Here is a 57,671-nt window from a genome sequence, read left to right on the forward strand (position 1 = left end):
AAACTTCAGTTCTGGGCGGGGTATTTCTAGAACGAAATCTTTCTTTGTTTAATTTGATCATAAAAGGAGAAAATTAATATGGCATTGCCATTACTTCAATACAATCCAAGTAGTCAAAATCACCGGGTGGCCAGCTTTGGCGTTGCTGACCAAAATGAAGATACACCTTATATCTATCGGATTGAAGATGTTAGTTCTTACACTGACATGACAAACATCATTTGGGCTGCTTATCGTCAAGTTTTCAGCGAACATGAAATTCTCAAGTTTAACCGTCAAGTTACTTTAGAGTCTCAACTTAAAAACGGTTCTTTGTCAGTTCGTGACTTTATCCGGGGTTTAGCTAAATCTGAAGCTTTCTATCGTTTAGTTGTCTCTGTTAACAACAACTACCGTTTAGTAGACATCACCCTCAAGCGTTTATTGGGTCGTTGTGCTTACAATAAAAAAGAAGAAATTGCTTGGTCAATTGTTATTTGTAACAAGGGCTTTGGCGGCTTTGTTGATGTTTTATTAGACAGCGCAGAATACACCCAAAACTTTGGTGATAATACCGTACCTTACCAACGCAAGCGGTTTGTAGATCGTCCTTTTAACTTGGTAACTCCTCGTTACGGTGCCGACTTCCAAGAAACAGCCGGTACAGTCAAAACCGACTGGCGCTTTACCTTGGAAAACTTCTACACTGCTAAGGCAAAAGCAAAGCGTTTAAAAGAAGGCGATCCTGCTAAATTTGCAGATATGGCTGCTTCTGTATCTGGTAAAGGTAACTATGCTCAAAAGTTATCTTCTTTTGACATTGATTACCTCAATGCTGTTCCTTACCGTGGTAAACGCTAGTAGCGCAAGGCGGAATTAAAAATTAATTATTAAAAATTAAAAAAGCTGGTAATATCTGCTTTTAGTTATTTTTAATAGTTAGTTAATTTCCGCTGTTGTGTACTAAGTCTACCAAAAAAATTTCAATTTATAGGGTGCGTTAGGAAGATAATTCTTGACGCACTCTCAATTTTTTGCCCTGCTTCCCATAGTTTTTGCAAACAGGAATTTTTTTGCCTTTAAAGGTGTATCTTGAGGTAGAATCTCCTATAACTCAATTAACTTGAAGTCCCAAATTTTTAAAACTGCGATCGCTATTTCTGGATCTATACCATCATAAGCCTCCCATTCAGACTGGGGATCTTTAGGATGCCCTTCACCTACGTAACCTGCAATTTTAATGATGGGAATATTCACTAAGTAATCACGTTCCATACCTTTAGGGAGAGCTAATTTAATTCTGCGACCCACAAACTTAGATGCACTAGATTCAGCTACAGATTCCCGAACTAAACAAATATCACCAGCAGTCCCCCAAGTAGTTTGGTAAATGTGGAGAAACGATATATAACTTTCTGGTTTGATGGATCTTTTGAGAACTTGCATTATCTAATCCTTATCCTTGTTTTCGACAATTTTATGTAAACTCTACCTGCTATATTCCAATTTCCTGCTTTTGACAGAATAAAACAAGGGGTTTGCACCCCTTGAGAGAGTTTAAAAAGTGAACCGTATTAGTGATCTACGCAGGTGTAAACTGCAAAGATACACCGTTCATACAGTAACGGAGACCAGTTGGTTTTGGTCCATCATTAAAAACATGGCCTAAGTGTCCACCACAATTACTACAATGGACTTCAGTTCGGGTCATGAAAAATGTTCTATCTGTAGTAGTAGCGATCGCCCCCTCTATGGGTTTAAAAAAGCTTGGCCAGCCAGTACCACTATTAAACTTAGTATCAGCAGTAAACAAAGCTTGTCCACACCCAGCGCAGACATAAGTACCAGGTTCATATTGCTTATCGAGAGAACTGGTATGGGAGGGTTCTGTACCATGTTTCCGCAATACCCGAAACTGTTCTGGTGTGAGGATACTCTTCCATTCTTCCTCTGTTTTTGTCACTGTAAACTCTGGATTAGAAAGTGCCATAGATTCTGAACTCCAATTGATATAACGGGAAAAAAAGGCTGTACCGATTAAAACTGTACTGATTTGCAAAAAATGGCGTTTGTTCATTATTCTATTATTTGCTATTTTTTGCTTCCATGACCAAGAAACTCCCATAAATTTCTAAATCCTCCAGGAGAAATTGATGAAAATCACCTAAAAACGTCTTGCTTAGTGAAAAAGAATATGTAATACTAATTACCACGATGAGTTTCTCCAAACAGGTTTTTATTAATATTTGATAATTAAATGTCCAAATTGTACCTGTTCCATCAAAAATAATCAGTTATTCTTTAGTTGATCTTTACAACTACAAAACTAATGTGCCAACTGCTAGGAATGAATTGCAACGTACCGACAGACATTTGCTTTTCCTTTGAAGGTTTTTCTGCCAGGGGAGGAAAAACAGATGAACATAGCGACGGTTGGGGAATTGCTTTTTTTGAAGGCAAAGGATGTCGAATTTTTCTAGACGCTGAAGCCTCTATCGCGTCACCAATTGCCGATTTTATCCGTCAGTATCCCATTCATTCTACTCATGTAATTGCCCATATCCGCAAAGCTACTCAAGGCAAAATAGCCTTGGAAAACTGTCATCCTTTCCGTCGGGAACTGTGGGGAAGATATTGGGTATTTGCTCATAATGGTAATTTACCAGACTTTAACCCGGAAAATAATGGTATTTTTCAACCTGTGGGGACTACGGACAGCGAAAAAGCATTTTGCCTAATTCTTAATACTTTGCGATCGCATTTTCCTCAAGAACAACCACCGCTAAAGGAACTTTATCAGACATTACATGAAATTACCAAAGAAATAGCAGCCTTTGGATCTTTTAACTACATATTATCAGATGGTGAGCATTTTTTCACCTATTGCTCAACTAAACTTTGCTACATTATTAGACAAGCGCCTTTTGCTGCGGCTCATTTAATTGATGAAGAGATGACTGTAGATTTTAGTGAATTGACTACATCTAAAGATCGCGTGGCTGTGATTGTGACTACACCCCTAACTGATAACGAAGTTTGGACACAAATACAACCGGGAGAATTACTCATATTTCAGGATGGTTTACCCCTAAAATTTGCCTAATTTTTGACAACTATTTTATTAATAAGACAAAGCAAAATTCTGGAGATATTCATTTCTAGAACTTGTTAGTAAATGCTTATTTAATATTGTAAATATCTGCTCCTTTTTGATAGGTTTATTAATAAAATCAGTTGCCCCAAATACCTTAGAGGTTGTTTGAAAAGTATTATATGAAACCCATAATCTCCAAAAACCTAACCCCCCTTCCCCCCTTCCCTACAAGGGAAGGGGGTTTTTAAAGCCTCTCCCCTACCAGGGGAGAGGTTTGGAGAGGGGTCTGTTTACACATTAAAAACTTTTAAAACATCCTCTTAGCCCGAACTCGATCAAAAGCTCCATCACTACTAGTTAATATAATAATTGGCACTTGGGAAAAAACAGAAGTCCGTCGTAATTGTTCTTACAGCAGATTTCGCTCTCATGAGGTACAAACTTGAATTATGAAACTCTTGTAGTGCGGGCATCTTGCCCGCTGGATATGTACCTCATAACACCGGAAAGTGCTGTAAATCACGGTTGCAAAAATCCTGCATCGCTACAAAAACTTTGTCTACACCGTGACCCAAGAATATATTACAATCAATCAAGAATTGCTATACTTAGCGTCTTCCCCGTTGAATTTTATCAAAAATCGCACCATCTGCAAAGAATTTCTTCTGGACACCACTCCAACCGCCAAGATCAGCTACAGTGTAGAGTCGGGCAATATAAGGGAATTTACTTTTTACTTCTTTGGACACAGTTGGGTCAACTGGACGAAAACCAACTTTAGCAAATTCACGTTGTGCTTCTGGAGTGAAAAGGAACTTGACAAAAGCTTCAGAAACCTCACGATTTCCATGCTTATCAACATTTTTATCCACAACTGCAACGGGTGCATCTATAGAGATATTTACTGGAGGAACTATGTAAGAAGTATCTGTTTTGCCTTGCTGTGCAGCTAAAATGACTTCGTTTTCATAGTTTATTAATACATCACCCTGACCTTTTTTGTAAAAAGCATCACTTGATTCTCTGGCATCTTTGGGTAATACAACTACATTTTTAAACACATCTGTTACAAACTTTAACGCCTGGGCATCATTTCCGCCATTCTTAACTACTGAACCCCATAAAGCGAGAAAATTCCATTTAGCTCCACCTGATGTCTTAGGGTTTGCAGTAACAAGTTTTACATCAGGTCTTACTAAATCAGTCCAAGTCTTGATCTTTTTCGGATTACCAGCGCGAGTTTCTAGGGCAACTACTGAACGGGTAACAATTGCATTATTCGGAGCTTCTTTTTCCCAACCTGGTTTAATTAAACCGGCTTGTTCAATTTTTGTAATATCTCCAGCCAATGCTAATGCTACCACATCTGCACCTAAACCGTCAATGACAGCGCGAGTTTGCGAGCCAGAACCACCGTAGCTTTCTTTAATTTCAACATCTTGACCTTTTTCTCTTTTCCATTTCGCCACAAAATTGGGAATAATTTTTGAGTAAGCCGCTTTGGTGACTGCGTAAGTAACTAAGGTAAGTTCAACTTTTTTACCGCTTTGACTAATTAGTTGCGTTTTCTGGGCTGTACCTGCAAATACAGGCAAAATAGTGCTTATACTTAAACCTGTTGCTAAGAATAAAGCAGGAAAAAACGGCTTTGTCATGGGAACAAATTTTGCGGTGTTGGAAGAATTATCTGTCATGGGATGTCCTAAAATTGGCTTAAATCTAATCTACGGTAACTCTGTAAAGATAACGTATTTAACCTCTAGAGAAAGAGCTTACCAGATGTCATAAATAAAATCAATAGTTTTTGCACTTAAAAACAACTATTTTCCTATCGGGTATTGTATGTATTAAATATTGCGAATATGTTTTTTCAGCTTTTAATGCCTATAAAGTTTATATGGCAAATCTTTTAACAAATTAAATTCTATATTTATTTTTAAATCCTTGTTTAGATAAAGTATTAAAAATTGAGAATTAGTTAAGTAATTTCCTGAAAACCTCCATAAAGATAATTAAAAATTGATACTTATCATTGAAAGGCATTGTAATTTTTCTTGAAACTGGTAAAATCACCATATTCCCTATCGTCAATATGCAGTTTTTACTAGTTTTGATAACCAGATACCTGCAATAATGGTATTTTCATTAATTAACCGTAGTCTCACAGAAGGACAAAAGATGAATTTGTGGCAACAATCACTTAAAAGAGTACAACTTGGGTTCAGTCCCAATTCTCTCAAAGGCTTTATATCACTTTTCTTAGTAGGGACAGTATTAAGTGTATCTCTTGCTGCTTGCTCTGGGACAAACACTGGTAATTTACCTAGTGCAACTACTGATACGGGTAAAAAACAGAATGTAGAATTAACCCTTGTATCCTTTGCTGTCACCAAAGCTGCTCACGCCGCTATTATTCCCAAATTTGTGGAAAAATGGCAAAAGGAACATAACCAAACTGTAGTATTTAAACAAAGCTATGGTGGTTCTGGTTCGCAAACTCGTGCGGTGGTTGATGGTTTAGAAGCAGATATTGTTCATCTAGCCCTGGCTTTAGATACGCAAAAAATTGAAAAAGCGGGATTAATTCAACCTGGGTGGGAGAAAGAATTTCCTAATAATGGTATTGTTTCTAAGTCTGTTGCAGCTTTAGTAACTCGTGAAGGCAACCCCAAAGGGATTAAGAATTGGGCTGATTTAGCCAAAGATAATGTTAAACTAATTACCGCAGATCCGAAAACTTCTGGGGTAGCGCGGTGGAATTTTCTCGCCCTTTGGAATTCAGTCATTAAAACTGGTGGAGATGAAATTAAAGCTATTGATTTTGTGACCAAAGTTTATAAAAATGTCCCTGTATTAACCAAAGATGCCCGTGAAGCTACAGACGCATTTTTTAAACAAGGTCAAGGTGATGCTTTGATTAACTATGAAAACGAAATTGTTTTGGCAAAAGACAAGGGTGAAAAAACAAATTACATTCTTCCTGATATAAATATCTCCATTGATAATCCTATTGCTGTTGTGGATAAAAATGTTGATAAACATGGTAATCGTGAAGTAGCAGAAGCTTTTGTTAAATATTTGTTTACCCCCGAAGCACAACGGGAATTTGCTAAAGTAGGATTTCGTCCTGTAGATGAAACAGTAGCTAAGATTAAAGAATTTGCTGACAAATATCCCCAAATAAAAACTTTAGGTACAGTTCAAGAATTAGGTGGTTGGGATGCTGTTCAGAAAAAGTTCTTTAATGATGGGGCAATTTTTGACCAAATTCAAGCTAAAAATAAACGGTAATTGGTAATTGGTGATTGGTAATTGGTAATTGGTGATTGGTGATTGGTAATTGGTGATTGGTGATTGGTGATTGGTGATTGGTAATTGGTAATTGGTAATTGACAACTAACAACTAACAACTGTACGGGCGAAGCATTTGGAGAACTATTTTTGGCAATGACCGATAATTTATCTTCCAAATGCTTCGCCCCTACTAACAACTAACAACTGTACGGGCGAAGCATTTGGAGAACTATTTTTGGCAATGACCGATAATTTATCTTCCAAATGCTTCGCCCCTACTAACAACTAACAACTGTACGGGCGAAGCATTTGGAGAACTATTTTTGGCAATGACCGATAATTTATCTTCCAAATGCTTCGCCCCTACTAACAACTGAAAACTGACAACTAACAAAATTATGACTGAATCTGCGGCTGTAAAAACTAATATTAAACCTCCCATTTGGAAGGTATTTGTAGATAATTTGATTCATCTTCCTTGGACTTGGCGGATTACTTTGGGATATCTAACTGTGATGTTATTTATTCCCATTGTGGCCATGTTTCTCAAAGCTGGTACGGTAGCTCCTGCGAAGTTTTGGGAAATTGCCACCAGCGAGTTAGCATTAGCAACTTATAATGTTACCTTTGTTACTTCATTATTTGCAGCTTTGCTGAATGGTGTGTTTGGAACTTTGATTGCTTGGGTATTAGTGCGTTACGATTTTCCTTTGAAACGGATTATTGATGCCACAGTAGATTTACCCTTTGCTTTGCCAACTTCCGTAGCAGGTTTAACACTGGCAACAGTTTACAGTGAGAATGGTTGGTTGGGTTCATTGTTAGCACCAATGGGGATTAAGGTATCTTTTACTCGCTTGGGGGTAGGAGTGGCAATGATATTTATATCGTTACCCTTTATAGTAAGAACTGTGCAACCTGTTCTGCAAGAAATGGAATCGGAAATTGAAGAAGCTGCTTGGAGTTTAGGTGCTTCTGAATGGCAAACTTTTTGGAAAGTGATTTTACCGCCTTTATTTCCGACAATTTTAACTGGTGTAGCTTTGGGTTTTTCCCGCGCAGTTGGGGAGTATGGTTCAACAGTAATTATTTCTTCTAATACACCCTATAAAGATTTGATTGCACCTGTGTTAATTTTCCAGCGGTTGGAACAATATGACTATGCTGGTGCAACTGTAATTGGTGTGGTTTTATTAGGAATTTCTTTGGTAATGTTATTAGCAATTAATTTCTTACAAGCTTGGGCAAGAAGATATGACAATAGATAAAGTTAAAAGGCCAAAAAAACAGAGTTGGGTACCGGCAGTTTTAATTGGCGTGGCAATTTCCTACCTATTTCTGGTTCAATATATTCCAGCTATTAATGTTTTTTTTGAAGCTTTCAAAAAGGGAACTGGACCATTTTTATCTAACCTGGCAAAACCGGAATTTCTCCACGCAGCTTGGTTAACCCTGTTACTGGCTGCTATTTCTATCCCTGTGAATGCCGTATTTGGATTATGTGCGGCTTGGGCGATCGCTCGACATAAATTCCCTGGACGCGCTATAGTTCTCAGTATCATTGATTTGCCCTTTTCCATCTCCCCAGTCGTCGCTGGGCTAATGATAGTCTTATTGTACGGGAGACAGGGCTGGTTTGGTCCTTGGTTACAAGCCCATGATATTAAAATTGTCTTTGCTTTTCCAGGGATGCTTATGGCTACCGCTTTTGTGAGTATGCCTTTTGTGGCCAGAGAAGTAATTCCTGTCTTAGAAGAATTTGGCAAAGATCAGGAAGAAGCTGCCAGAACATTAGGTGCAAACGATTGGCAAACTTTTTGGCGGGTAACTTTACCGAGTATTCGTTGGGGGTTACTCTACGGTTTAATCTTGACAAATGCCAGAGCCATGGGTGAATTTGGTGCAGTTTCTGTGGTATCTGGTAACATTGCCAATACAACCCAGACTTTACCATTATTTGTGGAAGATGCTTACAAACAATATGAAACAGAAGCTGCTTTTTCTGCTGCTGTATTGTTAGCATTTCTGGCAGTTATCACCTTGATTCTGAAGGAAATCATAGAACGAAAAACTGAAATTAAAGAAGTTGAATAATGGGTAATAGGTAATTTCCAGACAACTATTAAATTACATCTTAGAGGTGGTTATGAGTAGTGAAAATACCCTGATAAACAAGCGAATTCGCGTCAGAATTCCCCAAGATCATCATCAAGAACCTGTAATTTCTCGCCTAGTTTCCGAATATGGCTTGACTGTGAATATCAAAGCCGCAATTCTCGGACAGGATGCTGTAGGTGATGGTTGGTTTGATTTAGATTTACAAGGAACAAATGGACAAATTCAAAATGGGTTAACCTATTTACAAGAATTGAAATTGCAAGTTTGGGTTGACACTCTCAGGGAGCCAAGCCGCTGAGATTCTTAGGAGATTTTCACTCGTAAAGGCTGTGCCAAACAGCCACTAGACACTCCGCTTAAAGCATTGTGCTTACTTTTTTTGAGAATATTGGCTGCACCATTGCAGTCTGCGTTCACTAAAATACCAAATTGAGTACGATACAGACCCCGCTGAATTCGCTTGCCAGAGAATTCGTGCTTTTTGGGATTGTCGGCATTAAAAACAGGAATATTATCATTGTCTAAAAAACTAGCCTTACTAGTATAGGACTCTTCCTGTTCTACATACTTGATTCCGTATCTCTCACAGAGAGCTTTCAGTTTAAATCTAAAACTACTGTGGGGAATCTGTACGAAGTTCTGATGATTACGGGAACCAATATTGATGGATTGCTTCATCTCAATATTGAATCCAACTACCAGCTTATCAATGCGATGCTCAATGCAATGGTTGATAACGTACCTAGCAGCTTTATTTAAATAATCTCGAATTTTGGCATTGCGATTAACAGCTAGTCTAGCTTGACGCTCTGTAGTTCCCTTGATTTTCTGCAAATCTTTAATAGATTGCAGTCTAGCATTTTCCTTATTGAACCATTGGTTGAAGGATTTAAGTGGTTTGCCATCCAAAATAAAGGATGCCCCATTGGTGTCAATGCAAGTCGCTAGATTATCAAGTCCCAAGTCAATGCCAATAGCACTTTCGGCTTTAGTCTCAATCGGTGTTTCTTCAGCTTCAGAGATGAATTCAACCTCAAAAAAACGCCCATTATATTTTGGGAGGATGCGAACTTCTTTAAGAGTCTCTTGGTTTAATCTATTAGGAAATGGTATCCAGATTTCACCAGATTGAGCCTTGAAAGCGGTAGACATAGGAATCCGAAATTTCCCATCTTTAACTTTGACTCTGGGCATGATCAAAGGGAAATATCCCTCCTTGGGCAGATAATGAGGTAGTCTTACTTTACTACTGTAAGATCCAGATTTAACTGAGGTAATCAATCCGTAGAAACTGCGAAAAGTTCTATCAACTACCTTCAGTGTTTGTTGAGCAATATCGGTGTTAAGCATCCGATAGTTCTCATTTCCTTTACAATAGTGATAGTTAGACTCATATTTTAAATGTTTCCGCTCTTGAAAGTAATACTGCCTAACTGTGTAAAGTCCTACATTGTAGAGATTCTTACTCAGTCTACAGAGTTCTTTCAGGGCTGTAAATTCATTAGCTTTGAGTCCCCGTATTTGATTCTTTTGAGTCAGATACATTTTAGTTTCGCTGTAACTGAAGTTATCCTAGCGAAAGATATAGGGGTTGTCAAGATGTCCGAAAGACCACAGCGGTTAAAACCGCTCCTGCCGCGGCTGGTGAGCCACAGGAGATGGAGGAGAATTATCGCTCAGTTGTATCAATATCCCCCCTAACTCCCGTTTTTAAGGGGGATTTAGGGGGATATCAAGATTTTGGATACATGACCAAAGACTTTTCAAGCATCCTCTTAGACAAAACAATCTTAGTTATGTCCGCAATTTCTCAGATTCCTCACCTTTTTAAGCAATGGGAGATATCCATCTGTAAAAATAATCATCAATAAACTCCTTTTTTTTCAGACATAAATATCGGAATTATGTCCTAATTCTTAAATCAAACCACTTGATTTTCTCAAATCAATTAGTAAAAATATAAATAAGTCTAACATCTTGTAGGCTCTCTTGGTGACAACTTAACCTTATCCAATGTCCAGAGTCCGCGTTAGCGGACTTTTTTATTTATCTTGATATTCTCTACATTTTTATCTCAGGTTTTAACTTTTCAATTTTTTGAGTAAAGTATAATTCTTGATATTTAAGTTGTTGAGCTATTTCTAATCCTTTCTGAAATGCTGTTAATGCTTGTGTAGATTCTCGGCGTTCTAAATATAAGTCACCAATTTGGTCATAAGCTGACATTAAACCATAAGAATTGTTAGCTAATGTTTGTGTTTCTATGAGAATTTGGCTAGTTTGTAAAGCCGCATCTATCTGTTTTTGTGAACGATAAAAAGTAATTAATTTCTCTAATGCTTCTCCAGCTTTAGCGTATTGTTCTAATTGCCATGCACCAGTATAAGCTGCTTGATAATTATCAAAAGCCTGTTGTTTTAAATTGGGATCTTTTTGAGCTAGAGATTCATAATTTGCAGCTATCGCTAATTTCAAAGCTGGAATTTGACTCAAATTTTGTTCACGAGTATAAACTTGGACTAATTTATTTAATATATCTATTGCTGCTTGTGGTTGTTTTCCTTGGGAATAGATATAAGCTAACTGTTGTAAATATCCTAATTCATTAGTTTTATCACCCTGATTAATTGCTAAATCTAACAGTTTTTGGTAAGTATTAGCAGCTTGGGGATAATCAAACCAACTTAAATGTAATTCTCCAATATTTTTTAAAGTCTCCATTTCTCCAGATGAATCTTGTTGTTGTTTTACTAAGATCAAAATTTGTTCATAAGCCAATATTCCCAATTTAGGAAACCGGATTTTTTGATAAGCTTTCCCCAGGGATTGCCATAATTGTAAATCGGTACTTTTCTGTTTTCCTATCTCGCTTTGAATTACTTGTAATCGCTGACTAATATATCGCACCTGTTCCCGTTCATTTTGATTCCAAGCGATTTCTCCCACTCTTGATAACGCTTCTACCTCAGACAATGTGCCTAAAAAGCGTCTCAATCTTAGTTCACGATTCCAAATCTCAAAGGCTTTCTTTTTATCTTCTCCTTGTAGTGTCACCTGTGCCTCTTGATTTAATCCATCTAAATCCGTCTTTAATTTTTCCAATTCTGTTAATGTTAATTCCCGTTTATCTGGTAAATTTGGCAATATCGGGTCAGTTATAGTTATTTCTAAGGGACTAGGAGGGAACTTATCCAAATCTTCAATTTTTTTTTCTTTGGCTAATGTGTTAGAAATACACAAATGCCAGACAATGATAGTAGTAATGATGAAAATAAACCGCTGTATCATGGTTAATTTACCTTTTTTACATTAATTAAACGCAGCATTGTAGATCAATAGAGGGCATAATTTAGGTTATAAGCAAATATCAAGTTTTACAAGTATTCTGATGCCAAATTTTCGGCTTTTTTCTTTCTTCCTCTTAAATCCTTATTCTTGAATATGAGTAAAATAATTCCCGCCATAAGTGTCAAAAACTTTAGTTTTTACTACAATAAGCAAAAAATTCTGGAAAATCTGTCAATGGATATTCCCCAAAATAAAATTATTGCCATTATGGGACCTAGTGGTTGCGGGAAATCTACTTTTTTGAAGTCTCTCAACCGCATGAGTGACTTAGAGGGAGAAGTCCAAACCCAAGGAAAAATCGAATTTTTTGGGCAAAATATTTATGAACGGCGGATTAATCTCAATCGTCTCCGTCGTCAAATTAGTACAATTTACTCCAAACCCAATCTTTTTCCCATGAGCAGTTATGATAACGTTGCTTACGGTGTAAAATTAATTGGCTGGCGACCAAAATCAGAATTAGATGAAATTGTCGAGTTAGCTCTTAAATCTGCGGATATTTGGGAAGAAGTCAAAAATAAGCTCTATAAACCAGCTTTGGAACTCTCTTGTGGACAACAACAAAGGTTGTGCATTGCTCGCGCTTTAGCCGTTAAACCTCAAGTTATTCTGATGGATGAGCTTTGTTGTGGACTTGATCCCATTACCACCACAAAAATTGAAGAACTAATTGAGTGTTTGCGTTCTGAACTGACAATTATATTTATCTCTCAAAACATCCAGCAAGTCTCTCGTCTCGCAGATTTTACAGCTTTATTTCAATACAATGAAAATCATGTGGGACAATTACGAGAATTTGCATCAACTAAAAAAGTTTTAGCTCAAGCCACAGATTATCGTATCCGCGATTACGCTGGTAGTTATTCCCGATAATTATAGCCTCTTCTCCCTGCCCCCTGTTCCCTACTTTAAAAATGAACGCAACAGGAAAAAACTAGCAATAGATTTAGCATCTACAGGTTCTCCTGTCAAAATGGCTTTTTCCAATTCTTCAGGAGTTAGTAATACTGTTTCTATGTCTTCATCTTCATCTTGTTCTGGTGGTGTTTCCAGCTTTTCTAAATCTCTAGCAATAAAAGCATAGATAATTTCATCGGAATAACCAGGAGCAAGAAAAAATTCTCCTAACTTATCCCACTGACGAGCATGATAACCAGTTTCTTCTTCAATTTCCCGTTTAACTGTTTCTAAAGGATCTTCATTGGGTTCTACAGTTCCCGCTGGAAATTCTAACAGTCTTCCCTGGACTGCAAACCGATATTGACGCACAAGTACAAGCTTACCTTCTGCGGTTATGGGTATAGCCAAAGCACCGCCGGGATGACGAATACATTCCCATTCCCCTTCAGATTTGTTGGGTAAACGCAAACGATTAACTTCAAAGTTAAATTTGCGTCCTTTATAAAATAAGTGTTGCTTCAGCAACTGTGGTAATTCTCTACCTAATGGCATAGTAAAATTCTACCGTCTGTGAATACAGAGAACGTATACGGGGGTTTTTTGTGGTTATCAGTTCTTTTTGGGTGGCAAAAATGGTAATTTTTTCACCCGCTACAATAAATGTACATCATTCGTGTCTATCTCTAGCAGTAAATCTCGAATTACTCTTTGAGATATAGGATCTATCCAATCTGGAGCAATTTCTACTAAAGGAACTAAAACAAAAGCTCGTTCAGTCATGCGGGGATGGGGAATTTGCAGGTTTGGCTGATGTAAAATTAAGTCATCATATAATAACAAATCTAAATCTAGGGTGCGTGGCCCCCAATGCTCCTGACGCTCACGCCCAAACTTTTGTTCAATTGTTAGTAGTTGTTGTAATAAAGTCTGTGGTGACATTTGCACAAGTAAGATCGCGCAACCATTTAAGTAATCAGGCTGAGTTGGTCCTATGGCTTTAGTTCGATACCAACTCGATTTGGCTTCTATAGTTATGCCGGATGTTTGAGCTAAAGCTTCTAAAGCTCCTGCTAAAATGCCTTGGGAATTGCCAATGTTACTACCGAGAGCGATCGCAGTTCTAGCCGCATTGTTTAGCATTCTATCGGACTCCTAGTTAATTGTTGAACTGAAGGGAGCAGGGAGACACAGGGAGGAAAATTCATGATGATTCTGTGATTTTCGGAGTTCTCTTATGCAAAAATTGCATGATTTAATTGTCATAAATGATATTAATATCAATAATATAGCTTTGTAGAAAACATATATTACCACTGAATTAAGTTAATGATTTATGAGGTATTATATGGGTTATTATATTAACGCAGAAATGTTGCGTTCAAACCAAACAGGAGAAACTGCCATTGCCATTAGGTAATCATCAACAAAATGACGAGTCCACAAATGAAAACTTACTACCGAGAATGCAGGTGAAGGCAAAGCAGTTAATCACCCAGATGACAACTCTATCATCGGGAATCTTGGGCAAAATTGCCAGCAGCGATAAACCCTTTTATCGTCGTTTTTGGTTTTGGGCTGGGTTAGGTGTTGGTAGTGGGATCATTGCTTTCCATTACACAATCTTAGAAATAGATAAAAATTTACCAGATCAGTCTGCACTCAGAGCATTGGTACGAGAGCAAACTCTGACAATTAAAGCTGGTGATGGTAGTGTTCTACAACAGCAGGGAGAAGCTACCAGAGAAGTGCTGAAAATAGAGCAAATACCAGATACTTTAAAAAAAGCTTTTATTGCTTCAGAAGACAGAAGATTTAATCAACACAATGGATTTGATCCCCAAGGAATTGCCAGAGCAGTTATCAATAATTTGCGATCGCAAAATATAGGAGAAGGTGGTAGTACCATCACCCAACAAGTAGCGCGAATTCTCTTCCTTAAACCAGAAAAAACCTTTTGGCGTAAACTCAAAGAAGTCCGGTTATCCCAAAAAATAGAGCGACAATTGACTAAAGATCAGATTCTCGAACGTTATTTAAATCTCGTTTATTTAGGCTCTGGAGCTTACGGTGTCGGAGATGCGGCTTGGGTATACTTTAGTAAATCCGTAGATCAACTGACTTTATCAGAAATGGCCACCCTGGCTGGTTTAGCTCCTGCACCTAACGTCTATGGACCCGATAAAAACCCCAAAATAGCTACAGAACGACGAAATTTGGTGTTACAGCGGATGCTAGAAGATGGCATAATTACACCGGAACAAAAACAAGCAGCTATACAAGAAGCATTAACAGTTAACAGCAGTTTACCCAAACGGTTACAAGTTAATTTTCCCTACTTTACTAGCTATGTTCAGAAAGAACTGCCCAAGTACCTGGGCGCTGATGTCTTAGCTAGTGGTGGTTTAGTAGTAGAAACAACCTTAAACCCCATTTCCCAACAAGCAGCAGAAGCCGCAGTTGCTAAAATATTAAAAAATGAAGGTCAGTGGCAAAACTTTAAACAAGCGGCCATGGTTGCCATAGATCCTCGGAGTGGGGAAATTCAGGCCATGGTAGGTGGTAAAGACTTTAGCAAAAACCAGTTTAATCGTGTAACTCAAGCCCAACGACAACCAGGATCTACTTTTAAGGGTTTCGTCTATGCTACAGCGATCGCTACTGGTAAAAGTCCCTACGATAGTTATTTAGATGAACCTTTATCAATAGATGGTTATGAGCCAAAAAATTCCCATAACAAATTCTCTGGTTGGTTAAATATCAGAGACGCTCTCACCAAGTCTATCAATACAATTGCGGTAAAACTCTTAATAGAAATAGGTTTTGAACCCACCATTAAACTTGCCCATGACATGGGCATTAAGTCAGAACTCAAACCTAACTATTCCTTGGCTCTTGGTTCTAATGAAGTCAACTTATTAGAATTAACCAACGCCTATGGTACATTTACCAACCAAGGAAATTATATAGAAGCTCATGGCATTCGGCGCATTCTCAACCGCGAAGGAGATGTCATTTGGTCAGCCAAATATGAATCTAAGCAAGTTTTAGATCCTGATACTAGCGCCATCATGACTTGGATGTTAAGAAATGTTGTCACCGATGGCACTGGTGCTGCGGCTCAATTAGATGATAGACAAGTTGCCGGCAAAACAGGCACTACCGATGAATCCCGTGATTTATGGTTTATTGGTTATATTCCTCAGTTAGTGGCTGGGGTGTGGTTAGGGAATGATGATAACACCCCTACCTATGGTAATAGTGGTAGTGCAGCTTATGCTTGGCATGAGTTTATGGAAAAAGCCGTAGAGGGAATGCCGGTAGAAAAATTTCCACCCCGACCTAATTTAGAAAATCGCAAAGGTACTATCAAAGCCCAACCTCTCAAACCGAAAAAAATTCTCCATAAATCGGTTGATGATTATAATCAAAAATCAGATGAGGACAATACCGACAATTCTGATTCATCAACCAGACGCAGACGCAGAAGAACCAATAATCAGTCGGAAGATTCGGCAAATTCATCAGAACGTAGACCAAGACGGAAACGACGCTATAGTCAACAAAATAATGATCCACTGGCTTCCTCGAGCAGAAGACGAAGCAATCGCAGGAAAGAATCTAATAGCGACTCTACTCCTAAATCATCTCGTTCACGACGCAGGAGCAGCAAAGAATCAGGTCAGGTAAAGTCATCTTCCCCTGTAGAGAATAATTCTCAAGGATCTTCATCATCACAACCTTCCTGGAGGGAAAGACTCAAGCCCAATTCTTCACCGTAAAGATTTTTCCTAGGGTAGATGTAGGGGATTCGCTGAGTTTATACTTTATGAAGAACTGTAACCTACATTAGCCGAATATAATCATGAGTTATTTATTGCTCCAAGTCCCAGTGCTAGACACTGGAAATCACTTTCCCTTAGCGTTTACTTTGGTGTATGTGGTGGGTTTTATCGCTGCTGTCACCATCGGTTCAATTGCTTGGTACAACTCCAAACGTCCCCCCGGTTGGGAAAATAAAGATCGTCCCAACATTATCCCCAAGGTTGAAAAAGAGTAGGTAATAGGCAATAGGCAATAGGCAAGAAATATTCTCCCCTGCCTCCTGCCTCCCTAATTCTGTAGGTCAACCCAAAAACGGTAAAGCGTTTGAATTTGTTTGAGCAGTGTAGTGTAGGCTACTGGATTAGTTGCACTAGACTTGCTCAACTCTTCCAATTGGGAGAGGAGTACATTGAGGGTGGGGAATTACGCAAAACTGTTAAATCTTACAATCAGTATTGGTATTCACTCGAAATCCTGAGTTTTTCTTAAGCGCACCATGAAAAAACCATCCATATCCTGTTGATGAGGCCAGACTTTTAACCAACCAGGAGCAGTATCATTAAATAAATCAAAAGAGTGAGGTTCAATTTGCCAATGGGGATTTGCGGCTAAAAACTCCGTAATTACCTGTTCATTCTCCGCTGGATGCAGCGTACAAGTTGCGTAAACTAAAACACCACCAGCCTTGACAAAACCTGCATTATGTGATAGGAGTTCTTTTTGGAGTTGGGAAAGTTTTTGCACAGAATCTGGTGTTTGTCGCCAACGCGCATCAGCGTGACGGTGCATAGTCCCCAAACCGGAGCAAGGAGCATCAACTAATACACGGTCAGCAGAATCGTAGAATTGCGGTAAGTTGCGACTATCTCCTGCACAAATTTCGATAGATTGTAAATTTAGACGGTGGGCATTTTCTTTTAATTTGCGTAACCGGGAAGCAGTTTGATCACAAGCCCAAATTTTGCCTTTATCTCCCATTAATTCGGCAATATGGGTAGTTTTTCCCCCTGGTGCCGCACAAACATCAATCACTACATTCCCCGGCAGAGGGTCAAGCAAATGACCAACTAATTGAGCGCTACTATCTTGGACAGTCCACCAACCTTCATTAAAACCAGGTAGATTTTGAATTGCCCCGTTATGACCAATTAATCGTAAAGCTTGGGGTAAATGGGGAATGGGTTTGACTAAAACACCAGCAGATTCAAAAGCTGATTGTACCTCTTCTAAAGAACTGCGAAGAATATTTACCCGTAAATCAATTGTCGGGGTTTGATTCATCCAATTAGCGAGTTTTTCTGTTTCTTCAAAACCCAATTCTTTTAACCAAACTTCAATAATCCAATTAGGGAAACTGTGGAAAATACCTAATCTTTCGACCGGATTTTCCGGTAAATTTAGCGGTTCTGAAGATTTTTCTGCAAGTCGGAGATATTGACGTAATAAACCATTGACAAAACCAGTTAAACCAGGAAAACCATTTTCCTTTGCTAATTCAACAGTAGTATTTACAGCCGCAGAAGCGGGAATTCTTTCTTGATAACGCAGTTGGTAAAAACCCAAATGTAAAATGGTGCGGAGGTCTTTTGGCTGTTGCTGAATTTTCTTAGTAGCAAGTTGCTCAATGATAGCATCAAGGGTGCGTTGTCTTCTCACACTCCCATAAACTAATTCTGTCATTAACCGCCGATTATTGTCGGGTAACTTAAACTTTTGTAGCACTCTATCTAAAGCAACATCAGCATAAGCTCCTTTATGAACTTCTTTGAGAGCAATAAAAGCCACTTGACGGGGATTGGTCATGAAATTAACTTAAATTAAGTAAGTTGCAGGTTAGCTAAAAGGTTACAGGAATACAAGATATTTTTATCACAATTACCAAACAAGATTGGAAGTATAAAAACGATAGTAAAACTTTATATGGAAATTGGTTGTAAGTTGAAGAAAATATACCCAGATAGAGATAGTTTAGCACTTTCTTTAACATACCTCTAATGTCTGATGTTGGATTGAGTGACAGCAAAATCATTTTGATTTTGGTCATATTGCTTACAGATAAAAAATAGTAATCATCTAAAATCATTGAGTTCACTATTAATCAAAAAATTAGAATATTTGATCACCAAATATTAATTACATATTTAATTTATCGAATCTTTATTATTCCTAGATATCATTCCCTACTGTTTTCTCTATTATTTAATGGAAAGTCTTATAGATGTTTTAGTTTTATGCTCAGAATTACTTCATGGAATCTTCATCTTTTTTGACTGTAAATGACCAAGGAATTGCCCTCGCTGAAGTAGTTAAATATCTACAAATATCGGGTAAACTGGGGAATTTTATTGGTGATGTCTTGCGTCAGCACGTAATTGTACAAGAAATTAATACCAGAACAGATATCGAAATTAGTTCGGCATTAATTGAACAGACAATTATTGATTTTCGCTTAAAAAATCAACTAACTGATCCACAAAAATTTCAAGAATGGCTAATAAGTAATAGTACAGATTATACAACTTTTCATACATCTATTACCTTTAGCTTTCAATTAGAGAAACTCAAAGCATTAGTCACAGAATCAAAATTACCAGAATACTTTATTGAAAGGAAGATTTACTTAGATAGAGTCATCCTTTCACGGATTCTAGTTGATAGTCGGGAATTAGCCGAAGAACTACAAACTCAAATTGAAGAAGGAAGTAGTTTTGAACAACTAGCAAAAGAGTATTCATTAGCAGATGAACGAGTATTCAATGGCATGATGGGACCAATTAGTCGGGGAACTATCCCAGATGTATTACGTGCGGCTGTAGACGCAACCACCCCAGGAAAATTGATCAATCCCATAGACATAGAAGGACGTTTTGCCTTATTTAGATTAGAACAAATTCTCCCAGCATCTTTAGAAGATCCTCAATTACAACAATCACTAAAAAATGAGCTATTTGAGAAATGGCTAGGGGATAAAATTCAGGATCTTACAGTCAGAATTCAAGTAGATTAAAACATTTCAATAATCAATTTTAACTAATAAATGTGTTAAACAATTTACCCTGGAATGAACCGCCGCTATCCTGGCTAAATGCTGAAGAAAAAAGCGAATTAAAACAGCAAGCGGAAATTCGTAATTACAAACTTGGCGAAAAAATTTGGTCACAAAAATTAGGTGGTGATGCCTTTGACGAGGGAAGTTATCAGTTCTTCATTGTCACTGGTAAAGTCCGGTTACGAGAAGAAGAAGAAAATAAAACTGTAGCTACTTTACAAACAGGAGATTGGTTTGGTAACTGTCAACAAATATTTGCTGATTGTAAAGCTATCGCTACCAGCAAGGAAGTAGTAGTAGTGTGTTGGAATTCGGCTGTATGGAAAAAGTTTGTCAATTCTCAAATTGATGAATTTTGGACAAATTCACTAGAGGTAGAGGAAACAGAAGCCATTTTACCAGTTGCTAATTCTCCCATTTCTCTACCTCCTTCCCCACCTTCTCCACCGATAATTTCCAATTATCCCTTTGTGGGAAGTGGGAATACAGGTGCAGCTTGTTTAACAATGGTGGCACAACATTTACAAAATCCTGTGCAATTGGAATGGGTACAACGCCAACTGCGGGGACAAAAACCCAAAAATCTGGTAGAAGCTGCGGAAAAAGTAGGGTTAGTGTTGCGGAAATTGCAGGTTAGTTGGAGTGATTTACGCCAATTAACTTTTCCCGCTTTGTTGTTGTGGAATCAAAGTAATCAGGAAGGTAAAAATAACCAATTAAATTGGGTAGTAGCATATCAAATGAAAGGCAATTATTTAATTATTGCTAATCCCCAAAATCCTGATTATAGTTGTGAACAATTACCGCAATCTGTAGTAGAAAATTGTTGGAATGGGACATTATGGCAAGCTGAATTAATTTCCCAACAAGAGAAATTTAATTTAGCTTGGTTTACTCCCGCAGTTTGGAAATATCGGGGTTTGTTAGGTGAGGTTTTAATAGCTTCATTTACCTTGCAATTATTGGGATTAGCGTCACCATTAATTACTCAAGTCATCATTGATAAAGTGATGGTACAGGAGAGTTTAGCCACCTTAGATGTGATGGCGATCGCTCTCTTGCTAGTGGCGACATTTGAATCTATTCTGGGTATGCTGCGGCTATTCATATTTACCCACACAGCCCGGCGTTTAGATTTGAGTTTATCCGCCCAACTTTTTCGCCATTTAATGCGTTTACCTTTAGCTTATTTTGAGTCGCGGAGAGTGGGCGATACAGTCGCTAGAGTCCAGGAATTAGAACAAATTCGCCAATTTCTCACAGGTACAGCCTTAACCGTCATTCTTGACAGTATCTTTGCTGTAGTTTACCTGGGATTGATGTTTTATTACAACATTCCCCTGACATTTGTAGCCTTAGCCGTATTACCATTATTTGCGACTTTAACCATCGTCACGACACCAATTTTGCGAAATTGGCTAAATGAAACCTTTAACCGCAGTGCGGACAGTCAATCATTTTTAGTCGAGACAATCACCGGCATTCATTCAGTTAAAGCCCATGCAGCCGAACCAATAGCAAGAGAACGCTGGGAAGGTTTATTTGCCCGGTTTATTCGTACCAGTTTTAAAGCCTCAACTACATCCAATATTAGTAGTAATATTGGTGACTTTCTGACTAACTTTTCCACCTTAATCATCCTGTGGGTTGGGGCAAAATTAGTAATTGATCATCAACTAACAATTGGTCAATTAATCGCCTTCCAAATGTTATCAGGAAGAGTGACCAGCCCACTATTACGGCTAGTGCAGTTATGGCAAAATCTCCAACAAGTTCTATTATCAGTAGATAGAATTGGTGATATTCTCAACGCTGCCCCAGAAACAGAAGCAGGAACAGGATTAGTATTACCACCCCTCAAAGGTGAAGTCAACTTTGATCAAGTTTTCTTTCGCTATAATGCCAACACCGAACCAGTATTAAAAGGAATTTCTTTTAATGTTGAACCCGGACAATTTGTAGGCATTGTTGGCAGAAGTGGTTCAGGAAAAAGTACCCTTTCCAAAATTATTCAACGACTTTATCAAATTGAATCAGGACGGATTCTAATTGATGGATTTGATATCAAAAGTGCTGACTTAGCATCCTTACGACAACAAATAGGTGTAGTTCTCCAAGAAGACTTTTTATTTAATGGTTCAATCTTAGAAAACATCACATTAGGAAATCCAGATATTACCTCCGAACAAGTTGTCGAAGCAGCCAGATTAGCAGTAGCCCATGACTTCATTAGTCAACTACCTTACGGTTATGAAAACAACGTAGGAGAAAGAGGAACAGCATTATCTGGAGGACAAAGACAACGCATAGCATTAGCCAGATTATTTCTAACGTCTGCACCAATTCTCATATTAGATGAAGCCACCAGCGCCTTAGATAGTGAAACCGAACAACAAGTATTACAAAACCTCAAAAATGTTTCCTCTAACCGCACAGTATTCTTAATTGCCCACCGTTTTGCCCCCCTCAAACGAGCCGATTTAATATTAGTCATGGAAAAAGGAGTAATAGCCGAACGAGGAACACATTTAGAACTCTTAAAACAAAAAGGTTTGTACTGGTCACTTTATCAAAGACAACAAGCGAATATTTAAAGGAAACTCTTGATTATTCTTTGCGTCTTTGCGCCTTTGCGTGAGAAAAAGAATTTAATCTAACACATTCAAACCCAAAGCCACAGCCCCCCACAAAGGTGCATCATCACCCAACAATGCCCGCACAATCTCAAAATTCACCTCTGGGAGTGCGGTTTCCCTAGCTACTTTCCGCACCACAGTCCAGAAATTATCCCCAGCTTTGGTGACACCACCACCCAAAACAAACCGTTGGGGATTCATCAAATTGGCTACATTACCAATACCGACTCCCAACGCCCAAGCACCCCGATATAATACCTCTTGTGCTATTTCATCTCCGTTGGCTGCGGCGGTACTAATGACTTTGCCTGTAAGTAAGTTGAGATCATTACCTGTCAAATACCTAAGTACGTCTCCCCTGACTTTGCCGTTAGCACTGGGTGGTTCTTTCTCCAGCATTTCCCGGGCATTTTGCGCCATGTAGGGACCCGAAGCTAAACGTTCTACACATCCCCGTTTTCCACATAAGCATAAGGGACCTCTAGGATCTACTACCATGTGTCCAATTTCTCCCGCCATGCCTAATGCACCCCGCCAAAGCTTGCCGTCAAGTATCCACCCTCCACCGACACCAGTGCTAATTGTAATATAAAATAGGCTATCATATCCTTGTCCAGCCCCAAAGCGATGTTCACCAACAGCAGCAACGTTAGCATCATTATCTATACTGACAGGTGTATAATAATCTTCTTCGAGTATTTGTTTGAGGGGAACATTTTCCCAGCCAGGAACGTGATGAGATAAGCGGACTAAGCCTGTGGTTGCATCTACTGGACCACCGAAGCTGACACCAATGGCATCCGGTTTCCTTCCTTTTAGCACGGAATCAATGAGCGATCGCATAATTTCTAAATCAGTCAAAGCATCACCATTTGCGGGTGAAAACCGTGATTCATGGTACAACCACTCCTTCGCACCACCCTTTACTGTTGCTGCTGCCAATTTTGTGCCACCAAAATCCAGAGCTAAAATTAATGTCATATAATTAAAAATAGGGAATTGACAAAACAACCATTCACCATTATTACTTAATCACAATTTTGTTGTAGTTCACGATGAAACCATCTTTACTGTCTGCATAAAAATATTTCTGTATTAATTATTCTTGTAACTTATGTATAATCTTATTTATTACATTTGTAAATCCAATGATACTTATGATCGGTTTTTGTTAGATTATGAATATTATTAATTTTTATGAAGGATAAATTAATGTAAAGATATATTTTTGTAGAATTTATTTAAGAAAATAGTTGCTTTAGCAATTGAGTTGGGTTAGAGTCAAAATACGTGATTAGATCAAAAGAAAGTTTGTAGCCTTTATATTTTTTTCACAATCAATTGAGAATATTTCGCAATATGGATAAATTTAGCTATAATTTAAAAGCTAGTGAATGTATGTCATTAAGTATACAGACAAAGGATCGGATTTTCTATTTAGATCATTTAGGGAAAAGTTTAAATCTCAGAATTCAGCGATTAAGACTAAGGATGAAGAATACTAATCGAAAAAGCGATAAATTAGCTCCAGATATTCTCGAAAATCTCCCTGTTAAATGTAAAAAAAATGATATTTTGAATTCTTAACATTTTGGGAAAGAGCATTTATTTAACCGGAAAGACTGGGAAAAATCAGAATTTGATAAAGTGTCTACCTAGATTTTTGTTAACAATTGTTCATAAAATATATATTTGAGTAAGTGTCAATGAATAATTTTTTTTGTGCTGATCATTCACGAGAAATACAAGAAGATGTTATTGGTAGTGCTACCAACCACCAAACCTATATATTAGTAGAATGTCCTACCCCTTGGGTTTCTGAAGCCTTTAATTCTAAATGGGTTCCAGATAATTTACGGATTTTGGTTGCAGATGTCAAACGTGCTAAATTATCAATTCATTTTCTATTAATTGCTAATGATGAAACACACAGGGAAGAACAAACAACTTTATTAATTTATCAGCAAGAAAAGGGATCAAGTAACGGATACCGAAAACAAGAATTTAAATTACCAAATATTGAACAAGTAGCAGGAGTAGTCAGGAAATGGTTAACTGGAGTCAGTGTTGATGATGAAATAGCATCCAATACCACAAGAGATATATTAGTTTGTACCCATGGTAGCCATGATCAATGTTGTGCAAAATATGGCAATCCTTTTTACTTTCATGCTCAAAATACCATCTTTGATTTACAGTTAAATCATCTCAGAATTTGGAGATCAAGTCACTTTGGTGGACATAGATTTGCACCCACAGCCATAGATTTTCCCCAAGGCAGATATTACGGAGTTCTGGATCAAGATACCTTTAAATCAATTCTTACCCAAACTGGAAATATAGAATGTTTAAATAAAGTTTATCGCGGTTGGGGAATTTTACCAAATCCCTTGCAAATTTTGGAAAGAGAACTCATGCTGCGTTTAGGTTGGGATTGGTTTAACTATAAAGTCACAGGGAAAATTCTGGAGAAAAGCCTAGATAATCAGACAATTTTAGGTGAGTTAAGTTTTGAACAACCTTCTGGAACTCTCTATACTTACCAGGCCAAACTTGTAAAAGATGATATAAAAACACAAACCCTCAAAGGTTCTTGTGATGCTTCAAGAGAGGTAGTATATGTGAAATATGCTGTATCTAATCTTTGGCTTGTAGCTAAAAAAGTAGCAACTTATAGCTAATATATATTAAGAGTCAGTCGTCAGTGGTCAGTAGGGGCGAAGCATTTGGAAGATAAATTATCGGTCATTGCCAAAAATAGTTCTCCAAATGCTTCGCCCGTACAGTTGTCAGTTGTCAGTAGGGGCGAAGCATTTGGAAGATAAATTATCGGTCATTGCCAAAAATAGTTCTCCAAATGCTTCGCCCGTACAGTTGTCAGTTGTCAGTAGGGGCGAAGCATTTGGAAGATAAATTATCGGTCATTGCCAAAAATAGTTCTCCAAATGCTTCGCCCGTACAGTTGTCAGTTGTCAAAAAGAAGAAAGAAGAAAGAAGAAGTTTTAATTGTGTCACCGCAACTTCTCAATACCCAGTGCAAGATATAAGATAAATTCTATGGAGTAGAAAAATCAAAAAATGTCTAACAACCGTTCTGGAATCTTTATTGGTGGTTTGATGTTAGGAGCAGCTATTGGCACTTTAGCAGGTTTATTAGTTGCTCCCCGCACAGGACGGGAAACCCGTAAACTTGTCAAAAAATCTGCCAATGCTATCCCCGAATTAGCAGAAGATATCACGACCAGCGTGCAAATTCAGGCAGATCGTCTTTCTAATAGCACCCTGCAAAACTGGGATGAAACTGTAGACAGACTGCGGGATGCGATCGCAGTTGGCATAGACGCTACCCAGCGCGAAAGCCAAAACTTAAACAAAAAAAATACTGTTGATGTCAGCAGCATCACAAACGATACTGATCCTTTGACCGAAAAACTAGAACGTTCATAAGTGGCATAACCGTGATTGATCCTTTGTTTTGGCTGGGACTATCCATCCTCCTAGTTGCTGCCAGTCTAACAGCCGTTTTGGTGGCAGCCATACCCGCTTTGCAGGAAGTAGCCCATGCTGCTCGCAGTGCCGAAAAATTCTTTGATACCCTTTCACGGGAGTTGCCACCCACTCTCAACGCTATCCGCAACACCACCTTAGAAATAACCGAATTAACCGATGATGTTAGTGAAGGTGTTAAAAGTGCCGGTCAAGTTGTCAAACAATTTGATCAAAGTCTAGATACCGCCAAAAAACAAGCAGAAAATCTACAAATTAGCACCCGTAGTGTCTTCGTCGGCTTTAAAGCAGCTTGGACAAGCTTCGCTCGCAAAAAAAAACCAGGAGAAATGCGAAAACGCTGATCATTGAGAACGGGATTAAACACTGCCAAAACTGATCAACAGCGAGTAGTCACCAATTCCTAATTTCTCCATCAGATTTTGCTGAGATATCTAATATTAGAGTAAGGTAAAGAAGTGTAAAGAAGTATCACTTTTACATTAATCTTTGAAAAGCACTTTTTACATTCTCCCCTAGATAATAGTATAAGAACGTTCATGCACCTGTGTTTTTGGCGACGAATTTTAGTATCAATTGCCGTATTTGGCTTTATTGGCTCAATTTGGGCAATTAATTCTCCATCTGCCCTAGCTTATGAAAATCCCGATTTGCTACCCAGCTTTGTCACCCCAGTAGTAGATTTAGCAAAAACTCTCCCTGACCCCCAAGAAGAAAAGCTAGTTAAAGAATTAGAGCAGTTTGAAACTGATACTGGTTGGAAATTGCGCGTTTTAACCCAATACGACCGCACCCCAGGGAGAGCAGTAATCAAATATTGGGGTTTAGATGATAAAAGCATCCTCCTAGTAGCAGATGCTCGTGGTGGTAACATCCTCAGCTTTAGTGTTGGTGATGCCGTTTATGAATTCTTACCCCGCACCTTCTGGATTGAACTACAAACCCGCTTTGGTAACTTATACTTTGTCCGTGAAGAAGGAGAAGATCAAGCCATTCTCCAGGCTCTAAATTCAGTGAAAGGTTGCTTACTCAAAGGCGGTTGTAACGTCGTTCCTGGACTCCCTAGAGAACAATGGATACTCACCCTTGTTACCTCTGCTGTTGGGGGGATTATTTGTGGTTTTGCTGCCCAACCGCGCGGTGACAAAAAGATACTTGGTTGGCAATGGGCGTTAATTTTCTCACCTTTATGGGGGATGTTATTTATTGCCTTCGGTATTGCTCCAGTTATTACCCGGACAAGCGATTGGTTGCCTCTCGTCCGCAATATTTCCGCTTTTGCCATTGGTGCTTTAGTAGCTTATTTATCCCCCGTGTTTAGTCGGACTTCCTCTAACGCTGAATCCTGAAAAGTTATAGGATACTGACTGGTAAATGGCAACTAGAAATAAATTCTGCCCAATTACTAATTGCCAATTACCAATCAACAAAGACTACGCACGGAAACTGATAAGCTAAAAAATAATACATTAAATAACAATGGAATGGCACGTAACTGACGCTCAAAGTTTGGCAATTATTGATACTGAAATTGGTGATCATATTTTTTCACCAGCAGAGTATGAAATCGTCCGCCGCGTAGTTTATGCTACAGCAGATTTAGAGTATAAATCCTTAATCCGGTTTTCAGAACAAGCATTACAAGCTGGAGCAGCCGCCCTAGTAGCACGTACTACCATTGTCGTAGATGCACCAATGGTACAAGCAGCCATAGCCCATGATATTCAAAATACATTTGCTAATCCAGTGTATTGCAGTATGGAAGCACTAACACGACCCCAAAAAGAAAAAACCCTTGCTGCTTGGGGGATTGAAACCCTAGCTAGGCGTTATCCAGAGGGAATATTTGTAGTTGGTCAAGCACAAACAGCATTAACTGCACTGGTTGAATTAATTGCAGCCGAAGAAATTAGACCCGCTTTAGTCATTGCTACCCCCGTAGGTTTTGCCAATTTAGAACCAGTAAAAGCACGATTACAAGAATCTCTAGTTCCTTACATCACTATTGAAGGTCGCAAGGGTAACGCTGTCGTAGCTGCTGCCATTGTTGACGGCTTAGTAGACTTGGCTTGGCAAGCCTATGGACAGGATAGAACTGGAGGGGGTTGAAGAGGTAGGGGAGGTAGGGGAGGTTGGGGAGGTTGGGGAGGTTGGGGAGGTTGGGGAGGTTGGGGAAGTAGGGAGAAGATTTTTACCAATCACCAATCACCAATTACCAATCACCAATCACCAATTACCAATCACCAATGACCAATCACCAATGACCAATCACCAATCACCAATGACCAATCACCAATCACCAATCACCAATCACCAATTACCAATCACCAATTACCAATCACCAATCACCAATCACCAATCACCAATGACCAATCACCAATCACCAATTACCAATCACCAATCACCAATTACCAATCACCAATGACCAATCACCAATGACCAATCACCAATCACCAATGACCAATCACCAATCACCAATCACCAATCACCAATTACCAATCACCAATTACCAATCACCAATCACCAATCACCAATCACCAATGACCAATCACCAATCACCAATCACCTACTTCCCTGTCTTCGGTGAACGGCGGCGGGGTTTTCTTTCCTGGTTTGCACGCAAGCGGACACTAACTTCATTAAAAAAGTCTTTGCGGACATAAGGATAATCGCTTACCCATAGATCACGACTAGGAATATATATATCGCTGAATTCTTCAATTGTGCTTAAATCAGAACTATTTGACATAACCACCATTTCAGCTATTTGACCACGAGAAATGACTTTGTGGGCGTTGCGTAATGGGGCTTCAAACTCCACACTAAATCCTGTGTCGTCGCCTATTTCTAAGTTAATCCGCTTTTCACGGTTTTCGATGATGACTAACTCACCTTTGCCGTTAACGGTTTCCTGTTTGCCCATTAACTTATCTGTAATCCACCAGTCTAGCACTCGTCCCCGGAAAAAGCCACTGTATTTATAACGGCGGCATTTTCCATTGCGGATACTTGCTTGAAATACGGGATACCAAAGCCAAAAGAAAGCACCAAATACTCCAAAAAAGAAAATTAACCCAAATTCCAATCTAAACAAGAATTGTGCAAGCAATAGCACAGCTAAGGTAACTACAGAAATTAGTATCCGCTGCACAAAATTGCTTAACTTTCCCCAATAGTATTTATATTGTGGTCCAGAGGCAACCAGGGGAATGATTTGTTCAAATTTTTGGCGAGTTAGGGGAACGAGCATATTTTTGGCTTTTGGCTTGGAGATGGAAAAATCGCAATTTTCAAGGTAAGGATTCAGAATAGAGAATATGGAAGTCAAGATAATAATGGCTTTTGGAGTCAACTTTGATGAGGTTGAGAAAATTTCACTTCTCTCTATATTTATTATTATTCTGACTCCTGACTCCTGACTCCTGACTCCTTGCTTTTAAAGTATTTTTTCTAATCCATATACTAATGACTTTAGCTGATTAACTTTGCGGATGGCTAATATTACGCCTGGCATATAACAGGCGCGATCGCTGGTATCATGACGTAAGGTGTAAATTTGCCCTGCTGCACCGAAAATCACTTCTTGGTGGGCAATGAGTCCCGGTAAGCGGATACTATGAATTCTAATCCCTTCATCTGCTAAACTGCCTCTAGCTCCGGCTATTTTCTCCGTTTCTTCCACAATAGCAGTGTTAAAGGTTTTACCCATTTCACCTAATAGTTGAGCGGTTTGAATGGCTGTACCGCTAGGAGCATCCGCTTTTTGGTTATGATGGAGTTCGATAATTTCTACATGATCAAAATACTGAGAAGCTCTCACAGCGGCTTCTTGGAGTAGTACCATACCAATGGAAAAGTTAGGAATAATCAAACAACCGGTACTGGCTTTTTCCGCAAAATCAGCTAATTCTTCGAGTTGTGCGGGACTTAAACCTGTAGTTCCTACAACCGGACGAATTCCATAGGCGATCGCACTGCGAATATTATTATAAACTGCATCAGGATGGGTAAAATCAACTAATACCCCCGGTTGCATCTGTCTTTCCCCAGCCACATACCCCAACATTGGCTCTAATTGATTGGTAATTGGTACTTCCAAGGGTTCACTTAAACCCGCTAATTCCCCCGCGTCTTTACCTTGATGTTCGGGAGTTGTGTCAATTGCACCCATTAAAATCAAATCAGACGCTTGGGCTACTGCTTTAATTACTTCACGTCCCATTTTACCAGCAGCACCGTTAACGATAACGGGAATAGAACCTTGATTGCTCATAGATTTAACAATTATTTTTAATTGAACAGAGAAATTGTCTCACAAATGCAAGTTTTATAAAATTGATTTGTTTTCGACTACGCAACCATCAATAGTAATTGATCTTGTCAAAAAAGTTAAGTAACAATATAATTATATTATTATAGATATGATTAAAATTATAGAAGCATTGCATTTCTTATCATAGGAACACTTGTATTATTTTATTTATGTCAACTTATAAATTTCTCCCCTATTAATTAGAACTTTTCCCGTCAATAAATCCTTCACAGTTGCTAATAAAATCCGTCGAGAATCTACCTCAAATAACACCGATATTCTATCCATTCCTGCTTCACCTAGTGGGTTAAGTTTTGCCACACAAACCTGTTGATTTTGATTATCTAGGGAACGGTAACTTTCTTGATGTTGGAGAGTGCTAGAAGTCATTCTTCCCGAAGCATCAAACGCAATTTCTGTTTGTGACATATCACCTAATTCACCAATATCTAAACGAATCTCTTTTTGTCCATTATTTGCAACTTGCAGATTTAACCATTCCTGACGTTGACAAGGATATTTTTCACCTTTGGTAAATAAGCGATGATAAATATAACTTTTGCTATAATTTTCCCATAAACGAATCGCGTAACTATGACGGAGAAAATCATCTATTTCAGTAATCTGCGTTATTGCTAATGCACCATGACACACAGCATCAAAGGGTTTATCTAATTTTACTTTATTTTTACCAAAATAGGAAATAATTAATTGTTGAACTGCGGGAATTAAACAACTCCCTCCTACTAACAAAACCTGTTCAATATCATTCTTAGAAATACCCTTTCGCAAAGCAGAAGCTAAAACTTCATCTAACGTATCTCGTAACTGTTGTAAAAACTGTCTATATTCTAAAATCTCCTCTAATTTTTCACGATTGATTTTTAATTCATAAGACATAAAAGATTCATCATCAAACCAACTTTCAGCTACAGATTGATTTTTTGATAATTGAATTTTTAACCTTTCCGCAATTTCTAATAAATTTTGATAACCAATTTTCCCAACTTGTTCTGGTGTTAGATTTTGAGAACGTAAATAATCATCAACTATCCAAACATCAATATCTTCACCACCTACATAAGCTTCCGACTTAGCTAAAACCTCAGCGCGTAAACTGTTATTTTCATGAGAATTATTCACAGTTTTAACCAAACTCAAATCGAGAGTTCCCCCACCAAAATCTACTACTAAAATTAACTTACCAGGGCGTTTTACAGCATATCCTAAAGCTGCTGCTGTAGATTCATCTATAACTGATACTTGAGAAACATTTAATTTTGTCCCCAAATCTCGAAACCAATCTAAATAACGTTCAAAAGCACCAACAGGAACAGTAAAAATTAAATGACTAGGTTGGATATTTTGCCTTTTTATTTCTGTCCAAATAGTTTGGATAAACAACTCAGAAACAGAAATAGCATTATAATTTATCCCATCAATTTGGATTGCTGGTGGTTGATAATCTCCAGCTAAATCGCGTTTAAACTTTTTAAATAATCTTTCAGGAGGATAACTTTGAGAAAGTCCTAATCTTTGACTTCTCACACCTTCACCTAATATGATATTATTACCTGATTTAATAAACATTAAACTAGGAATAACGGGATATTCTAATCTTTCACCTTGAGGATTGACACCCAAAAACAAACGGGATAAATTAGGAAAACGTAAACTTTTAGGTAATTGAGTATCAGCTTCTAAAATACTAATTACAGTATTACTTGTACCAAAATCAATTGCGATAGTTGTCATAATTTGAGGAGTCAGGAGTCAGAAATACCGCCTGGGAATGAATTCCCAGTCTCATAGCTAAAGTCATCTAAAGATGACTAAATAGCTCGAAAATTTTTAGTAAACTTTAGTTTACTTTAACTATTAGCCCAGAAATTCATTTCTGGGCGGGTAAGGAAGCTAACAGATTTATATTTAATTATTATCAAATCCTGCTGGAAGAGTACGACTAATTTTAGCAGGATAAAGAACTTTATCACCATTTTGATAACCAATAAAACGAATATATACTAATTCCCCTTCTTGAATATCATCACTATCAGCTTGATGTAATTGGGGATTATAATTAACCTGTTTCCAAGTTTCACCAATAGCAGTATAACCCCAATTGGTAATTAAATTATCTAAAGATGTAAATAGGAAAGTTAGGTTTTTAGCAGGTAATTCAGGTTTAGCTAAAGCCATTTTTTTAACTGTGGGATAATTGCTGACTAAAGTTTGTAATTGGGTGAAAGTTTCCTGTTGAAAATCAGTTTGTAATTGTTGAGATTGTTGTTTTAATTCCTCCCTGAGTCGTTGACATTGAATTTCTAAATCTTTGATTTTCTGTTCTGTGTCTGGAGAAGTTACAGGTTGATTATTAATAGATGTATTTTGATTATTTGCTGGGAATAAAAACCGCAGAATGATATAAACAATGATTACGAGAATTACAGCAAAAGCAACTTGATTAATTTGTTCTAGCATATTATTTGTTTATGTAGCTGGTTTGATTCTCGTTCCCAGTCTCCAGACTGGGAATGCAATTCTCGTTTCTCGTTCCCAGTCTCCAGACTGGGAATGCAATCCTAGAGGTTCTACCTCTATTTTATCAGAAGAGGCAGAGCCTCTATACTGCATTCCTTGTCAGAGACAAGGAACGAGTATTTATGGTTTACTGCTGTTGTAAGGATTGATTTTCGGAAGTGGTAATTAACTCATCATCTTGATAATATTCCGGTAACAATTCCTGAGATTCTATTTCTCCCAAGGACTTTTCTAACCCTTTTGTTGTTTCCACACAACTAGAACCGATTGCATTTAAAACCCGTTCCACAATTTTACCATCTTTACCAATGCGATATTCAACTTTTTGATATTCAGCCATAATGATTTTTCCTTTTGTCCTCAGATCCCCGACTTCTTACCTTATTTAATCATTTATTGATAAAATCTTAAAAAGAAGTCGGGGATCTTATTTAAACCCATCTACCAACTAAAACCCGCACCGTACCATCCTCTAAAACTTCCTCTTCTTCCACACTAAAACCCTCAGTTTGTATGGTTTCCATCAAAGTTTTATGGGCGTACTTTTGACTAATATTATTAATAAACTCCTGCTGATTAATTTTCGCACCCCAAAAATCAGCCACTAACTCATAACCTTCTCCATTTTGACGAAAACCCAAATCATAACCATTAGCTTGCTTAATCACATATTCAGCATTAATTGTATCACCCATATAACCCCGAACCTGAGTATTTTGTTCAACTTGATAACCTAACTCTTGCAAAACGTCAAGCAAAACTTCACCCTGTTTAATTTGCACCTTAATAGTTGTAAAATGAGACATAAAAAATCAACTCCTATAAAAAAATCTCTCCAAAACCTCTTCCCTCTGCGTCCTCTGCGCCTCTGCGGTTCGTTTTCTTTTATTATTTAATCCACCTCCAAAGGACCGAAACCTTGCTGCTGAGAATAAACCTTCAACTCCTCAATTAACAGCGTATCAATAGAAGCCGTTCTTGCGCCAGCTTCCGCCGCCCAGCGTTTTAAACTAGTAATTTGTTCCTTAGCAATAGCAGCCAAAGGAACAGTTTCCGACACCGCAGCTAAAATATCTTCAGTGTGAAAATCCCGCCTATTACCATCAATTAAACTACCAAAAGCGCGGTGCATACCATCAATAATTACCTGTTGAATTTCCGCACCGCTAAAATTTTCGGTATTTTTGGCGAGTCTTTGTAAATCAAAATCTCGCAGTCGGGAAGGACGGATTTTTTGCAAGTGGACCTTAAAAATATCATGGCGTTCTTTTTCCGTAGGTAAATTTAAAAAGAATATTTCATCAAATCGCCCTTTTCTTAATAACTCCGCTGGTAATATTTGCACATTATTAGCAGTAGCCACCATAAACACCGGACTGGTTTTTTCTTGCATCCAGGTAATGAGTGTACCAAATACCCGGCGCGATGTGCCAGAGTCACCATCTGTACCACTATTAATATTACCAAATGCCTTATCTATTTCATCCATCCATAATACACAGGGTGATATTGCTTCTGCTAATTGTATCATTTGGCGAATGCGATTTTCACTTTCTCCCACTATTCCCCCAAATAATCTCCCCACGTCTAAACGTAACAATGGTAAACGCCATTCATGGGCGATAGTTTTGGCTGATAATGATTTTCCTGTTCCTTGGATTCCTACTAATAAAACGCCTTTGGGGTTGGGTATGCCATAACGTCGTGCTTCTTCGGTAAAAGCATCTTGACGCATTCGCACCCACTGTTTGAGATTTTCTAAGCCACCGACGTTTTTTAATGATTCATTGGCGGTGTAAAATTCTAAGATTCCGGTTTGGCGAACTGCTTGTTTTTTCTCTTCTAAAACTCTATCAATATCTGTTTCGTTGACTTGTCCTTTTGCTGCTAAAGCTGCGGCTAAAACTCTTCTAATTCTGGCGCGACTTAATCCTTGACAGGCTTTGATTAATTGTTCTTTTCCTAGTCCATTTAAATTCAGTTTTTCGGGGACTATTAATTGCTGAATTAAATAATCTATTTCTTGGATGTTGGGTAAGGGAAAATCAATAACTGTAATTTCTTCTTGTAGTTCTGGGGGAATGGTTAATGTATGACTGGTGAGGATGAGGGTTTGGCGTGTGCGTTTGAGTTGACGGGTGAGGTTTTTGATAGCCCGAATTACGGGAGCATTTTTTTCTGTTTCCGGGTTTTTGAGGATAAAATGTATGTCTCGCAATACAAATATTGTGGTTGTATTTTCTGGGGTTTTGGTAATTCTTGATAATGCACCCATGACTGAACCTTTATCAGTTCCGTTGTCATCCCAACCGGTGACGATATCCCATAATAATAGTTGTCGTGGTGTCTGGGATATTTGGGTGAGTTGTTGGAGGACTTGTTCTATTGGTTCTTCTTCGACTCCGACTATATATAGTAGGGGATAGCGGGCGCGAAGCATGAGGTCTATTTGTTGGAGTAGTTGTTGATGGGGGTTATTCATTATGTATAAATAAGGGAGTTAGTTGTTAGTTTATTGGGGTTTTTATTTCGCGCAAAGTCGCCAAGGAGCAAAGACGCAAAGAAGAAAATTTTTTGTCTGATAGCGTAGCGTGGCGTAAGCCATATCAGGATGCCCAGGATTTGAGGATGTACAGGATGTGATTGTTTGATTATTGGTTAGTTGTTATTAGTATAGAGGAAATTGAATATTTATGAAGTGAGATGGAAGATTATTGTCAGAATCAGGATGTCCAGGATTTAAGGATGTACAGGATGTGATTGTTTGATTATTCGTTAGTTGTTGATGATTAGGATAGAGAAAAGTGAAATATTTATGAAGTGAGATGGAAGAATAAATATATGAATCTCATCTATCAACCATCAAATAACAATCCTGTCAATCCTTTAATCCTGGATATCCTGATTCAGACAAAAAAATTTTTCTCGCTATGCGAGAGGGATAAGAAAAGAAAAGAGCAAGAGGGCAAAAGCGCATAGTGCTATTAAGTCCTCGCCGCACCACTACATACAACCCGAAAACCAATATAGTTGCCGTAGAAGTCGAGATTGCCGTAGCTGCGAGAAGCAGAACGGCAATCCCCAGGAGAGTCGCCCCACGCACCACCGCACAGCAGCCTTACATTGGTATCAGTATCTAGCCATGCGCTTCCATCTGTCGGCGCACCTTTATAGCTACCATGCCAACTGTCTTGACACCACTCCCAGACATTGCCGTGCATATCGTATAAGCCAAAATTATTCGCTACTTCAAAGCTGCCTACTTCTGTTGTTTCGCATCGGTAAATTCCTTTAATCCCACCGCCATAAGTGTAGTTACCACTATAGTTAGCTAAATCCGTTGTAATCATCTCTCCAAAGTGAAATGGTGTGGTAGTTCCTGCTCGACAAGCATATTCCCATTCGGCTTCACTTGGCAATCTGTAGGTTTTTCCTGTCCTTTTACTCAACTTTTGACAGAAAGTCACCGCATTATTCCAATTAGTGCTTTCAACGGGGCGATTACTACCATTGCAATAAGAAGAGTTAGTTCCCATAATAGCTTGATATTGTGCTTGTGTTACTGGATATTTTCCCATGAAGAAACTAGGAACAGTCACTTGATGTTGGGGACTTTCAGCAGTCCATCTTCCTTCCTCATTTTCTGGTGAACCCATCATAAAAGTACCACCAGGAATTACAGCCATTTCTAAAGTTACACCATTACCCAAATCTTCTATAAAATATCTGGCTATACGCTGCTGACGCTGAATGATTCTACCAGATTTATTAACTGTTACTACTTCAATTTGTTCTAATTTTAAACCTTGTTGATAAGGATTTTGTAATAGTTGCTTAATTCTTGGTTCTGTTCTAGAATTTAATATTAAATAAGCCGCATTTTGAATATCCCAAGATTTATCTTTTAAACCTGCAATCACCAAATCTAAACCCTGTTCTCCATAATTCACAGCTTGCTCAAGTGCAGCGATTTTCACCTGTGCATCTGGATTTTGTAACCGTAATTTTACCCCTTCAATACCACCTAAAACGGCAGCACCTTCTAGTGATGGACTATTACCACCAAGCACAGCATCGTATTCTCGCGGTTGTTGTGGATTATTCATGATTCGTTAATCGTTGGTTTCATGTATGCTGTATATAAAATAGCATATTTGGATAATTTTGTTATTTGTTTACATAATTTTAATATTGTCAGAATCAGGATGTCCAGGATTTAAGGATGTACAGGATGTGATTGTTTAATTATTGGTTAGGTGTTGATGATTAGTATGGAGAAAGGTTAATTTTTATGAAATTACCGTAATAATCAATACATCATTCACGTCTAGTAATCATCAAATAACAATCCTGTAAATCCTCTAATCCTGGTTATCCTGATTCTGACAAAAGGTTAATTTTTATGAAATTACTGTAATAATCAATACATCATTTACCTCTATCAATCATCAAATAACAATCCTGTCAATCCTTTAATCCTGGTTATCCTGATTCAGACAAAATATTATAAACTGAGTCATTAACCATCAAATAACAATCCTGTAAATCCTCTAATCTTGGTTATCCTGATTCTGACAAAATAGCCTCAATTTATAAACTATCAATATTCGTCTTGGCAAAATTCAGAATTTCTATAGTTCTTTGAATAATCAGATCCGCATCAGCTTCTGTAATATTAGGATCAGTATTATAATCACCTCGTAAACGAGTTCTTTCTGCATCAATTAAATAACGATGAAATTCACGAGGAACTCGTTCTGTTCGGGCAAATTTTTCTCCAAAAGCAGCAATAACGGCTGAATGTTTAGAATAAGCCAGTCCTTCCCCTTCTAAAAAAGCCGTAGCAATATAAAACATGGCATAATAACCACGAGAAGCAGCAAATTCAGTAAAACCTTTTTGGTTAAGTTCTTCTGCTGCTTGTAAACTCCTCTCAGCTTTTTCTAACAATCTTTGTTGTTCAGGATTCATATTACTAAACCATCTTTTCTAACATTACGAAAAAAACCACTATCATGATTTTCTAATTGTTCAGAATTAGCAAAAGCACAACTAATTAAAACATTATATTCCAAACACAAATCAGCGATTAATTGACTAATTTTTTCACTTTCTTGAGAATAGTTAAAAACATCTTTTAACACAATCAAAATATCAATATCTGAATCTGGTTGTGCTGTTCCTCTAGCTTGTGAACCATATAAAATTAGTTTTTCTAACTGTTCTCCATAAAGTTGTTTTAAGTTTTGCTGTACTTGGGTTAAAACAGTGGAAATAGGTTGATTTAGCATAATTTTTAATCAACAATTACTCTGAGTTAATGGTTACTTTGATGTATCCTATATTCAAAATAGCATATTATTGTCTGAATCAGGACACCCTTCGGGAAGTCAAAAGTCAAAAGTCAAAAGTCAAAATTTTACATTTGTCAGAATCAGGTGGTTATCGAGCGAAGTCGAGATAATGTCCAGGATTTAAGGATGTACAGGATGTGATTGTTTGATTATTGGTTGGTTGTTGATGATTAGTATGGAGAAAGGTTAATTTTTATGAAATTACCGTAATAATCAATACATCATTCACGTCTAGTAATCATCAAATAACAATCCTGTAAATCCTATAATCCTGGTTATCCTGATTCAGACAAAATATTATAAACTGAGTCATTAACCATCGAATAACAATCCTGTAAATCCTATAATCCTGGTTATCCTGATTCAGATAAATGTAAAATTTTGACTTTTGACTTTTGACTTCCCGAAGGGTGTCTTGATTCTGACAAAGAACTTGACGAAATTGAAAATATAGCCTAATATAAAAATATAGGATGCAGCAGACATGATTTAGGAGTTGAAAGATAGTCTAAACATGACATCCCGTTACCTTTATGGTCGAGGAATTCCGGTAAAGACGTTCTGAATACCAAAAATTGATTTTTGGCGAAGACTCCTCAAGGAGTCTTTGTTATTTAAGGACTGGGTAATTTTTTATTATTTAATAAGTTTTTAGCTATCACAAAAAAGCGAACTTTTTTGATTTTACCTATACCATCATATTTGGGGTAGGCGCTTTCCACGTGCAACCTCAGCTTTTTACTTTCCCGAAATACTGTAAAAACAACAAAATAATCAACTTCAATACCATTAGAATCTACAATTTTAACGGTTGCAAAGTTTCCATATCCAGCATGACATACTAATGTTGTTTTTTCACCCAGTGACTTGATAATACTGGGTAAATGCTTTGACAAGTTGTATCTTTCAAAATTGAATGGTCTAGACTCTCTTGGAGCATTATACATCAATAAATTTGATTCTTCGCTGCTCAGTTCATCCGATTCTTTGGTAAAACAATGTGAGCTATATGTGACGATAAATCTGTATGTGAATGGGTTATTTTCATCTGTATCATCAGTATATTCAACCCAGTGAACATCAAGATGTGATAAGTCGTAAACTTGACCATTAAATGTGAAATTTCTCCAGTGTTTAACCTCCGTCTTGACTGTATTAAAATTTTTACCCATGAGTTAATATAAGCTGCTATGATTTATACAATAATCTTGTAATCTTAATAGTATAAAAATCACAATGTCAAATATTTAAAGTTTACAGGATGTGATTGTTTGATTATTGGTTAGTTGTTGATGATTAGTATAGAGAAAAGTAAATAAATATTTATGAGGTGAGATATAATAATCAATACATAAACGACAGCCATTAACCATCAAATAATCATCCTGTTAATCCTATAATCCTGGTTATCCTGATTCTGACAAAATATTAAGTAAATAGTCATCAACCATCAAATAACAATCCTGTTAATCCTATAATCCTGGATATCCTGATTCAGACAAAATATTAAGTAAATAGTCATCAACCATCAAATAATCATCCTGTTAATCCTATAATCCTGGATATCCTGATTCAGACAAAATATTAAGTAAATAGTCATCAACCATCAAATAATCATCCTGTTAATCCTATAATCCTGGTTATCCTGATATGGCTTACGCCACGCTACGCTATCAGACAAAATATTAAGTAAATAGTCATCAACCATCAAATAATCATCCTGTTAATCCTATAATCCTGGTTATCCTGATTCAGACAAAATATTATACTTTCTGAAAACCAGCTTCTCTCATATTAAGATCAGTGTTATAGCGGAGATTAAAAATATATATATTAAAAGTAATGTATTGGCTAAGTATATTTACTAGTTGCGTTAATCTCAATCTATGTTATATGATATGAATTTTATTTGAAATGGAGACAAAAATACAAGCAACGAAAATAAGTGCTAGAGTGAATAAATCATCTCAATTCAGCTTTATATCGTCTGTGATAGTTCAATACATAGATTTAACGAACTTGACTATGAGTGGATTTAAGTTAGGCTAAAAACGTCTCAATTTTATCAAGTACGATTCCGACAGATCGGGGAAACCAAAATGTAAATTTTAGTACCTGTGTTTGCTATAAGTACCTGAAAAATTGAATAGTTTGATACTGCTTAAAGAATCGTTATCCACTAACCTAAACAAGTTAACTAATTAACGAACTCATAAACCGCTAAAAATTGTGAATACTATTCTACAATGCCAGTTTATGAGAAAATCTAAAGAAAATATAAAATAAACTCAACTGACTGTGGTGTCTGGAGGGACAAGTGTTTTTAAGACTAGCAAACGAACATAGACAATTTGTTCAAGATTTGGTAATGAATTTGCAAGCCTTAGCGGTTGTACTAGAACGGCACGGTTATCCTGCTTCTTGCTATACTTGCGGTAATCAGATGAACAGTGCATCCTTTATGGTCAGCTTAGGAGACAACCATCTAATTCGCTTTTTAGTATCCGACTATGGAATTACTTGGACAGAAATGCGTGATGATCGGGAATTAATGAAATTAGAAGGTGCGGAAGCGATTAGCCAGTTAGAAGAACTAGCTACCCTTGTCAAAGAGGCAATACAAACCTCTAAAAATACTGGGTATTCATCTCCCAAAGGCAAACGGATCTTACAGAATACTGTGGGAAGTGGGAAAACCCACCGATAGTAATTACAGATTATAGGGGCAATTTCTTCAGAAAGCCAGGTACATGAATTGCCCCTGTAGTAACGTAATTAAGCTTCACATAGACTTGGTGATCATGGAACTTGCTGTTGATGTGATAAATTTTGGTGTATTAATATTAAATTCTAAAAAATCGTTATCTTTGAGAATTTGATAGAGATTCACATCTTTCTCTAGTAAACAAGCATGACCGCTATTTGGGAGGAGAAATGTCCGATTATTTGGTAATATCTCCGCTAATCTGGCGATTTCACTGACGGAAGGCAATAAAAGATCGCTACCACTCCCAATGAGTAAAATTTCTTGTGTTAGCCGTTGTAAATCGTTTTTATCAACGTGGAAATCTCGCAGCAATGATAAACGCCAGTTTACCGTTGCTGAGGGCAGGGAACGCATAGCTGTAAGCAGTCTATAGCGATCGCTTTGAGAAATCCGTGCTAATGATGCCAGAAACGGTAATAACCCTAATGCACCCAGATTAAATAGGGATGATGGCACAAACTGAGTCATCTGGGATATCCAATTAAACCAGAATTGCTGGTGCAAAGATGAAGCGGGATTAATTAAAATAATCCGTTTAAATAACTGCGGTGATTGAATTGCGACTTGCATTGCTAAACAACCACCAAAAGATTCACCACATAGGTATATTGGGCGTTGACAGCTTGTTTCCAATTCAGCGTGAATTAAGTCCAAAACATTCGTTGCTAAAACGTCCCAAGTCGCAAGATAGTTTTTGGGTATAGCCAAGCAACGAATATCTAAACAAGAGGCTAATTCAGAGATTTGGGTTTGCAATAATTCACCACTCCCATCCATTCCTGGTAAATAGATGAATAACGGGGAATTTGATTGTACTGGTTTTGGAGTTAAAAAACAAGGTTGAGGATCAACTGCTGGCATTTTGCTGATTTTTATTCGTCTACTCTATCTTTAACTTTACCCTTTCCGTTATCCAGATAGGGATTGTGCCGAAATTTTTATCCTTTTTGCTTTGTCTAAAATCAACCTTTCCACATAAAAAATAACCCACTCTGAAACCATGATTACAGAATTTATGGCGATTTGTATTCATCATATATAAGTATGTGAAAGCGTTAAATCCTCCTCACTGGCAATAGTGTCAGATTGGTGCTGTATTCAACTATTAGCAGTCAGCCAAAAGCAGGAATAACAAAGAAAAGGAAATATTTATTTCCTGGAAGTTACAGCTTACACCCAGGAAATTATGGTTAATTTTCTGTATTTTCACCTTTAAAGCTGTTAGCTTAATGCTTAATGCTTAACAGTTTTGTCAACTATTACTGGGAGAATCTGATATGGGAATTATATCCACACAATTATTTATATCGCTAGAGTTTCAGTTAGTGTATTCCCTGTAACTACCAATGCAAGAAACAGGTTTTACCATGATTATTAATTAGTAAATACTTTCGCTGATTTGGCCAGAAATCAGGTGAATTTATAGAAGTAATTAAACAATTCTTCAGTCCATAAACTTGTTATCATCCAGAAGGAGTTTGAAAAAAACAGTAGCAATGTTATATAATTGCGTAGTTTTGTCTAGATAATCTAGATTATTAATAGAGAAAACTGATTAATAATAATTTGCTTTTATTGTCCATGAATCTTGTGAATAAAACAGAAAAGACTTTTGCACTGACCACACCACTATACTATGTCAATGATGTCCCCCATATTGGCAGTGCTTATACAACTATAGCAGCGGATGTAGTAGCCAGATTTAATCGCTTGCAGGGGCATCAGGTGCTACTAATTACAGGTACAGATGAACATGGTCAAAAAATTCAGCGTTCAGCAGAGAGTTTAGGAAAACCACCACAGGATTTTTGTGATGAAATTGTCCCCAGTTTTGTCAGATTGTGGGATTTACTCGATATTCAATATGACCGCTTTAGTCGAACTACAGCACCCCGTCACCAAGCCATAGTTAAAGAATTCTTCCAGCGGGTTTGGGAAAATGGCGATATTTACCAAGGAGAACAAAAGGGTTGGTACTGCGTTTCCTGTGAAGAGTTTAAGGAAGAACGGGATTTACTCGCAGATAAACACTGTCCCATTCATACTAACAAACAAGTAGAGTGGCGAGATGAGCAGAACTATTTCTTCCGCTTGTCTAAATATCAAACTCAGTTGGAGGAATTTTATCAATCTCACCCAGATTTTATCCAACCTGTCAGCAGACGAAATGAAGTTTTCAATTTTGTCACCCAAGGTTTACAGGATTTTTCGATTTCGCGGGTAAATCTTGATTGGGGTTTTCCCGTACCTGTGGATTCTCAACATACATTATATGTATGGTTTGATGCTTTGCTAGGTTATGTTACAGCATTGTTAGAACCAGATGCAGAACCAACCTTAGCTAATGCTTTACAAACATGGTGGCCGATTAATCTGCACTTGATTGGTAAAGATATTTTACGCTTTCATGCTGTTTATTGGCCTGCAATGCTGATGTCAGCGGGATTACCTTTACCAGACAGGGTATTTGGACATGGTTTTTTAACTAAAGATGGTCAAAAAATGGGCAAGACTTTAGGTAATACTCTTGATCCTATCGCTTTAGTGGAAAATTATGGTAGTGATGCCGTTCGTTATTACTTCCTTAAGGAAATCGAATTTGGGAAAGATGGCGATTTTAATGAAATTAGGTTCATTAATGTTTTGAATGCAGATTTAGCAAATGATTTAGGTAATTTGTTAAATCGGACTTTAAACATGGTGAAGAAATACTGCGCTAGTCAAGTACCGTCCATTAGCCATTCAGATATTCCATCGGAAAATCCTTTGAAAGCGATAGGGTTACAGTTGGGAGAAAAGGTGAAACAAGCATACACAGCATTAGCTTTCAATGAAGCCTGTCACTATGTTTTATCTCTGGTACAAGCCAGTAATAAATTTATAGATGATCAAGCCCCTTGGTCATTATATAAACAAGGTAAACAGGAGGAAGTGGAAGCGGTGCTATATGCGGTTCTGGAATCTGTAAGATTAGCAGCTTATCTTCTATCCCCAATTATTCCTAATATCAGCAGTGATATTTATCAGCAATTAGGCTGGGGGATCAATTTTAATGAACAAAAAGAAAGTGCAATTTTAGCTCCTTTTTGTACCCACTCAACCTGGGGAATATTATCCGATCAACAAATATTGGGAACACCAAAACCAGTTTTTAAACGGATAGAAACATCAAAATAAAAGATTAATTTTGGGAACTGCGAATTTCTTAAAAAACCAAAGAATTCGGGGCTATTAATTACATCTTAATAGTAGATCAAGGAAGTAAATAATCAAAACAGTTTTACTGATGATTGAAGATTCCTGATGTATTAGCCCCGGAGACTTATCATTAGCAACTCTAATAAGCAGATAGTTAGAAATTTCTATCATCACAGGGATAACAACACAAGGTATGACAATAATGTTGAACAATTTTGAAAACGACTCAATATTTACGCCAGAACAAGTTTTGGAAAATCGGGGTCGGGTGGCTATCTTTATTGATGGCTCAAACTTATTTTATGCGGCGCTTCAACTGGGAATCGAAATTGATTATACTAAGTTATTGTGCCGGTTAACTGGTGGATCAAGGCTGTTACGCGCTTTTTTCTACACAGGTGTAGATCGGACAAATGAGAAGCAACAGGGCTTTTTGTTATGGATGCGTCGCAATGGTTATCGAGTTATTGCTAAGGATTTGGTGCAATTACCAGATGGCTCTAAAAAAGCTAACTTAGATGTGGAAATAGCTGTTGATATGATGGCTTTGTGCGATTCCTATGATACCGCAGTTTTAGTCAGCGGTGACGGTGATTTGGCTTATGCTGTCAATTCTGTGAGCTATCGTGGTGTGAGGGTAGAGGTGGTGAGTTTGCGTTCTATGACTAGTGATAGTTTAATTAATGTGAGCGATCGCTATATTGATTTAGAAGCTATCAAAGAAGATATCCAAAAAACTCCCCGTCAAAGTTATCCATATCGGCCATTGTCTAGTATGGGCTTTTTAGACGATCATCGAGATAATCACAGACATTTAGAAGTTCCAGAATAATGCAATATGCACAAGGTAGGGAGAATAGAAGAAAAGATGCAAAACATCAAAGGGGATCTAAAAATCATTCTCCCCACTTTTATTCATTTTTTGGGTTGCGATTACCAACTAATTTGTTTTATCTGCCTTTGATCTTGTGTTTAGGTTTATGCTTGTCTGCTTGCGGTAATCCATCACCAACTCAATCAAAAACTGATAATCCATCTCCAAAGGAGGATGACACTAAGTTAACTTTTTTCGGTGTGGCTTTAGAACAGTTTGATGAGGTAGGGAAACCAATTTGGAAAGTTAAAGCCAAAGAAGCAAAATACACTACAGATAAGCAAATTGGTGAGGCAGAAAGTCCTCAAGGAGAACTTTACCAAGATGGAAAAGTTGTCTACCAAATTAAAGCAGATAAGGCTGATATTAAGCAAGATGGTAAGCAACTTTTTCTTAAAGGTAAAATTGTAGCTACCGATCCCCGCAATGGGATTGTTTTCCAAGGTAATGAGTTAGAATGGCGACCTCAAGAAGATTTATTGATTGTTCGCAATCAGTTAAATGGTAGTCATAAACAATTACAAGCTGTAGCTCAAGAAGCAAAGATCAAAACTCGTGAACAACGGGTAGAATTTTCAGGGGGAGTATTCGCAAAATCCACAGATCCACAGCTGCAAATGCGAACTGATCATTTAATGTGGCATATTAAGGAGGAGAAATTATTTAGCGATCGCCCAATCCAAATAGAAAGATATAAGGATAACAAAATCACTGGACGTGGTAACGGTAATGCCGCAGAAATTAATTTAAAAACTCAAATTGCCATTCTCCAACCACAGGCAAAATTAGAGTTATTAGATCCATTGATACAAATTATTAGTAACTCAATTACCTGGAATATTAAGAAAGAAAATATCACCACAAATTCTCCCATTCGGATATTCCAATCTGCTGAAAATGTCACTGTCACTGCTAATCAGGGACAAATGCAAATACCAGAAAATAAGGTATATCTCACTGGTAATGTGAATGCAGTTGGGCAACGTCGTCAGTCTTTAAAATCAAATCAACTTACTTGGTATTTAGATAAAAAATTGTTAGAAGCGCAGGGAAATATCGTTTATCGTCAAATTGAACCAAAATTAACTTTCCAAGGGGAAACAGCCGTCGGTAATTTAGAAACAGAAAATATTGTTGTCAAAGGTGGTAATTCTGGACGCAGAGTGGTAACAGAAATTATCCCCCAGGAAGGAAGGTAGGGGGAGTAGGGGGAGTAGGGGAGTAGGGGGAGTAGGGGGAGTAGGGGGAGTAGGGGAGAAATTATCTTCTTCTTCTCCCTTCTTCCTAACAACTGACAACTGTACGGGCGAAGCATTTGGAGAACTATTTTTGGCAATGACCGATAATTTATCTTCCAAATGCTTCACCCCTACTGACAACTGACAACTGTACGGGCGAAGCATTTGGAGAACTATTTTTGGCAATGACCGATAATTTATCTTCCAAATGCTTCGCCCCTACTGACAACTAGCTTTTATACAAAACTTCATTGCGATTGGCTGCACCAAATTTTGGTAAAGAATTATCTAAATGAGGTGTGAGGGTAGCCGGAATATCAGTAGATACTTCTAATTCTTTTTCTAAATGTTGGAGAAGTTTATCTTGTTCAGTCCGAAAAGCTGATACATTTCCCCCACGATTGATAATTGTAAACCACACCAAACCGCGATCGCGTGTGGGGACAACTCCAGCTAAAGCACTAACATCATTGAGAGTACCGGTTTTCATCACAGTCGCTTTTGGCATATGTCGAGAATGTATTGTCCCTCGGTGGTCTAGTCCAGAGGTGGGAAATAAATCAGCCAAAGTCAACTGATAGGAACTAGCTTCCCGTTGCAATGCCATGAACATAGCACAAACACCTCTGGGAGAGATTCGATTTTCTTTCCCTAAACCAGAACCATTAATCAAGAGAATTTCTGACTTTGGGAATCTAGCAAGTTGGGATGCTGTGGTGCTAACTACATCTGCCCCTCCCACAGAATCGGCTAACATTTCCGCAATATCGTTATTACTGAAAACGTTCATTTCCTTAATGATTTTTTGCAAAGGTAAGGAAAGATGACGTACCAGTAAAGTTTGCCCAACTTTAGGTTGAAGCTCCACTTTAATATTACCAGCAATAATCACTTGGGGTTTAGGTGTTCCTTTGGGCATAATTGAGTATTGGAAAACCACAGAACGCGACCAAGTTTGGTGATTTAGTGCTTGTTTGAGTAATTGACCGGCAAGCAGGGGATGACGTTGGAAATTCATGGCAAAAGCCCCAGTAATTACCAGATTTCCCTTAACTTGCTTAATACCTATTTTATTCAGAGTATTTCCCAGAGCGATCGCTTCCTCCCCCACAAACATCGGATCACCACTACCAGTAATCACCAAATCACCCTGCACCACCCCATTTACTAACGGTCCAGTGCTACTAACTAAAGTCTCAAATTGGTGATTGGGTCCCCAAGCTTTAAAAGCTACCAACGAAGTAGCAACTTTAGTTAAGGAAGCAGCGGATAAAGGTACAGTCCCTTGATGATTAGCCATTAGCATTGGTCCCGACTGCAACCAAATCCCCTGAGAGGACATGAGAGTTTGGTCAATTAATTTTGATGTGATTAAACCCTTGAGATATTCTTGGACTGTAATAGCACCTGCTGGGCTGGGATCAGGGACAAGAATCAAGTTAGAGCTACCTTGCCAAGCCAAGACACTCAAGGCTTCTAAGGGTTGAATTGGCACCTTAGCCATTTCTAGCCATAGAGAAAACAAACCTGATCCTAATAATTCCAGCATATTTAAATTCCTGTATTGGTTAATTGGTAAGAGTTTTCTTTAAGTTCGTAAGCGTAAGCTATATTGTGAGACTATTTTTAACTTTTAATTCCCTCTTTTCTTAGCAACTTATACCAATATACGAGCCTGATTATATTTATCAGTATTGAGTCATAATAAAGTAATAATTCACCGAGTCAACAGAGTTAAGTTTCTCCCAAAATTATTACTTATGCAATACCTTGTCCATTTTTCGTAGGTTGGCTTAAGCGACAGCGCAACCCAACTGATCTGTTTGATTTAATGCTGATTGCTCTGCAACCCTAACGCGAACAACCCAACAAACCAAAAAAATGGCACAGGTATTCCCATAGTGCAAGTTTCATGTATTAGGAATAAAATATTTTGGCTAATTAATAACTTGGTAGAGGTTACTTTCTTTCTGGATGTGCCAATTCCTCTGGAGTGGGAACACCCACCTGATTAATTACCCCAATCATTTGATATAAACGCCCTAAATCTCGTTGATTAAAATTTAAAACTAACCGAGGCAAATTAGATGTTTCATCTTGTTCTTCCTGTGGTAATGCTTGGCTTTTCACAATTTCACCTGTCAGCAAAATATCACGGAACTGAGTATTAAGTAATTCTACTTGAGCATCTGATAAATCTTCTTGCAACCGGATCACCAACTTGTCACCAACATAACGACTAGAATGATAAATTCGGTAAAATCCAGTAATAGCATTACAGGCAACTTCAAGATTATCTGTAATAGTGTACAAACTCGGATCATCTGGACTAACAAGCCCTGTTTTTACCAATTTCTCATCAATATATTGACTCCAAGAACGCCAATAATCACCCCCTGCTTGATCAATTAACACCAAAGGAACTGGACCAAATTTACCTGTTTGGCTCAATGTCATACATTCAAAAGCCTCATCTTGAGTGCCAAAACCACCAGGAAATAAAGCCACAGCATCACTTTCTTTCAGAAGAAATAACTTGCGAGTAAAGAAGTATTTAAAATTAATTAGTTTAGCATCACCTTCAATAATTGGGTTAGCTTGTTGCTCAAAAGGTAACTGAATATTTAAACCAAAGGAATTTTCCCTCCCAGCGCCTTCTTGACCAGCTTGCATAATCCCACCACCACCACCTGTCATAATCATAAATCCTAGTGCAGAAACAGCCCGACTAAATTGCAGAGCCATTTGATATGCTGGTGTATCTGGTGCTAGACGCGCTGAACCAAAAATAGTAATTTTCCGCACATGACGGTAGTTATAAAATAACTGGAAACCACATTCCATATCTGCTAAAGCAGCAGATAATATTTTCCAATCAAGACGTTCAATATCACTATCAGCAAGACGCAGAATTGTGGTGAGTGATTGCTGAATAAATTGCCGATGTTTTAGTGTCGGTAAACGGTCTATTAATTCCGCAATATCTGCTTGAAGAGAATCTAATGAAGAAAAGGACGCTTCAGAGGTCATACTTACTGCCGCAATAATGGCATTATATTTTAACCAAAGTTGCTAATACAGTAAAGGGTAGGTCAACTAACAATAATTAAAAATCCCTAAAGGGCTGATGTAATATGCTTTTTGACGTTTGCCTCACCGTACTAGCAACTTACGTTATTTTACATGATACTTCCTATATTGACCGTAATTATTACAATACAGGCTTCTCAGTAACTAAGCTTTACTTGACTAACAATCACAACGGAAATGTCCGAAAGTGTTACTGAAACCAGGCTTTTTCTATTATTTAAGAAATATAGGCAAAGCAACATTTTCGTCCCTTGACACTCCCCGCGATAAATCGACGGGGATTCTTGGTTCAACGAGACCACTTAAACTAGGTTCCTTGCGTTACCTAGCGAGCGAGGTGGGACTCTCCCCAAGCGTTAACTTTGGGTATGCCCTACCCTAGTTGCATTGCTGCAAGTCCTGTTTAGTTTGAAACAAATAGTTCAAAAATCTGAGTCGTCACGCTCGGTATAAATCTTTTACCTACTGCTAGGAGGAAAACGTGAACAATGCAGTAGAACCGCATAGATTTAATTGTCAAGGTTCAGGTGTCTTTCGACGACAAGGTTTTTTAAGTGGTTGATTACCTTTCCACCATCATTAGTATAGTGTATTGGTACACTAATTAATTGAAAGCCGTCGGAGAACGACGGGGCTTTAAACCCAATTTTTCGGTAAATGAATAACTCAAGGAGAGTTTGTTGTCTATTGGGCTTCAAAGATACTTTTCCAAAGTGGTAGCTAAAGTGGTTTTAGGTACAGCACCGACAACCATATCTACCTTGTCTCCATCTTTGAAAATCATTAATGTAGGAATACTGCGAATACCGTACTGACTAGCAATATTCGGATTTTCATCAGTATTGACTTTCACAACCTTAATTTGTCCTTCGTACTGCTCGGCAATTTCTTCGACAACAGGAGCTACCATACGACATGGACCACACCAAGGGGCCCAAAAATCAACTAATACGGGAACTTCACTTTCGAGGACATCTACCTTAAAACTTGCATCTGTAACGTTTGTCGCTGCTGACATACCTAAAAACCTTTACATGAGATATTTCTGAGCTTGGTGAAAATTCTACCATAGCAAAAACATCCTCTTAGAGATAAAGGATATACATTTGCAAAAAAACTAGAAAACTAATGCAGACCATAAGGAACCGCCCGAACATTAGTCCGGGCGGAGTGTGGTGTGAGGAGTGAACGGAAACATTTGTCTCCGCCACCTCTATTGTAGGCTAGATATGTGATTTTTCCAGTCATTCTCAAAGTTGTTGTTAGTAGGGGCGAAGCATTTGGAAGATAAATTATCGGTCATTGCCAAAAATAGTTCTCCAAATGCTTCGCCCGTACAGTTGTTAGTTGTTAGTAGGGGCGAAGCATTTGGAAGATAAATTATCGGTCATTGCCAAAAATAGTTCTCCAAATGCTTCGCCCGTACAGTTGTTAGTTGTTAGTAGGGGCGAAGCATTTGGAAGATAAATTATCGGTCATTGCCAAAAATAGTTCTCCAAATGCTTCGCCCGTACAGTTGTCAGTTGTTAGTAGGGGCGAAGCATTTGGAAGATAAATTATCGGTCATTGCCAAAAATAGTTCTCCAAATGCTTCGCCCGTACAGTTGTCCGTTGTCCGTTGTGATGACCCACTGACCACTGACCACTCGACCACTGACCACTGACACGAATGAGTTATTTACCCATACCTAACTGTTGGGCTTTTTGGTAAACCTTACCTTCGGTCAGTAGAGAAGGAGCAATGACAACTTCAACTTGCTGCATTTCCTTAATGTTTTTAGCGCCTAAAGTTCCCATACTGGTCTTTAAAGCTCCTAAAAGATTATGAGTACCATCATCCAAGCCGGCTGGACCTGTGAGTATTTGTTCTAGAGTTCCAGTTGTACCTACGCGAATCCGAGTCCCTCGCGGTAATATCGGGCTGGGAGTTGCCATACCCCAGTGATAACCACGCCCAGGGGCTTGGGCGGCTCTGGCAAATGGAGAGCCAATCATCACAGCGTCAGCACCACAGGCGATACATTTACAGATGTCTCCCCCGGTGATTAAACCACCGTCAGCGATGATAGGGATATATTTCCCAGTTTCCCGATAATAATCGTCTCTAGCGGCCGTACAATCAGCGATCGCAGTGGCTTGAGGTACGCCCACGCCCAACACTCCACGAGAAGTACAAGCAGCACCGGGTCCAATACCTACCAATACCGCTGCTGCACCAGCTTTCATCAACTCTAAGGTGACTTGATATGTAACGCAATTTCCTAATGCCACAGGGATGGGCATAGAACGACAAAACTCCGCTAAATCAAGGGGAGTGATAGATTCTGGCGATAGGTGATTAGTAGAAACTACTGTAGCTTGGATAAAAAATAAATCTGCTCCAGCTTTAGCTACAATTTCACCATATTTGCTTGCCCCGGCTGGAGTTGTGCTAACTGCCGCAATACCGCCTTGTTGTTTAATTTCCTGAATACGTTTTTCAATTAATTCCGGCTTTATTGGTTCAGCATACAATTCTTGCATCAGACTGACAAATTCTTCTTTGCCGACGGAGGCAATCCGATCTAAAATCGGTTCGGGGTCAGCATAGCGAGTTTGGATACCCTCTAAATTAATTACTCCCAATGCCCCCAATTGGGACAAGCGAACAGCCGTTTTTACATCAACGACACCATCCATTGCACTGGCAATAATGGGGATTTCTCGCTCAATATTGCCAATTGTCCACTTGGTATCAGTTAAACTCGGATCGAGAGTTCTGTTACCAGGGACTAAAGCAATTTCATCAATTCCATAGGCTCGACGCGCCACTTTTCCCCGCCCAAGTTGAATTTCCACGCTTTAACTTCTCTCAAAACTGTTTAAGCTAGGGTATCAAATTGTGGTGATATTGGGAATTGGGAACAATTGAAAATTTTTGATTTTTCATTCTGTTCTCATGTATTAGGGTTTATTTTTATTAGCATAATTAGCACCTGTATAACCTGTGGCTACCCAAATAACTGCCCTAGCACCATCCCTAAGAGATTTTTCAATCGGTTCTGGTGAATTTGCGGAAGGAACTGATAGGGGTTTAAAATTCATGCCTCGACTACCTAAAACAATTTCACCAACGATGCAAGCACGACGCATATGAAAGTCAGATGTAATTAAATAAACACTTTTGATGCCACGAGATTGTAATTCATCCACTGTAGTAGTAAAATTAGTAACCGTGTCTACAGCTTCATAGTCCAAGTTTAAACGCCGGGGATCAATTCCTGCATTAGCAAATATTTTTTTAGTATGCTGAGGTGGACTGCCCCCAGAAATCCAAATGGGTATATTGGGATATTGGTGGGCTAATTTGGCTGTAAACTTTTCTCTTTCTAGTAAGCGGGTAGAACCGCCTAAAACTAATATTGCTTGTGGTTGTACAAATTGGTTTTGTACTGCCTTGCACCCCCACCAGATGAATAAGGGGAGGAGACAAGCCATAACCCTCACAGATTTCCCTGTCAAAAGTAGCTTATTCAAGGCTCTATAGGTATGTCTATTCGGACTAGAGTTTTCTTTAAAAATCAGCACAATAACGCACAGGGATGATGGTTAGTATAAGTTTTTGCGAACTATATCTAGAAAAAAGTTGGTAACGTTGCAATCATTGAATCTACATTGCTGTAATTTCTGCCATATCCTAAACTATCTGAGAAAATTAATCAAAGGTGTCTCACCACTCATTGACAACATAATTTTTAGATTTACTATAAGACCTAACACGCCTAAGAATTTTAATTAGTGTAACTGCTTGCTATATGTGACAATGATTTATTTGTTTTCACAAGCATAATTTTCAATTCTTAATGAATACAATTAGGAAAGAATACATAAATCTTTATATTTACCTTCGAGGCGATCGCTTTTGCTAGTAATATTAAGGAATATGAATTAAATAAAGTGCAAAAGTAGGGTGTGTTAGCGACAGCGTAACGCACCATTTCAGGTTAAGTCAGAATTGCAGGTTATTAAATTTGCGTTCCTAAGGGACTTCCAGGAAATAAATTATCCCAATAAATAAATGAACAAACGAACCACAGAGGCACAGAGAACACAGAGAGAGAAGAAATAGGGAGGGTTTTTGCGTTAGTTTTGGGACATTTTTTTATTTGGAAGTCTCTAAGTGGCTAGTACCGCAGGGCGGAAGTCAAAAGTCAAAAGTCAAAAGTCAAAACTAATATACAGTAAGCTTTTTGGCGATTGAATATGGTTGCTTTATTTACGCCGTGATGTACTAGTTAGAGACTTCCAAGAAATAAATTATCCTAAGAAACGAACCACAGAGGCACAGAGTACACAGAGAGAGAATTTCTGCATCAGTTTTGGGACATTTTTTTATTTGGAAGTCTCTTAGGTAAATTGTCAGAAATGGCTATAGCTTGCGTGACGACGCAGGAGTTATACGCCACGCTGCGCTATCAGGATGTACAGGATTAAAGGATGAACAGGATCAAAACAGAAATTTTATGAGCCATTGGCGGAAATTATCATGATAGAATTTGTAGGTGGTTGAGTCAAAAATAGTTTCTATTTGCAAGAACTCTAACCAATTTTCTAATAATTCTTCAATATCATATTCATCAGTATTTAGGAAATTGGCAATATCTGTAACTGATATGGGTTGTGTTGTCTGGGATAAAACTTGCAACACTGCTAGGGGAAAATCTTGATGTTGAGAACCCAGCATTTTTTCTAAATGTTGTTGGTAATAGGTTTCTAATGGTGGTGGAAATGATGTTCCTATTTGGGAAGGTTGGGGATAAAAATTATTAGTAATAGCAGCTAAAATTTGACTAACATACATAAAATTATTTTCGCTGCGGTTGGTTAAGTTAGTTATAAATTCTGCTTCATTTATTTGGTGGCTATTTAACCAGGATTTGATTGACCTCTCCCCCAACCCCTCTCCTGCGAGGAGAGGGGAGTTAGACAAGTTTTTTTCCTCTATTTCTGTAATAGGAGAAGGGGAGTTAGAAGCATCTTGTTCCCCCATTCCCTCGTAGGGAAGGGGGGTGAGGGGGGTTAGGTTTCTCCTAATATAATTTTGAATATCCTGTTTATTTTCCTGTGGATAATCTTCTAAATGCAAACTTTGCACCGGTGCTTCAATTAATAAACCGGAATTACTGGATAAAAACGGACGACGGGTAAGGAGAAAATAAATCCCTTGGGGAATGTAGCGGGGAAGATAAAAAATATTTGTTCCTGGTGGTTGTAATTGGGAATTAATGCAATTTAAACTATCAATAGCAATAATTAATTTTTGATTGGGTTGCAAATTGTCGCTGATTTGTTGGAGAAGTAAGGATAAAAACCAACTCCCTTCTGTAGCATTATCGGGTAAATTTGGCAGAGATATTTGATCAAATGTGGCGATAATTTGAGAACATATATATTTGATAAATTCTTCAGCGTGATTTTTCCCCTCTAGTTCTGCATTGTAATAAATTACCTGACGATTTTCTGAGGAATTTTCTTTAATATATTGAGCAATAATTGCACTTTTACCGCTACCGGGTAGACCGATAATAGTGAAATAACCCCGGTTGTAGCGATTGAGAAAATTATGAATCGCAGTAAACACGAAATCACGACCGAGAAAATTCGCGCTTTTTTGGTGAATTATGGCTGTAAATTCTTGGTAATTAACTATGGAATTATTCATAGTTGGTGGTCTGGGTGATAAACTCATCATTTCATGCTCCCTGATTTTCCAACTTTAAAAAATGCACCATTCCCGACCTGTCACCCGCAATAATTTTTAACCCATCTGGCGCAACCGCACAAGAATAAAAGTCACTATCACCAATAAAAGTAGCTATTTCCTCCCCTGTCTCTAAATTCCACACCTTCACAGTATTGTCATTTGAACCAGAAATCACCCGTGTTCCGTCTGCTGTCACTGCTACTGCTTGTACCCAACCACTATGACCTGAGAGAGTGAACTGTTCCTCCCCAGTCTCTAAATTCCACACCTTCACAGTATTGTCATTTGAACCAGAAATCACCCGTGTTCCGTCTGCTGTCACTGCTACTGCTAGTACCCAACCACTATGACCTGAGAGAGTGAACTGTTCCTCCCCAGTCTCTAAATTCCACACCTTCACAGTATTGTCATTTGAACCAGAAATCACCCGTGTTCCGTCTGCTGTCACTGCTACTGCTTGTACCCAACCACTATGACCTGAGAGAGTGAACTGTTCCTCCCCAGTCTCTAAATTCCACACCTTCACAGTATTGTCATTTGAACCAGAAATCACCCGTGTTCCGTCTGCTGTCACTGCTACTGCTCGTACCGAACCACCATGACCTGTGAGGGTGAACTGTTCCTCCCCTGTCTCTAAATTCCACACCTTCACAGTTTTGTCATCAGAACCAGAAATCACCCGTTTTCCGTCTGCTGTCACTGCTAGTACCAAACCACTATGACCTGAGAGAGTGAACTGTTCCTCCCCTGTCTCTAAATTCCACACCTTCACAGTATTGTCATTTGAACCAGAAATCACCCGTGTTCCGTCTGCTGTCACTGCTACTGCTTGTACCCAACCACTATGACCTGAGAGAGTGAACTGTTCCTCCCCTGTCTCTAAATTCCACACCTTCACAGTTTTGTCATCAGAACCAGAAATCACCCGTGTTCCGTCTGCTGTCACTGCTACTGCTAGTACCCAACCACTATGACCTGAGAGAGTGAACTGTTCCTCCCCAGTCTCTAAATTCCACACCTTCACAGTATTGTCATTTGAACCAGAAATCACCCGTGTTCCGTCTGCTGTCACTGCTACTGCTTGTACCCAACCACTATGACCTGAGAGAGTGAACTGTTCCTCCCCAGTCTCTAAATTCCACACCTTCACAGTATTGTCATTTGAACCAGAAATCACCCGTGTTCCGTCTGCTGTCACTGCTACTGCTAGTACCCAACCACTATGACCTGAGAGAGTGAACTGTTCCTCCCCAGTCTCTAAATTCCACACCTTCACAGTATTGTCATTTGAACCAGAAATCACCCGTGTTCCGTCTGCTGTCACTGCTACTGCTTGTACCCAACCACTATGACCTGAGAGAGTGAACTGTTCCTCCCCAGTCTCTAAATTCCACACCTTCACAGTATTGTCATTTGAACCAGAAATCACCCGTGTTCCGTCTGCTGTCACTGCTACTGCTTGTACCCAACCACTATGACCTGAGAGAGTGAACTGTTCCTCCCCAGTCTCTAAATTCCACACCTTCACAGTTTTGTCATCAGAACCAGAAATCACCCGTTTTCCGTCTGCTGTCACTGCTACTGCTCGTACCGAACCACCATGACCTGTGAGGATGCGGAGTAACCTTCCTCCTGCTGGGGTGAGACTGGGGGTGAGGGGACGCAACCAAGGGTGGGGGTGAGTTTGTTGTGCTTGGGTTAATAGGGTTTGAATTTCTGGGGTGTTAATGGTTTGTAACCTTCCCCATAATTGACTCAGTAATTGTTGTTGATCTTGGGTGACAATATGTGCAGACAGTCGCAAAGCACTTTGAATATATTTTAAGGTTTTGCTTTGGTCTGGGTAGGTTGCGGTTTGGGTAGCATCTAATAAATCATAATCTTCAATTAATGCTTGGATACCAAATTCAGGATGATTGATTTTGTTAGATATGAATTGATAATCTGTCAGGATTTGGAAATATTTGGTTAAGTTTTCAGGATTACCAGAGTTAACAAAGTGATAAGGCTTTCTTAAATAAATATGAAGATCCCATTTATCCATGATTATTTTCTATGTTTTCGTAATAGGTAATAATTTTTTGATTTACTTCCTGAAGAAGTTGTTTGCGTTTTTCTGGATTCAGTTCTTTTTTCGGTTTCAAAAAATTTAAAAAGCTGGCATGATAGATGCTATAACAGTCATATCCATCTTCAGGCTGTTTTCTCAAATATTCAATCCATTCATCTAAAATTTTCTGTACATCAAATTCATCTTTTTCTGTGATAGCAGCAATTTTATTACAGGGTATCGGTTTCGCAAATTCAACTAAAATATAGAGGATAATGACTTTCATTTTTTGAGCTTTATCATCCATATTCATCCGTTCCCAATGAGTTTGGTAATAATCCTGTAAACCTTGGGGTAATTGGTTTAAATTCAAATCATTATATTTACCCTCTGCTATAGCTGGTAAAACATAGCGCAGGTACATAAAATTATTTTCGCTCTTGGCTGCTAACTGCTGCACAAAAGCGTCGGGACTGATATTTTTGTTTTCTATCCAAGTTTGTAATCCGGCTTGGTGTTCTGGATCATTGTTTAAACAGAAGCGAATATACTCTTGAATATCATGCTGATTTTCTTTCTCATATTTACTATCAGTTAAATCTAAAGATTCTTTTTTCAATCCTTCAGTATAGAGTCGTTCTTGAGTTGGTTCATAACGTCGTCTAGTCAAGAAGAAATAAACATGATCTGGTAGAGTTTTTGGTAAATATAAAATATTTTCTCCTCCTGGATCTTGCTTGACTTCATCCAGTGCATC

Annotated in this window: 56 protein-coding genes and 1 pseudogene (1 of these 57 cut by a window edge); 24 read left to right on the top strand and 33 right to left on the bottom strand. The window is 38.2% G+C overall.

Annotated features, from left to right (window positions below; all coding sequences use genetic code 11):
* Positions 1–78 precede the first annotated feature (78 nt).
* Positions 79–840 (top strand): phycobilisome rod-core linker polypeptide, encoded by a 762-nt coding sequence (locus ANA_RS05300; protein ID WP_015079024.1) that lies wholly within the window; start codon positions 79–81, stop codon positions 838–840.
* A gap of 246 nt (positions 841–1,086) precedes the next feature.
* Here ANA_RS05300 and ANA_RS05305 read toward each other — a convergent pair whose 3' ends face one another.
* The 3 genes from ANA_RS05305 to ANA_RS28120 form a co-directional block, all read right to left on the bottom strand.
* On the bottom strand, positions 1,087–1,425 hold the full coding sequence (locus ANA_RS05305) for a hypothetical protein (protein WP_015079025.1): 339 nt from the start codon (positions 1,423–1,425) through the stop codon (positions 1,087–1,089).
* A 136-nt stretch (positions 1,426–1,561) separates the two neighbouring features.
* Complete coding sequence (gene msrB, locus ANA_RS05310; protein ID WP_015079026.1) at positions 1,562–2,056, bottom strand: peptide-methionine (R)-S-oxide reductase MsrB; 495 nt, start codon at positions 2,054–2,056, stop codon at positions 1,562–1,564.
* Positions 2,057–2,063: 7 nt separating this feature from the next.
* The gene (locus ANA_RS28120) at positions 2,064–2,192 is read right to left on the bottom strand and encodes a hypothetical protein (RefSeq protein ID WP_256380196.1); all 129 of its coding nucleotides are present in this window, start codon (positions 2,190–2,192) and stop codon (positions 2,064–2,066) included.
* Between the two features lie 116 nt (positions 2,193–2,308).
* On the opposite strand from ANA_RS28120, the gene ANA_RS05315 reads away from it, so the two are divergent.
* On the top strand, positions 2,309–3,082 hold the full coding sequence (locus ANA_RS05315) for a class II glutamine amidotransferase (RefSeq protein ID WP_015079027.1): 774 nt from the start codon (positions 2,309–2,311) through the stop codon (positions 3,080–3,082).
* A 599-nt stretch (positions 3,083–3,681) separates the two neighbouring features.
* Here ANA_RS05315 and ANA_RS05320 read toward each other — a convergent pair.
* Positions 3,682–4,767 (bottom strand): sulfate ABC transporter substrate-binding protein, encoded by a 1,086-nt coding sequence (locus ANA_RS05320; RefSeq protein ID WP_015079028.1) that lies wholly within the window; start codon positions 4,765–4,767, stop codon positions 3,682–3,684.
* A 484-nt stretch (positions 4,768–5,251) separates the two neighbouring features.
* Here ANA_RS05320 and ANA_RS05325 point away from each other — a divergent pair, with 484 nt between their 5' ends.
* Positions 5,252–6,364 carry a sulfate ABC transporter substrate-binding protein gene (locus ANA_RS05325; protein WP_015079029.1) on the top strand — a complete coding sequence of 371 codons (1,113 nt, stop codon included), beginning with the start codon at positions 5,252–5,254 and terminating at the stop codon, positions 6,362–6,364.
* Here the strand turns inward: ANA_RS05325 and ANA_RS27380 are convergent.
* Together ANA_RS27380 and ANA_RS27385 are read right to left on the bottom strand one after the other, a co-directional pair.
* Positions 6,343–6,564, bottom strand: a complete 222-nt coding sequence (locus ANA_RS27380) for a hypothetical protein (protein WP_235081953.1) — start codon at positions 6,562–6,564, stop codon at positions 6,343–6,345. The two genes, ANA_RS05325 and ANA_RS27380, sit on opposite strands and share 22 nt — an antisense overlap.
* A 56-nt stretch (positions 6,565–6,620) precedes the next feature.
* Positions 6,621–6,761: a hypothetical protein gene (locus ANA_RS27385; RefSeq protein WP_162471191.1), complete on the bottom strand. Its 141-nt coding sequence runs from the start codon at positions 6,759–6,761 to the stop codon at positions 6,621–6,623.
* A gap of 4 nt (positions 6,762–6,765) precedes the next feature.
* Here ANA_RS27385 and cysT point away from each other — a divergent pair, with 4 nt between their 5' ends.
* Genes cysT through ANA_RS05345 form a run of 3 tightly spaced genes read left to right on the top strand, consistent with a single transcriptional unit; the run spans position 6,766 to position 8,783 of the window.
* Entirely contained in the window at positions 6,766–7,635 is an 870-nt protein-coding gene (gene cysT, locus ANA_RS05335) for a sulfate ABC transporter permease subunit CysT (RefSeq protein WP_015079030.1), read from the top strand.
* The gene (gene cysW, locus ANA_RS05340; protein WP_015079031.1) at positions 7,622–8,461 is read left to right on the top strand and encodes a sulfate ABC transporter permease subunit CysW; all 840 of its coding nucleotides are present in this window, start codon (positions 7,622–7,624) and stop codon (positions 8,459–8,461) included. The genes cysT and cysW overlap by 14 nt, the downstream gene beginning before the upstream one ends.
* A gap of 52 nt (positions 8,462–8,513) precedes the next feature.
* Positions 8,514–8,783, top strand: a complete 270-nt coding sequence (locus ANA_RS05345) for an NIL domain-containing protein (RefSeq protein WP_015079032.1) — start codon at positions 8,514–8,516, stop codon at positions 8,781–8,783.
* Between the two features lie 5 nt (positions 8,784–8,788).
* On the opposite strand, the gene ANA_RS05350 is transcribed toward ANA_RS05345, so the two are convergent.
* Both ANA_RS05350 and ANA_RS05355 read right to left on the bottom strand, forming a co-directional pair.
* On the bottom strand, positions 8,789–10,030 hold the full coding sequence (locus tag ANA_RS05350; protein WP_015079033.1) for an RNA-guided endonuclease InsQ/TnpB family protein: 1,242 nt from the start codon (positions 10,028–10,030) through the stop codon (positions 8,789–8,791).
* A 516-nt stretch (positions 10,031–10,546) separates the two neighbouring features.
* Positions 10,547–11,773, bottom strand: coding sequence for a tetratricopeptide repeat protein (locus ANA_RS05355; protein ID WP_015079034.1), 1,227 nt, complete (start codon positions 11,771–11,773; stop codon positions 10,547–10,549).
* A gap of 153 nt (positions 11,774–11,926) precedes the next feature.
* Here ANA_RS05355 and ANA_RS05360 point away from each other — a divergent pair, with 153 nt between their 5' ends.
* A complete protein-coding gene (locus tag ANA_RS05360) occupies positions 11,927–12,706 on the top strand; it encodes a phosphate ABC transporter ATP-binding protein (RefSeq protein WP_041457730.1) in 780 nt (259 codons plus the stop codon).
* Between the two features lie 30 nt (positions 12,707–12,736).
* On the opposite strand, the gene ANA_RS05365 is transcribed toward ANA_RS05360, so the two are convergent.
* Together ANA_RS05365 and folK are read right to left on the bottom strand one after the other, a co-directional pair.
* Positions 12,737–13,285 (bottom strand): NUDIX hydrolase, encoded by a 549-nt coding sequence (locus ANA_RS05365; protein ID WP_015079036.1) that lies wholly within the window; start codon positions 13,283–13,285, stop codon positions 12,737–12,739.
* 99 nt (positions 13,286–13,384) lie between these two features.
* Positions 13,385–13,873 carry a 2-amino-4-hydroxy-6-hydroxymethyldihydropteridine diphosphokinase gene (gene folK / locus ANA_RS05370; RefSeq protein WP_015079037.1) on the bottom strand — a complete coding sequence of 163 codons (489 nt, stop codon included), beginning with the start codon at positions 13,871–13,873 and terminating at the stop codon, positions 13,385–13,387.
* A 263-nt stretch (positions 13,874–14,136) separates the two neighbouring features.
* On the opposite strand from folK, the gene ANA_RS05375 reads away from it, so the two are divergent.
* Positions 14,137–16,512 carry a transglycosylase domain-containing protein gene (locus ANA_RS05375; protein WP_015079038.1) on the top strand — a complete coding sequence of 792 codons (2,376 nt, stop codon included), beginning with the start codon at positions 14,137–14,139 and terminating at the stop codon, positions 16,510–16,512.
* An 83-nt stretch (positions 16,513–16,595) separates the two neighbouring features.
* A complete protein-coding gene (psb35, locus tag ANA_RS05380; protein WP_015079039.1) occupies positions 16,596–16,790 on the top strand; it encodes a photosystem II assembly protein Psb35 in 195 nt (64 codons plus the stop codon).
* A gap of 227 nt (positions 16,791–17,017) precedes the next feature.
* Here psb35 and ANA_RS05385 read toward each other — a convergent pair whose 3' ends face one another.
* Entirely contained in the window at positions 17,018–18,358 is a 1,341-nt protein-coding gene (locus tag ANA_RS05385) for a 16S rRNA (cytosine(967)-C(5))-methyltransferase (RefSeq protein ID WP_015079040.1), read from the bottom strand.
* A 445-nt stretch (positions 18,359–18,803) separates the two neighbouring features.
* Between ANA_RS05385 and ANA_RS05390 the strand changes: the two genes are divergently transcribed.
* Both ANA_RS05390 and ANA_RS05395 read left to right on the top strand, forming a co-directional pair.
* Complete coding sequence (locus ANA_RS05390; RefSeq protein ID WP_015079041.1) at positions 18,804–19,562, top strand: peptidylprolyl isomerase; 759 nt, start codon at positions 18,804–18,806, stop codon at positions 19,560–19,562.
* 32 nt (positions 19,563–19,594) lie between these two features.
* On the top strand, positions 19,595–22,198 hold the full coding sequence (locus tag ANA_RS05395; RefSeq protein WP_015079042.1) for a type I secretion system permease/ATPase: 2,604 nt from the start codon (positions 19,595–19,597) through the stop codon (positions 22,196–22,198).
* A gap of 54 nt (positions 22,199–22,252) precedes the next feature.
* On the opposite strand, the gene ANA_RS05400 is transcribed toward ANA_RS05395, so the two are convergent.
* Positions 22,253–23,221, bottom strand: a complete 969-nt coding sequence (locus tag ANA_RS05400) for an ROK family protein (RefSeq protein WP_041457733.1) — start codon at positions 23,219–23,221, stop codon at positions 22,253–22,255.
* 725 nt (positions 23,222–23,946) lie between these two features.
* On the opposite strand from ANA_RS05400, the gene ANA_RS05410 reads away from it, so the two are divergent.
* The 8 genes and pseudogenes from ANA_RS05410 (at position 23,947) to ANA_RS26440 (ending at position 28,172) form a co-directional block, all read left to right on the top strand.
* Positions 23,947–24,921, top strand: a complete 975-nt coding sequence (locus ANA_RS05410) for a sucrase ferredoxin (protein WP_015079044.1) — start codon at positions 23,947–23,949, stop codon at positions 24,919–24,921.
* Positions 24,922–25,009: 88 nt separating this feature from the next.
* Entirely contained in the window at positions 25,010–25,153 is a 144-nt protein-coding gene (locus tag ANA_RS27390; RefSeq protein WP_168694533.1) for a hypothetical protein, read from the top strand.
* A complete protein-coding gene (locus ANA_RS24160; RefSeq protein ID WP_015079045.1) occupies positions 25,098–25,292 on the top strand; it encodes a hypothetical protein in 195 nt (64 codons plus the stop codon). Before ANA_RS27390 ends, ANA_RS24160 begins: the two co-directional genes overlap by 56 nt.
* A gap of 26 nt (positions 25,293–25,318) precedes the next feature.
* On the top strand, positions 25,319–25,687 hold the full coding sequence (locus tag ANA_RS05415; protein ID WP_015079046.1) for a YtxH domain-containing protein: 369 nt from the start codon (positions 25,319–25,321) through the stop codon (positions 25,685–25,687).
* A gap of 11 nt (positions 25,688–25,698) precedes the next feature.
* A pseudogene (locus tag ANA_RS05420) lies at positions 25,699–26,064 on the top strand (hypothetical protein); the annotation flags it as partial.
* 222 nt (positions 26,065–26,286) lie between these two features.
* Positions 26,287–27,096 (top strand): TPM domain-containing protein, encoded by an 810-nt coding sequence (locus ANA_RS05425; protein WP_015079048.1) that lies wholly within the window; start codon positions 26,287–26,289, stop codon positions 27,094–27,096.
* A 130-nt stretch (positions 27,097–27,226) separates the two neighbouring features.
* Complete coding sequence (locus ANA_RS05430) at positions 27,227–27,856, top strand: precorrin-8X methylmutase (protein ID WP_015079049.1); 630 nt, start codon at positions 27,227–27,229, stop codon at positions 27,854–27,856.
* A complete protein-coding gene (locus ANA_RS26440; protein ID WP_015079050.1) occupies positions 27,828–28,172 on the top strand; it encodes a hypothetical protein in 345 nt (114 codons plus the stop codon). Before ANA_RS05430 ends, ANA_RS26440 begins: the two co-directional genes overlap by 29 nt.
* Positions 28,173–28,313: 141 nt before the next feature.
* On the opposite strand, the gene ANA_RS05440 is transcribed toward ANA_RS26440, so the two are convergent.
* From ANA_RS05440 to ANA_RS05490, 11 genes are all read right to left on the bottom strand, one after another.
* On the bottom strand, positions 28,314–28,997 hold the full coding sequence (locus ANA_RS05440) for a hypothetical protein (RefSeq protein WP_015079051.1): 684 nt from the start codon (positions 28,995–28,997) through the stop codon (positions 28,314–28,316).
* Between the two features lie 186 nt (positions 28,998–29,183).
* Positions 29,184–30,020 carry a 4-hydroxy-tetrahydrodipicolinate reductase gene (gene dapB / locus ANA_RS05445; protein WP_015079052.1) on the bottom strand — a complete coding sequence of 279 codons (837 nt, stop codon included), beginning with the start codon at positions 30,018–30,020 and terminating at the stop codon, positions 29,184–29,186.
* 207 nt (positions 30,021–30,227) lie between these two features.
* Entirely contained in the window at positions 30,228–31,814 is a 1,587-nt protein-coding gene (locus ANA_RS05450; protein ID WP_015079053.1) for an Hsp70 family protein, read from the bottom strand.
* Between the two features lie 174 nt (positions 31,815–31,988).
* Positions 31,989–32,540: a nucleotide exchange factor GrpE gene (locus ANA_RS05455; RefSeq protein ID WP_015079054.1), complete on the bottom strand. Its 552-nt coding sequence runs from the start codon at positions 32,538–32,540 to the stop codon at positions 31,989–31,991.
* A 187-nt stretch (positions 32,541–32,727) separates the two neighbouring features.
* On the bottom strand, positions 32,728–32,940 hold the full coding sequence (locus ANA_RS05460; RefSeq protein ID WP_015079055.1) for a DUF2997 domain-containing protein: 213 nt from the start codon (positions 32,938–32,940) through the stop codon (positions 32,728–32,730).
* A 91-nt stretch (positions 32,941–33,031) separates the two neighbouring features.
* Positions 33,032–33,406: a DUF1257 domain-containing protein gene (locus ANA_RS05465; RefSeq protein ID WP_015079056.1), complete on the bottom strand. Its 375-nt coding sequence runs from the start codon at positions 33,404–33,406 to the stop codon at positions 33,032–33,034.
* 86 nt (positions 33,407–33,492) lie between these two features.
* Complete coding sequence (locus ANA_RS05470; RefSeq protein WP_015079057.1) at positions 33,493–35,082, bottom strand: AAA family ATPase; 1,590 nt, start codon at positions 35,080–35,082, stop codon at positions 33,493–33,495.
* 502 nt (positions 35,083–35,584) lie between these two features.
* Positions 35,585–36,706 carry an SUMF1/EgtB/PvdO family nonheme iron enzyme gene (locus tag ANA_RS05475; RefSeq protein WP_015079058.1) on the bottom strand — a complete coding sequence of 374 codons (1,122 nt, stop codon included), beginning with the start codon at positions 36,704–36,706 and terminating at the stop codon, positions 35,585–35,587.
* Positions 36,707–37,190: 484 nt separating this feature from the next.
* Entirely contained in the window at positions 37,191–37,571 is a 381-nt protein-coding gene (locus ANA_RS05480) for a HEPN domain-containing protein (RefSeq protein ID WP_015079059.1), read from the bottom strand.
* Positions 37,568–37,891, bottom strand: a complete 324-nt coding sequence (locus ANA_RS05485) for a nucleotidyltransferase domain-containing protein (protein WP_015079060.1) — start codon at positions 37,889–37,891, stop codon at positions 37,568–37,570. The genes ANA_RS05480 and ANA_RS05485 overlap by 4 nt, the downstream gene beginning before the upstream one ends.
* 677 nt (positions 37,892–38,568) lie before the next feature.
* Positions 38,569–39,126 carry a heat-shock protein gene (locus tag ANA_RS05490; RefSeq protein ID WP_015079061.1) on the bottom strand — a complete coding sequence of 186 codons (558 nt, stop codon included), beginning with the start codon at positions 39,124–39,126 and terminating at the stop codon, positions 38,569–38,571.
* Between the two features lie 1,145 nt (positions 39,127–40,271).
* On the opposite strand from ANA_RS05490, the gene ANA_RS05495 reads away from it, so the two are divergent.
* The gene (locus ANA_RS05495) at positions 40,272–40,661 is read left to right on the top strand and encodes a DUF1815 family protein (protein WP_015079063.1); all 390 of its coding nucleotides are present in this window, start codon (positions 40,272–40,274) and stop codon (positions 40,659–40,661) included.
* Positions 40,662–40,736: 75 nt separating this feature from the next.
* On the opposite strand, the gene ANA_RS05500 is transcribed toward ANA_RS05495, so the two are convergent.
* Positions 40,737–41,582 (bottom strand): alpha/beta fold hydrolase, encoded by an 846-nt coding sequence (locus ANA_RS05500; RefSeq protein WP_015079064.1) that lies wholly within the window; start codon positions 41,580–41,582, stop codon positions 40,737–40,739.
* A 720-nt stretch (positions 41,583–42,302) separates the two neighbouring features.
* Between ANA_RS05500 and metG the strand changes: the two genes are divergently transcribed.
* The 3 genes from metG to lptC all read left to right on the top strand — a co-directional run bounded on the left by metG (position 42,303) and on the right by lptC (position 45,992).
* Positions 42,303–43,898 carry a methionine--tRNA ligase gene (gene metG, locus ANA_RS05505; protein WP_015079065.1) on the top strand — a complete coding sequence of 532 codons (1,596 nt, stop codon included), beginning with the start codon at positions 42,303–42,305 and terminating at the stop codon, positions 43,896–43,898.
* A 223-nt stretch (positions 43,899–44,121) separates the two neighbouring features.
* On the top strand, positions 44,122–44,751 hold the full coding sequence (locus ANA_RS05510) for a LabA-like NYN domain-containing protein (protein ID WP_041457738.1): 630 nt from the start codon (positions 44,122–44,124) through the stop codon (positions 44,749–44,751).
* On the top strand, positions 44,751–45,992 hold the full coding sequence (gene lptC / locus ANA_RS05515; protein WP_015079067.1) for an LPS export ABC transporter periplasmic protein LptC: 1,242 nt from the start codon (positions 44,751–44,753) through the stop codon (positions 45,990–45,992). Before ANA_RS05510 ends, lptC begins: the two co-directional genes overlap by 1 nt.
* Here lptC and ANA_RS27395 read toward each other — a convergent pair.
* The 4 genes from ANA_RS27395 to trxA all read right to left on the bottom strand — a co-directional run bounded on the left by ANA_RS27395 (position 45,909) and on the right by trxA (position 50,139).
* The gene (locus ANA_RS27395) at positions 45,909–46,196 is read right to left on the bottom strand and encodes a hypothetical protein (protein ID WP_235081956.1); all 288 of its coding nucleotides are present in this window, start codon (positions 46,194–46,196) and stop codon (positions 45,909–45,911) included. The two genes, lptC and ANA_RS27395, sit on opposite strands and share 84 nt — an antisense overlap.
* Before the next feature lie 64 nt (positions 46,197–46,260).
* Positions 46,261–47,580 carry a D-alanyl-D-alanine carboxypeptidase gene (locus tag ANA_RS05520; RefSeq protein WP_015079068.1) on the bottom strand — a complete coding sequence of 440 codons (1,320 nt, stop codon included), beginning with the start codon at positions 47,578–47,580 and terminating at the stop codon, positions 46,261–46,263.
* Positions 47,581–47,990: 410 nt separating this feature from the next.
* Positions 47,991–49,061, bottom strand: a complete 1,071-nt coding sequence (locus ANA_RS05525; protein ID WP_015079069.1) for an LOG family protein — start codon at positions 49,059–49,061, stop codon at positions 47,991–47,993.
* Between the two features lie 754 nt (positions 49,062–49,815).
* Positions 49,816–50,139: a thioredoxin gene (trxA, locus tag ANA_RS05530; RefSeq protein ID WP_015079070.1), complete on the bottom strand. Its 324-nt coding sequence runs from the start codon at positions 50,137–50,139 to the stop codon at positions 49,816–49,818.
* A gap of 481 nt (positions 50,140–50,620) precedes the next feature.
* Here trxA and ANA_RS24180 point away from each other — a divergent pair, with 481 nt between their 5' ends.
* A complete protein-coding gene (locus ANA_RS24180; protein WP_235081958.1) occupies positions 50,621–50,785 on the top strand; it encodes a hypothetical protein in 165 nt (54 codons plus the stop codon).
* Between the two features lie 10 nt (positions 50,786–50,795).
* On the opposite strand, the gene ANA_RS05535 is transcribed toward ANA_RS24180, so the two are convergent.
* From ANA_RS05535 to ANA_RS27400, 5 genes are all read right to left on the bottom strand, one after another.
* Positions 50,796–51,959, bottom strand: a complete 1,164-nt coding sequence (locus tag ANA_RS05535; protein WP_015079071.1) for a GuaB3 family IMP dehydrogenase-related protein — start codon at positions 51,957–51,959, stop codon at positions 50,796–50,798.
* Between the two features lie 105 nt (positions 51,960–52,064).
* The gene (locus tag ANA_RS05540; RefSeq protein ID WP_015079072.1) at positions 52,065–52,598 is read right to left on the bottom strand and encodes a YdcF family protein; all 534 of its coding nucleotides are present in this window, start codon (positions 52,596–52,598) and stop codon (positions 52,065–52,067) included.
* A gap of 1,009 nt (positions 52,599–53,607) precedes the next feature.
* The gene (locus ANA_RS05545) at positions 53,608–54,852 is read right to left on the bottom strand and encodes an ATP-binding protein (RefSeq protein WP_015079074.1); all 1,245 of its coding nucleotides are present in this window, start codon (positions 54,850–54,852) and stop codon (positions 53,608–53,610) included.
* Position 54,853: 1 nt separating this feature from the next.
* Complete coding sequence (locus ANA_RS05550; RefSeq protein ID WP_015079075.1) at positions 54,854–56,908, bottom strand: WD40 repeat domain-containing protein; 2,055 nt, start codon at positions 56,906–56,908, stop codon at positions 54,854–54,856.
* A protein-coding gene (locus ANA_RS27400) for a hypothetical protein (protein ID WP_015079076.1) crosses the window boundary here: on the bottom strand, positions 56,901–57,671 show its end. It continues 918 nt past the right edge of the window; 771 of the gene's 1,689 nt are visible here — the last part of the coding sequence; the start codon falls outside the window, past its right edge; its stop codon occupies positions 56,901–56,903. The genes ANA_RS05550 and ANA_RS27400 overlap by 8 nt, the downstream gene beginning before the upstream one ends.

The organism is Anabaena sp. 90, from assembly GCF_000312705.1.
Taxonomy (GTDB): domain Bacteria; phylum Cyanobacteriota; class Cyanobacteriia; order Cyanobacteriales; family Nostocaceae; genus Dolichospermum; species Dolichospermum lemmermannii.

Bases quoted from the DNA above. Each gene is read 5' to 3' on its own strand.
- ANA_RS05300 (WP_015079024.1), top strand. From the start codon at position 79: ATGGCATTGCCATTACTTCAATACAATCCAAGTAGTCAAAATCACCGG.
- ANA_RS05305 (WP_015079025.1), bottom strand. From the start codon at position 1,425: ATGCAAGTTCTCAAAAGATCCATCAAACCAGAAAGTTATATATCGTTT.
- msrB (WP_015079026.1), bottom strand. From the start codon at position 2,056: ATGAACAAACGCCATTTTTTGCAAATCAGTACAGTTTTAATCGGTACA.
- ANA_RS05315 (WP_015079027.1), top strand. From the start codon at position 2,309: ATGTGCCAACTGCTAGGAATGAATTGCAACGTACCGACAGACATTTGC.
- ANA_RS05320 (WP_015079028.1), bottom strand. From the start codon at position 4,767: ATGACAGATAATTCTTCCAACACCGCAAAATTTGTTCCCATGACAAAG.
- ANA_RS05325 (WP_015079029.1), top strand. From the start codon at position 5,252: ATGAATTTGTGGCAACAATCACTTAAAAGAGTACAACTTGGGTTCAGT.
- cysT (WP_015079030.1), top strand. From the start codon at position 6,766: ATGACTGAATCTGCGGCTGTAAAAACTAATATTAAACCTCCCATTTGG.
- cysW (WP_015079031.1), top strand. From the start codon at position 7,622: ATGACAATAGATAAAGTTAAAAGGCCAAAAAAACAGAGTTGGGTACCG.
- ANA_RS05345 (WP_015079032.1), top strand. From the start codon at position 8,514: ATGAGTAGTGAAAATACCCTGATAAACAAGCGAATTCGCGTCAGAATT.
- ANA_RS05350 (WP_015079033.1), bottom strand. From the start codon at position 10,030: ATGTATCTGACTCAAAAGAATCAAATACGGGGACTCAAAGCTAATGAA.
- ANA_RS05355 (WP_015079034.1), bottom strand. From the start codon at position 11,773: ATGATACAGCGGTTTATTTTCATCATTACTACTATCATTGTCTGGCAT.
- ANA_RS05360 (WP_041457730.1), top strand. From the start codon at position 11,927: ATGAGTAAAATAATTCCCGCCATAAGTGTCAAAAACTTTAGTTTTTAC.
- ANA_RS05365 (WP_015079036.1), bottom strand. From the start codon at position 13,285: ATGCCATTAGGTAGAGAATTACCACAGTTGCTGAAGCAACACTTATTT.
- folK (WP_015079037.1), bottom strand. From the start codon at position 13,873: ATGCTAAACAATGCGGCTAGAACTGCGATCGCTCTCGGTAGTAACATT.
- psb35 (WP_015079039.1), top strand. From the start codon at position 16,596: ATGAGTTATTTATTGCTCCAAGTCCCAGTGCTAGACACTGGAAATCAC.
- ANA_RS05385 (WP_015079040.1), bottom strand. From the start codon at position 18,358: ATGACCAATCCCCGTCAAGTGGCTTTTATTGCTCTCAAAGAAGTTCAT.
- ANA_RS05390 (WP_015079041.1), top strand. From the start codon at position 18,804: ATGGAATCTTCATCTTTTTTGACTGTAAATGACCAAGGAATTGCCCTC.
- ANA_RS05400 (WP_041457733.1), bottom strand. From the start codon at position 23,221: ATGACATTAATTTTAGCTCTGGATTTTGGTGGCACAAAATTGGCAGCA.
- ANA_RS05410 (WP_015079044.1), top strand. From the start codon at position 23,947: ATGAATAATTTTTTTTGTGCTGATCATTCACGAGAAATACAAGAAGAT.
- ANA_RS27390 (WP_168694533.1), top strand. From the start codon at position 25,010: ATGCTTCGCCCGTACAGTTGTCAGTTGTCAGTAGGGGCGAAGCATTTG.
- ANA_RS24160 (WP_015079045.1), top strand. From the start codon at position 25,098: ATGCTTCGCCCGTACAGTTGTCAGTTGTCAGTAGGGGCGAAGCATTTG.
- ANA_RS05415 (WP_015079046.1), top strand. From the start codon at position 25,319: ATGTCTAACAACCGTTCTGGAATCTTTATTGGTGGTTTGATGTTAGGA.
- ANA_RS05425 (WP_015079048.1), top strand. From the start codon at position 26,287: ATGCACCTGTGTTTTTGGCGACGAATTTTAGTATCAATTGCCGTATTT.
- ANA_RS05430 (WP_015079049.1), top strand. From the start codon at position 27,227: ATGGAATGGCACGTAACTGACGCTCAAAGTTTGGCAATTATTGATACT.
- ANA_RS26440 (WP_015079050.1), top strand. From the start codon at position 27,828: ATGGACAGGATAGAACTGGAGGGGGTTGAAGAGGTAGGGGAGGTAGGG.
- ANA_RS05440 (WP_015079051.1), bottom strand. From the start codon at position 28,997: ATGCTCGTTCCCCTAACTCGCCAAAAATTTGAACAAATCATTCCCCTG.
- dapB (WP_015079052.1), bottom strand. From the start codon at position 30,020: ATGAGCAATCAAGGTTCTATTCCCGTTATCGTTAACGGTGCTGCTGGT.
- ANA_RS05450 (WP_015079053.1), bottom strand. From the start codon at position 31,814: ATGACAACTATCGCAATTGATTTTGGTACAAGTAATACTGTAATTAGT.
- ANA_RS05455 (WP_015079054.1), bottom strand. From the start codon at position 32,540: ATGCTAGAACAAATTAATCAAGTTGCTTTTGCTGTAATTCTCGTAATC.
- ANA_RS05460 (WP_015079055.1), bottom strand. From the start codon at position 32,940: ATGGCTGAATATCAAAAAGTTGAATATCGCATTGGTAAAGATGGTAAA.
- ANA_RS05465 (WP_015079056.1), bottom strand. From the start codon at position 33,406: ATGTCTCATTTTACAACTATTAAGGTGCAAATTAAACAGGGTGAAGTT.
- ANA_RS05470 (WP_015079057.1), bottom strand. From the start codon at position 35,082: ATGAATAACCCCCATCAACAACTACTCCAACAAATAGACCTCATGCTT.
- ANA_RS05475 (WP_015079058.1), bottom strand. From the start codon at position 36,706: ATGAATAATCCACAACAACCGCGAGAATACGATGCTGTGCTTGGTGGT.
- ANA_RS05480 (WP_015079059.1), bottom strand. From the start codon at position 37,571: ATGAATCCTGAACAACAAAGATTGTTAGAAAAAGCTGAGAGGAGTTTA.
- ANA_RS05485 (WP_015079060.1), bottom strand. From the start codon at position 37,891: ATGCTAAATCAACCTATTTCCACTGTTTTAACCCAAGTACAGCAAAAC.
- ANA_RS05490 (WP_015079061.1), bottom strand. From the start codon at position 39,126: ATGGGTAAAAATTTTAATACAGTCAAGACGGAGGTTAAACACTGGAGA.
- ANA_RS05500 (WP_015079064.1), bottom strand. From the start codon at position 41,582: ATGCCAGCAGTTGATCCTCAACCTTGTTTTTTAACTCCAAAACCAGTA.
- metG (WP_015079065.1), top strand. From the start codon at position 42,303: ATGAATCTTGTGAATAAAACAGAAAAGACTTTTGCACTGACCACACCA.
- ANA_RS05510 (WP_041457738.1), top strand. From the start codon at position 44,122: ATGTTGAACAATTTTGAAAACGACTCAATATTTACGCCAGAACAAGTT.
- lptC (WP_015079067.1), top strand. From the start codon at position 44,751: ATGCAATATGCACAAGGTAGGGAGAATAGAAGAAAAGATGCAAAACAT.
- ANA_RS27395 (WP_235081956.1), bottom strand. From the start codon at position 46,196: ATGCTTCGCCCGTACAGTTGTCAGTTGTCAGTAGGGGTGAAGCATTTG.
- ANA_RS05520 (WP_015079068.1), bottom strand. From the start codon at position 47,580: ATGCTGGAATTATTAGGATCAGGTTTGTTTTCTCTATGGCTAGAAATG.
- ANA_RS05525 (WP_015079069.1), bottom strand. From the start codon at position 49,061: ATGACCTCTGAAGCGTCCTTTTCTTCATTAGATTCTCTTCAAGCAGAT.
- trxA (WP_015079070.1), bottom strand. From the start codon at position 50,139: ATGTCAGCAGCGACAAACGTTACAGATGCAAGTTTTAAGGTAGATGTC.
- ANA_RS24180 (WP_235081958.1), top strand. From the start codon at position 50,621: ATGCTTCGCCCGTACAGTTGTCAGTTGTTAGTAGGGGCGAAGCATTTG.
- ANA_RS05540 (WP_015079072.1), bottom strand. From the start codon at position 52,598: ATGGCTTGTCTCCTCCCCTTATTCATCTGGTGGGGGTGCAAGGCAGTA.
- ANA_RS05545 (WP_015079074.1), bottom strand. From the start codon at position 54,852: ATGATGAGTTTATCACCCAGACCACCAACTATGAATAATTCCATAGTT.
- ANA_RS05550 (WP_015079075.1), bottom strand. From the start codon at position 56,908: ATGGATAAATGGGATCTTCATATTTATTTAAGAAAGCCTTATCACTTT.